At 42.0% G+C, this 57,671-nt stretch carries 55 protein-coding genes and 1 other RNA gene (1 of these 56 running past the window's edge); 27 read left to right on the top strand and 29 right to left on the bottom strand.

Going from position 1 to position 57,671, the window contains the following annotated elements; all coding sequences use genetic code 11:
- Positions 1–468: 468 nt before the first annotated feature.
- The 5 genes from RMY31_RS09555 to groL form a co-directional block, all read right to left on the bottom strand.
- On the bottom strand, positions 469–921 hold the full coding sequence (locus RMY31_RS09555) for a hypothetical protein (protein ID WP_409877817.1): 453 nt from the start codon (positions 919–921) through the stop codon (positions 469–471).
- A gap of 179 nt (positions 922–1,100) precedes the next feature.
- Positions 1,101–1,530: RNase P RNA component class A (gene rnpB, locus RMY31_RS09560), an RNA gene on the bottom strand.
- A gap of 49 nt (positions 1,531–1,579) precedes the next feature.
- Positions 1,580–2,290 (bottom strand): hypothetical protein, encoded by a 711-nt coding sequence (locus RMY31_RS09565; protein WP_322664680.1) that lies wholly within the window; start codon positions 2,288–2,290, stop codon positions 1,580–1,582.
- A 65-nt stretch (positions 2,291–2,355) separates the two neighbouring features.
- Positions 2,356–3,498: a magnesium/cobalt transporter CorA gene (gene corA, locus RMY31_RS09570; protein WP_322664736.1), complete on the bottom strand. Its 1,143-nt coding sequence runs from the start codon at positions 3,496–3,498 to the stop codon at positions 2,356–2,358.
- Positions 3,499–3,636: 138 nt separating this feature from the next.
- The gene (gene groL / locus RMY31_RS09575) at positions 3,637–5,307 is read right to left on the bottom strand and encodes a chaperonin GroEL (protein ID WP_322664682.1); all 1,671 of its coding nucleotides are present in this window, start codon (positions 5,305–5,307) and stop codon (positions 3,637–3,639) included.
- Positions 5,308–5,465: 158 nt separating this feature from the next.
- Between groL and RMY31_RS09580 the strand changes: the two genes are divergently transcribed.
- Positions 5,466–6,548 carry an MraY family glycosyltransferase gene (locus RMY31_RS09580; RefSeq protein WP_322664684.1) on the top strand — a complete coding sequence of 361 codons (1,083 nt, stop codon included), beginning with the start codon at positions 5,466–5,468 and terminating at the stop codon, positions 6,546–6,548.
- 117 nt (positions 6,549–6,665) lie between these two features.
- On the opposite strand, the gene fabG is transcribed toward RMY31_RS09580, so the two are convergent.
- Complete coding sequence (fabG, locus tag RMY31_RS09585; protein WP_322664686.1) at positions 6,666–7,433, bottom strand: 3-oxoacyl-[acyl-carrier-protein] reductase; 768 nt, start codon at positions 7,431–7,433, stop codon at positions 6,666–6,668.
- Positions 7,434–7,513: 80 nt separating this feature from the next.
- On the opposite strand from fabG, the gene RMY31_RS09590 reads away from it, so the two are divergent.
- From RMY31_RS09590 to RMY31_RS09610, 5 genes are all read left to right on the top strand, one after another.
- Positions 7,514–7,723 carry a hypothetical protein gene (locus RMY31_RS09590; protein WP_409877818.1) on the top strand — a complete coding sequence of 70 codons (210 nt, stop codon included), beginning with the start codon at positions 7,514–7,516 and terminating at the stop codon, positions 7,721–7,723.
- 145 nt (positions 7,724–7,868) lie between these two features.
- A complete protein-coding gene (trxA, locus tag RMY31_RS09595) occupies positions 7,869–8,186 on the top strand; it encodes a thioredoxin (RefSeq protein WP_322664690.1) in 318 nt (105 codons plus the stop codon).
- Positions 8,187–8,276: 90 nt separating this feature from the next.
- The gene (locus RMY31_RS09600) at positions 8,277–9,680 is read left to right on the top strand and encodes an AAA family ATPase (protein WP_322664692.1); all 1,404 of its coding nucleotides are present in this window, start codon (positions 8,277–8,279) and stop codon (positions 9,678–9,680) included.
- A gap of 149 nt (positions 9,681–9,829) precedes the next feature.
- Entirely contained in the window at positions 9,830–10,213 is a 384-nt protein-coding gene (locus tag RMY31_RS09605) for a hypothetical protein (RefSeq protein ID WP_322664694.1), read from the top strand.
- A gap of 131 nt (positions 10,214–10,344) precedes the next feature.
- Positions 10,345–11,190 carry a hypothetical protein gene (locus RMY31_RS09610; RefSeq protein ID WP_322664696.1) on the top strand — a complete coding sequence of 282 codons (846 nt, stop codon included), beginning with the start codon at positions 10,345–10,347 and terminating at the stop codon, positions 11,188–11,190.
- A gap of 249 nt (positions 11,191–11,439) precedes the next feature.
- On the opposite strand, the gene RMY31_RS09615 is transcribed toward RMY31_RS09610, so the two are convergent.
- Positions 11,440–11,640 (bottom strand): hypothetical protein, encoded by a 201-nt coding sequence (locus tag RMY31_RS09615; RefSeq protein WP_322664698.1) that lies wholly within the window; start codon positions 11,638–11,640, stop codon positions 11,440–11,442.
- Positions 11,641–11,853: 213 nt separating this feature from the next.
- On the opposite strand from RMY31_RS09615, the gene mnmE reads away from it, so the two are divergent.
- The 4 genes from mnmE to RMY31_RS09635 all read left to right on the top strand — a co-directional run bounded on the left by mnmE (position 11,854) and on the right by RMY31_RS09635 (position 14,845).
- A complete protein-coding gene (mnmE, locus tag RMY31_RS09620; protein WP_322664700.1) occupies positions 11,854–13,245 on the top strand; it encodes a tRNA uridine-5-carboxymethylaminomethyl(34) synthesis GTPase MnmE in 1,392 nt (463 codons plus the stop codon).
- 175 nt (positions 13,246–13,420) lie between these two features.
- Positions 13,421–13,585, top strand: coding sequence for a hypothetical protein (locus RMY31_RS09625; RefSeq protein WP_322664703.1), 165 nt, complete (start codon positions 13,421–13,423; stop codon positions 13,583–13,585).
- A 38-nt stretch (positions 13,586–13,623) separates the two neighbouring features.
- The gene (locus RMY31_RS09630) at positions 13,624–14,394 is read left to right on the top strand and encodes an SDR family NAD(P)-dependent oxidoreductase (protein ID WP_322664705.1); all 771 of its coding nucleotides are present in this window, start codon (positions 13,624–13,626) and stop codon (positions 14,392–14,394) included.
- 265 nt (positions 14,395–14,659) lie between these two features.
- On the top strand, positions 14,660–14,845 hold the full coding sequence (locus RMY31_RS09635; RefSeq protein WP_322664707.1) for a DDE transposase family protein: 186 nt from the start codon (positions 14,660–14,662) through the stop codon (positions 14,843–14,845).
- A gap of 18 nt (positions 14,846–14,863) precedes the next feature.
- Here the strand turns inward: RMY31_RS09635 and ctpC are convergent, their stop codons facing one another.
- Positions 14,864–16,156 carry a carboxyl-terminal processing protease CtpC gene (ctpC, locus tag RMY31_RS09640; protein ID WP_322664710.1) on the bottom strand — a complete coding sequence of 431 codons (1,293 nt, stop codon included), beginning with the start codon at positions 16,154–16,156 and terminating at the stop codon, positions 14,864–14,866.
- A gap of 184 nt (positions 16,157–16,340) precedes the next feature.
- Positions 16,341–17,567 (bottom strand): (E)-4-hydroxy-3-methylbut-2-enyl-diphosphate synthase, encoded by a 1,227-nt coding sequence (gene ispG, locus RMY31_RS09645; RefSeq protein WP_322664711.1) that lies wholly within the window; start codon positions 17,565–17,567, stop codon positions 16,341–16,343.
- A 552-nt stretch (positions 17,568–18,119) separates the two neighbouring features.
- Here ispG and RMY31_RS09650 point away from each other — a divergent pair.
- The gene (locus RMY31_RS09650; RefSeq protein ID WP_322664713.1) at positions 18,120–19,157 is read left to right on the top strand and encodes an isochorismatase; all 1,038 of its coding nucleotides are present in this window, start codon (positions 18,120–18,122) and stop codon (positions 19,155–19,157) included.
- A 121-nt stretch (positions 19,158–19,278) separates the two neighbouring features.
- Here the strand turns inward: RMY31_RS09650 and RMY31_RS09655 are convergent, their stop codons facing one another.
- Entirely contained in the window at positions 19,279–20,169 is an 891-nt protein-coding gene (locus tag RMY31_RS09655) for a M23 family metallopeptidase (RefSeq protein WP_322664715.1), read from the bottom strand.
- A 353-nt stretch (positions 20,170–20,522) separates the two neighbouring features.
- Between RMY31_RS09655 and RMY31_RS09660 the strand changes: the two genes are divergently transcribed.
- Positions 20,523–21,728, top strand: a complete 1,206-nt coding sequence (locus RMY31_RS09660; protein WP_322664718.1) for an HhoA/HhoB/HtrA family serine endopeptidase — start codon at positions 20,523–20,525, stop codon at positions 21,726–21,728.
- A gap of 104 nt (positions 21,729–21,832) precedes the next feature.
- Here RMY31_RS09660 and RMY31_RS09665 read toward each other — a convergent pair whose 3' ends face one another.
- The 3 genes from RMY31_RS09665 to ispD all read right to left on the bottom strand — a co-directional run bounded on the left by RMY31_RS09665 (position 21,833) and on the right by ispD (position 23,788).
- Entirely contained in the window at positions 21,833–22,171 is a 339-nt protein-coding gene (locus tag RMY31_RS09665) for a DUF760 domain-containing protein (RefSeq protein ID WP_322664720.1), read from the bottom strand.
- Positions 22,172–22,379: 208 nt separating this feature from the next.
- Positions 22,380–22,937: an SMC-Scp complex subunit ScpB gene (gene scpB / locus RMY31_RS09670; protein ID WP_322664722.1), complete on the bottom strand. Its 558-nt coding sequence runs from the start codon at positions 22,935–22,937 to the stop codon at positions 22,380–22,382.
- Between the two features lie 167 nt (positions 22,938–23,104).
- Positions 23,105–23,788 carry a 2-C-methyl-D-erythritol 4-phosphate cytidylyltransferase gene (gene ispD / locus RMY31_RS09675; RefSeq protein WP_322664724.1) on the bottom strand — a complete coding sequence of 228 codons (684 nt, stop codon included), beginning with the start codon at positions 23,786–23,788 and terminating at the stop codon, positions 23,105–23,107.
- A gap of 179 nt (positions 23,789–23,967) precedes the next feature.
- Between ispD and RMY31_RS09680 the strand changes: the two genes are divergently transcribed.
- Together RMY31_RS09680 and RMY31_RS09685 are read left to right on the top strand one after the other, a co-directional pair.
- A complete protein-coding gene (locus RMY31_RS09680; protein ID WP_322664726.1) occupies positions 23,968–24,924 on the top strand; it encodes a glycosyltransferase family 9 protein in 957 nt (318 codons plus the stop codon).
- Positions 24,925–25,419: 495 nt separating this feature from the next.
- Entirely contained in the window at positions 25,420–26,184 is a 765-nt protein-coding gene (locus RMY31_RS09685) for a hypothetical protein (protein WP_322664728.1), read from the top strand.
- Between the two features lie 104 nt (positions 26,185–26,288).
- Here the strand turns inward: RMY31_RS09685 and RMY31_RS09690 are convergent, their stop codons facing one another.
- On the bottom strand, positions 26,289–26,759 hold the full coding sequence (locus RMY31_RS09690; RefSeq protein ID WP_322664738.1) for a CRR6 family NdhI maturation factor: 471 nt from the start codon (positions 26,757–26,759) through the stop codon (positions 26,289–26,291).
- 500 nt (positions 26,760–27,259) lie between these two features.
- Here RMY31_RS09690 and RMY31_RS09695 point away from each other — a divergent pair, with 500 nt between their 5' ends.
- Positions 27,260–27,709 (top strand): Fur family transcriptional regulator, encoded by a 450-nt coding sequence (locus RMY31_RS09695; protein WP_322664740.1) that lies wholly within the window; start codon positions 27,260–27,262, stop codon positions 27,707–27,709.
- 230 nt (positions 27,710–27,939) lie between these two features.
- Here RMY31_RS09695 and RMY31_RS09700 read toward each other — a convergent pair whose 3' ends face one another.
- Positions 27,940–31,008: a pentapeptide repeat-containing protein gene (locus RMY31_RS09700; RefSeq protein ID WP_322664729.1), complete on the bottom strand. Its 3,069-nt coding sequence runs from the start codon at positions 31,006–31,008 to the stop codon at positions 27,940–27,942.
- 177 nt (positions 31,009–31,185) lie between these two features.
- Here RMY31_RS09700 and RMY31_RS09705 point away from each other — a divergent pair, with 177 nt between their 5' ends.
- On the top strand, positions 31,186–33,150 hold the full coding sequence (locus RMY31_RS09705; protein ID WP_322664742.1) for a DUF3685 domain-containing protein: 1,965 nt from the start codon (positions 31,186–31,188) through the stop codon (positions 33,148–33,150).
- A gap of 45 nt (positions 33,151–33,195) precedes the next feature.
- Positions 33,196–33,924 carry a phosphatidate cytidylyltransferase gene (locus tag RMY31_RS09710; RefSeq protein ID WP_322664731.1) on the top strand — a complete coding sequence of 243 codons (729 nt, stop codon included), beginning with the start codon at positions 33,196–33,198 and terminating at the stop codon, positions 33,922–33,924.
- Positions 33,925–33,939: 15 nt separating this feature from the next.
- Here the strand turns inward: RMY31_RS09710 and RMY31_RS09715 are convergent, their stop codons facing one another.
- The 8 genes from RMY31_RS09715 to RMY31_RS09750 form a co-directional block, all read right to left on the bottom strand.
- Positions 33,940–35,391, bottom strand: coding sequence for an NAD(P)/FAD-dependent oxidoreductase (locus tag RMY31_RS09715; protein WP_322664732.1), 1,452 nt, complete (start codon positions 35,389–35,391; stop codon positions 33,940–33,942).
- Between the two features lie 72 nt (positions 35,392–35,463).
- Positions 35,464–36,651: a threonine-phosphate decarboxylase CobD gene (cobD, locus tag RMY31_RS09720; RefSeq protein ID WP_322664734.1), complete on the bottom strand. Its 1,188-nt coding sequence runs from the start codon at positions 36,649–36,651 to the stop codon at positions 35,464–35,466.
- A gap of 23 nt (positions 36,652–36,674) precedes the next feature.
- Entirely contained in the window at positions 36,675–36,959 is a 285-nt protein-coding gene (locus tag RMY31_RS09725) for an HU family DNA-binding protein (protein ID WP_015111786.1), read from the bottom strand.
- 750 nt (positions 36,960–37,709) lie between these two features.
- The gene (locus RMY31_RS09730; RefSeq protein ID WP_322662566.1) at positions 37,710–40,124 is read right to left on the bottom strand and encodes an AMIN domain-containing protein; all 2,415 of its coding nucleotides are present in this window, start codon (positions 40,122–40,124) and stop codon (positions 37,710–37,712) included.
- Between the two features lie 53 nt (positions 40,125–40,177).
- Positions 40,178–40,462 (bottom strand): hypothetical protein, encoded by a 285-nt coding sequence (locus RMY31_RS09735; protein WP_322662567.1) that lies wholly within the window; start codon positions 40,460–40,462, stop codon positions 40,178–40,180.
- Positions 40,463–40,492: 30 nt separating this feature from the next.
- Positions 40,493–41,230, bottom strand: a complete 738-nt coding sequence (locus tag RMY31_RS09740) for a pilus assembly protein PilO (RefSeq protein ID WP_322662569.1) — start codon at positions 41,228–41,230, stop codon at positions 40,493–40,495.
- Positions 41,227–41,997, bottom strand: a complete 771-nt coding sequence (locus tag RMY31_RS09745; protein ID WP_322662572.1) for a PilN domain-containing protein — start codon at positions 41,995–41,997, stop codon at positions 41,227–41,229. The genes RMY31_RS09740 and RMY31_RS09745 overlap by 4 nt, the downstream gene beginning before the upstream one ends.
- A 4-nt stretch (positions 41,998–42,001) precedes the next feature.
- Positions 42,002–43,108, bottom strand: coding sequence for a type IV pilus biogenesis protein PilM (locus RMY31_RS09750; protein WP_322662574.1), 1,107 nt, complete (start codon positions 43,106–43,108; stop codon positions 42,002–42,004).
- A gap of 148 nt (positions 43,109–43,256) precedes the next feature.
- On the opposite strand from RMY31_RS09750, the gene RMY31_RS09755 reads away from it, so the two are divergent.
- A complete protein-coding gene (locus RMY31_RS09755; RefSeq protein WP_322662576.1) occupies positions 43,257–44,531 on the top strand; it encodes a sugar ABC transporter substrate-binding protein in 1,275 nt (424 codons plus the stop codon).
- A 42-nt stretch (positions 44,532–44,573) separates the two neighbouring features.
- On the opposite strand, the gene RMY31_RS09760 is transcribed toward RMY31_RS09755, so the two are convergent.
- The 3 genes from RMY31_RS09760 to RMY31_RS09770 all read right to left on the bottom strand — a co-directional run bounded on the left by RMY31_RS09760 (position 44,574) and on the right by RMY31_RS09770 (position 47,166).
- The gene (locus tag RMY31_RS09760; RefSeq protein ID WP_322662578.1) at positions 44,574–45,839 is read right to left on the bottom strand and encodes a folylpolyglutamate synthase/dihydrofolate synthase family protein; all 1,266 of its coding nucleotides are present in this window, start codon (positions 45,837–45,839) and stop codon (positions 44,574–44,576) included.
- A gap of 493 nt (positions 45,840–46,332) precedes the next feature.
- Positions 46,333–46,461, bottom strand: coding sequence for a photosystem II protein Y (locus RMY31_RS09765; protein ID WP_322662580.1), 129 nt, complete (start codon positions 46,459–46,461; stop codon positions 46,333–46,335).
- A gap of 183 nt (positions 46,462–46,644) precedes the next feature.
- The gene (locus RMY31_RS09770; RefSeq protein ID WP_322662581.1) at positions 46,645–47,166 is read right to left on the bottom strand and encodes a gamma carbonic anhydrase family protein; all 522 of its coding nucleotides are present in this window, start codon (positions 47,164–47,166) and stop codon (positions 46,645–46,647) included.
- A gap of 76 nt (positions 47,167–47,242) precedes the next feature.
- Here RMY31_RS09770 and RMY31_RS09775 point away from each other — a divergent pair, with 76 nt between their 5' ends.
- From RMY31_RS09775 to RMY31_RS09795, 5 genes are all read left to right on the top strand, one after another.
- The gene (locus RMY31_RS09775) at positions 47,243–47,407 is read left to right on the top strand and encodes a hypothetical protein (protein WP_322662583.1); all 165 of its coding nucleotides are present in this window, start codon (positions 47,243–47,245) and stop codon (positions 47,405–47,407) included.
- Entirely contained in the window at positions 47,404–47,916 is a 513-nt protein-coding gene (locus RMY31_RS09780; RefSeq protein ID WP_322662586.1) for a TIGR02652 family protein, read from the top strand. Before RMY31_RS09775 ends, RMY31_RS09780 begins: the two co-directional genes overlap by 4 nt.
- Before the next feature lie 278 nt (positions 47,917–48,194).
- Complete coding sequence (locus RMY31_RS09785) at positions 48,195–50,072, top strand: tRNA-guanine transglycosylase (protein ID WP_322662589.1); 1,878 nt, start codon at positions 48,195–48,197, stop codon at positions 50,070–50,072.
- A gap of 187 nt (positions 50,073–50,259) precedes the next feature.
- Positions 50,260–51,348: a DUF262 domain-containing protein gene (locus RMY31_RS09790; protein WP_322662591.1), complete on the top strand. Its 1,089-nt coding sequence runs from the start codon at positions 50,260–50,262 to the stop codon at positions 51,346–51,348.
- Positions 51,341–51,973: an MAE_28990/MAE_18760 family HEPN-like nuclease gene (locus RMY31_RS09795; protein ID WP_322662593.1), complete on the top strand. Its 633-nt coding sequence runs from the start codon at positions 51,341–51,343 to the stop codon at positions 51,971–51,973. The genes RMY31_RS09790 and RMY31_RS09795 overlap by 8 nt, the downstream gene beginning before the upstream one ends.
- Positions 51,974–52,100: 127 nt before the next feature.
- On the opposite strand, the gene RMY31_RS09800 is transcribed toward RMY31_RS09795, so the two are convergent.
- A complete protein-coding gene (locus RMY31_RS09800) occupies positions 52,101–53,453 on the bottom strand; it encodes an ABC transporter ATP-binding protein (RefSeq protein ID WP_322662595.1) in 1,353 nt (450 codons plus the stop codon).
- Positions 53,454–53,671: 218 nt separating this feature from the next.
- Between RMY31_RS09800 and RMY31_RS09805 the strand changes: the two genes are divergently transcribed.
- Both RMY31_RS09805 and RMY31_RS09810 read left to right on the top strand, forming a co-directional pair.
- Positions 53,672–54,928, top strand: coding sequence for an FAD-dependent oxidoreductase (locus RMY31_RS09805; protein ID WP_322662597.1), 1,257 nt, complete (start codon positions 53,672–53,674; stop codon positions 54,926–54,928).
- Positions 54,929–55,212: 284 nt separating this feature from the next.
- Positions 55,213–55,782, top strand: a complete 570-nt coding sequence (locus RMY31_RS09810; RefSeq protein WP_322662599.1) for a single-stranded DNA-binding protein — start codon at positions 55,213–55,215, stop codon at positions 55,780–55,782.
- A 90-nt stretch (positions 55,783–55,872) separates the two neighbouring features.
- Here RMY31_RS09810 and RMY31_RS09815 read toward each other — a convergent pair whose 3' ends face one another.
- Together RMY31_RS09815 and RMY31_RS09820 are read right to left on the bottom strand one after the other, a co-directional pair.
- The gene (locus RMY31_RS09815) at positions 55,873–56,175 is read right to left on the bottom strand and encodes an acylphosphatase (RefSeq protein WP_322662601.1); all 303 of its coding nucleotides are present in this window, start codon (positions 56,173–56,175) and stop codon (positions 55,873–55,875) included.
- 78 nt (positions 56,176–56,253) lie between these two features.
- Positions 56,254–56,505 carry a polyribonucleotide nucleotidyltransferase gene (locus RMY31_RS09820; RefSeq protein ID WP_322662603.1) on the bottom strand — a complete coding sequence of 84 codons (252 nt, stop codon included), beginning with the start codon at positions 56,503–56,505 and terminating at the stop codon, positions 56,254–56,256.
- Between the two features lie 473 nt (positions 56,506–56,978).
- Here RMY31_RS09820 and RMY31_RS09825 point away from each other — a divergent pair, with 473 nt between their 5' ends.
- Positions 56,979–57,356, top strand: a complete 378-nt coding sequence (locus tag RMY31_RS09825) for a DUF1823 family protein (protein WP_322662605.1) — start codon at positions 56,979–56,981, stop codon at positions 57,354–57,356.
- Positions 57,357–57,653: 297 nt separating this feature from the next.
- Positions 57,654–57,671 carry the 5' portion of an alpha-amylase family glycosyl hydrolase gene (locus RMY31_RS09830; protein ID WP_322662607.1) on the top strand. Its footprint extends 1,641 nt past the window's final position, so the window shows 18 of its 1,659 coding nt (coding positions 1–18); the start codon lies at positions 57,654–57,656; its stop codon lies beyond the right edge, outside the window.

The following is a 57,671-nucleotide window of genomic DNA, read 5'->3' on the forward strand; positions in this document are numbered from 1 at the left end:
TTACGCAGTTTTGCTCCAACTACAACAAAAATGGTTGATACAGTAATCTCAGTTGCACTCAACTTAATGAATCCTCAAGATTTAAAAAATTGGTTTACTAATTGCTGTTACTGTACCTCATAACACCGGGAACTGCTGTAAGTAGTCTGAATCCAGCAGAACAAGATCGAGTTCTGGTGAAAATCTGTAAAGATATTAAAGCAGAAGTAAGGCTTTAATAGAACATATAAAACATTTTTTTCACTCCCCTTGATCCCCCCTTTGCAAGTAAGTAACTACGCAAAATTAATTACAGTCATTGCGAGCGAAGCGAAGCAATCCCAGCCCTTGCGATTGCTTCATTTCGCTTCGCTGCATTCGCAATGACATTGTGTAATTAATTTTGTTTAACTACTTATAGTGTTAGGGTGGGGTAAAACTTCATCAATTATGCGATCGCCAGCGTCAATAAAGATAGCGATCGCGTTTTTAACTCGACAATTCATGTTCGCAAGTCGAATGATGAAGCTTTGAGGTCAAGCGATCGCCCTTTTTGCTCGACAATTCGCGTTCAAAAGTCAAATGATCAAGCTTTGATGTGAAGCGATCGCTCTTTTTGCTCGACAATTCGCGTTCAAAAGTCAAATGATCAAGCTTTGAGGTGAAGCGATCGCCCTTTTTGCTCGACAATTCATGTTCGCAAGTCGAATGATGAAGCTTTGATGTGAAGCGATCGCGTTTTGAACTCGACAATTCGCGTTCAAAAGTCAAATGATCAAGCTTTGATGTGAAGCGATCGCTCTTTTTGCTCGACAATTCATGTTCGCAAGTCGAATGATCAAGCTTTGAGGTCAAGCGATCGCCTTTTTTGCCTGACAATTTGTGTTCAAAAGTCGAATGATGAAGCTTTGAGGTCAAGCGATCGCTCTTTTTGCTCGACAATTCATGTTCGCAAGTCGAATGATCAAGCTTTGAGGTGAAGCGATTGCTCTTTTAACTCGACAATTCGCGTTCAAAAGTCGAATGATGAAGCTTTGAGGTGAAGCGATCGCTCTTTTTACTCGACATAGGTACAAAAAACAATGGAGCAAGAAACCGAGAGTTTCTTGACTCCATTAAAGTTCAAGAGTAGGACATAAGCCGGGTTCTGTTCTCTTGCGAGGGCAGTTATCTATCTGGGACGGTTGTTACCAACCGCCTCTAGCGGCTCTATTTTAGGAACTGGTAAAAGACCAACCATAGTTCCTTTCGCCTTGCTCCCAACCGGGGTTTACCGAGCCAGCGCCTCTCGACGCTGCTGGTGCGCTCTTACCGCACCTTTGCACCCTTACCAGGAATCGGGTATTGGGAATTGGGGATCGGGTATTGGGAAATTTCTTCCCCAGTCCCTAGTCGCCAGTTCCTAGTCCCTATTCCTGGCGGTATCTTTCTGTGGCACTATCCTCACGATCGCTCGCACTGGACGTTATCCAGCAAGTTTGGTCTTTCGGGAGTCCGGACTTTCCTCAAACCAGTTATCATAACTGATCTGCAACCGCCTGCGCCTACTCTCTCCCTAGTTCCAGTGTAATCTTGGATGGCGTTATGTGTCCGGTAAGGATTACTTCTTTTTATTCCAGGGTAGGGCGTAAGTCCAAGGTAATTTCTTGACAATGAAGGGACAATTGATAATGCACACAGGAGGTATATTGACACCTGGAGTTAGACCTATACGTAATTCAGATAACCGTAGCACCAGTTGTAGTGAAAATTGCAATTCATTTCTTCTGTTTATAAACCCGTTGTATATCTTTTTTTGTGGAGGGCTGCCGCCTTTCAAGCCATTGATATTGACTAGAGGTTTTTTGGCTGAGTAGGTTCCCGCTTCTTTATCGCGCTCAAAAACATCTTCTGCTGTTACTGCCTCTGAAAGCGTTTTCTTAGGAGCAATCAGACTAGGACTTTGCGGTACGGCTAAGTCGCGGGTTATGTCTGGTGATTTGCGAATTACTCGGCGCGATTGATTGTTATATTCTTCGGCAACTAACGAACTATTGTCCCAATCAACGTATACTGCAAGATTATCGGATTTATTCTCGATACTAACCAACAATTCTTTCAAATCGTCAAATGAGTATGAATCTTTGAGTTTAAAAGAAATTCCAATTTGATCTTGCAAATTTTGCTCTTTCAGTTGATCGTCTACGACTGCTTTTTGAAACTCAAACTTAATTTTATCGTCGATGGATTCAACCATAAGATTGAAGATGTAAGAAACGCCGATAATATAAAGCGTCAAAACAACTAAATTTTGGTCGCTACTCCCTCTCATAAATCAGTACACAACTCCCTGTAATAATTATTTTGTATATTCAACTCATTGAGCGGTTACAATCTTTAATCGCGCTTAATCGTTGAGGAATTGTTCAGCCAGCCCCGCTGCCAAAAAAAGAATAACAATGCAAATCCAATTACTGCCATTCCCGCTAAGCAAATTGGGTAGCCCCAATACCAATTCAGTTCAGGCATATTGTACGGTGATTTTTCCGTATTGAAATTCATACCATATATTCCAGCAACAAAAGTTAGTGGAATAAAGATTGAGGAAACCACAGTTAGCACCTTCATGATTTCATTCATTTTGTTACTTACTGATGATAGATAAACATCCATTAATCCAGATGCTAGCTCTCGGTAAGTTTCCACCATATCCATTACTTGCACTGCATGGTCGTAACAATCTCTCAGGTAAATTCGTACCTCCTCACCGATAAGTTCACTGCCATCTCGAATTAATGAACTAATTGCATCGCGTTGAGGCCAGATAGCACGGCGCAATTGCAGTAATTCTCGCCTAACTTGATAAATGTTTTGTAACGTTTGCCGGGTAGGGTTGACCATTACTTCTTCTTCTAATTCCTCAATTCGCTCCCCGTAAAGCTCTAACACTGGAAAAAAACCATCAATCATTGCATCTAATAGCGCATAAGCTAAATAATCAGCCCCTTGTTTGCGGATGATGCCTTTGCTTCTATCAATTCGTATCCTCACACCTTCAAAGCAATCATGCTCTGGTTCTTCCTGCACTGTTAGCAAGTAATGTTTACTCAAAATTAAACTTACTTGCTCGCTATAAAAACCACAAGTTTTTTCCTTTGGTACTACCATGCGAGCAATGAACAGTAATTGGTCTTCATAATCCTCGATTTTGGGACGCTCTGGTACATTAACCACATCTTCTAAAACCAGAGGATGTAAATCAAAAACTTGACCCAACCTTTGTAGTATGTCTTGATTACCTAAACCTTGTACATCTACCCAAGTCACAGATTCCGTATCCAAATAAGGGACGCAATCTTCTGGAGTTGCTATTTGTTTGCGGATGAAATTAGTTTGGTTATAGTCAATCAAAAAAATCGTTGGAGGTTTAGCATTTTCATCAACGATAATAGTCCCTGGCAGAGTGCCTGGTTGGTGATAAAAGTCTTTTTGATATAGCTTTGTTACTGCTTTGGGAATCCGGCGAATTTTTCTTGCTATGCTTCTTGCCATAAATTTTACCTAATTGTTAGTTGTCAGTTGTCTTTCCCTGCCCCTCTGCATCAGCAATGGTATAAAAAAACAGTTTGCCTTGCTACGACAAACTGTTTACAAAATATTTACATAAGGAAGCAGGAATTAGAACATACCACCCATGCCTCCCATACCGCCCATACCGCCCATACCGCCCATACCACCCATGCCGCCCATATCAGGCGCAGCAGGAGCTTTCTTCTCTGGTTTTTCCACGACAATGGCTTCGGTGGTTAAGACCATACCAGCAATGGAAGCAGCATTTTGCAATGCTGAACGCACGACTTTAGCAGGGTCGATAATACCAGCGGCAATTAAGTCCTCAAATTCACCGGTAGCGGCATTGTAACCGACGTTAAAATCGCTTTCCTTGACTCTAGAAACAATGACAGACCCTTCATCACCAGCATTTTCTGCTATTTGACGCAAGGGAGCTTCTAGCGCCCGTTTGACGATATCTGCCCCAATTTTTTCTTCTTCTTCAAGGCTGTTTTTAATCGCGTCTACTTTCGTAGTCAAGTTAATTAGGGTTGTTCCACCACCGGGAACGATACCTTCTTCGACAGCAGCTTTGGTCGCGTTCAGTGCGTCTTCAATTCGCAGTTTGCGGTCTTTGAGTTCGGTTTCAGTGGCTGCACCCACTTTAATCACTGCGACACCGCCAGCTAGCTTGGCAATGCGTTCTTGCAGTTTTTCTTGATCGTATTCGGAATCGGTTTCATCCAATTGCCTGCGAATTTGCCCGATGCGCTGTTGCACTTCTGGCTTGGTGGAACTGCCAGCTACAATTGTGGTGTTTTCTTTGTCAATAGTGATTTTACGGGCAGTTCCCAATGCTTCGATAGAAGCGGTATCCAAGCTGAGACCGATTTCTTCAGAAATCATCTGTCCATCGGTGAGAATCGCAATATCTTGTAACAAAGCTTTACGGCGATCGCCAAATCCTGGTGCTTTAATTGCAGCAACAGCCAGTACACCGCGCGCTTTGTTCACCACCAAAGTTGCTAAAGCATCTCCTTCTACATCTTCAGCAATAATCAGCAGTGGTTGACCCAAACGGGCAACTTTTTCCAAAACTGGTACTAAATCTTGAATGCTGCTGATTTTTTTGTCGGTAATCAGGATTCGGGCATTTTCAAATTCGACAATCTGCCGTTCGTTATTGGTGATGAAGTAGGGAGAAATATAACCCCTGTCAATCTGCATCCCTTCAACTACTTCTAGTTCGGTTGTCAAGGATTTAGATTCTTCCACAGTGATTACACCATCTTTGGTGACTTTCTCCATGGCTTCGGCCAGCATCTGACCGACTTCTTCATCGTTACCAGCTGATACTGTAGCAACTTGTGCGATCGCACTTCCTTCTACTGGCTTTGCTGCTTTAGCAATTTCTTGTACCAGTGCCTCGATGGTTTTGTCGATCCCGCGCTTTAAGCTGACTGGATTAGTACCAGCTGCCACGTTCTTCAAACCTTCTCTAATTAAGGCCTGCGCTAAAACTGTGGCGGTGGTAGTACCATCCCCAGCGACATCCTTGGTTTTGGATGCTACTTCCTGGATGAGTCTCGCACCAGTATTTTCTAAAGGATCTTCTAATTCAATTTCTTTAGCAACAGTGATACCATCGTTGACAATTTGGGGCGCACCATATTTTTTTTCTAAAAGGACGTTACGCCCTTTTGGTCCCAAGGTGATTTTCACAGCATCGGCAAGGGCATTGACACCCCGTTCTAACGCCCGCCGCGATTCTTCATCGAAGGAAATAATTTTTGCCATGTTTCTTTTCTCTAGCGCTTCCATTAGACAATTTAGCACTCACAAGCTAAGAGTGCTAATTACCCAAGCAGTTCAGATTATAAATGGAAATAAAAAAAATTGATTAATATACTATTGATGCTCATGTAGGATACAGGCAGTAATGGTTGAATTGGGAGATGAATCTATACAACTCCCTTAGATCCCTTGGGATTGCCGACCCTAGCGGCACCGGCTGGTTGGCAGTAGTTTTTACGTTCCTTTTGGCTTGTCTAGTTACGTGGCGTTTGATTCCCACAGTACGCAAATTCGCCCTGCGGGTAGGTTGGGCTGACCAACCAAACGCGCGACGGCTGAATCGAGAACCTTTGCCGAATGCAGGGGGTTTGGCTATCTATGCGGGAGTCATTGCCGCATTGGTACTAGCTAGCCTCTTAAGACCCATTGAATTGCAAAGCGTACTGGCTCAGGTGCTGACTATTCTACTAGGAGGTTCAATCCTAGTGCTTGTCGGCTTTATCGATGACCAGTTCGGCTTGCCTCCCTCGGTTCGCTTGTGGGCACAGATTGTTACAGCATTGTTACTTTTTGCTAATGGCATCAATATCGCCGTTAATTTCGGCACACCCATTGATTCCATCCTGTCGATGTTGCTAACAGTACTGTGGGTAGTGGGTATTACCAACGCCATCAATTTGATGGATGGGATGGATGGATTGGCAGGAGGAGTTAGTTTTATCACTGCCATGAGTTTATTAGCAGTTTCAGCCCAATTTCCCAATAAGGCAGCGGCAACCTTAGTTCTGGCAGCCTTAGGGGGTGCTGCACTCGGCTTTTTGCGCCACAACTTCTATCCCTCACGGATCATCATGGGTGATGCCGGAGCGTACTTTTTTGGCTATGTGCTGGCTGCAACCAGTATTTTAGGTAATCTGCAAGTAACTACGGTCTTTTCCTTAGTACCGACAGTTTTATTTTTGTTATTGCCAGTCCTAGACACCACTCAAGTGTTTGTCAGGCGGTTATTGGCAGGAAAAAACCCCCTGAGTACTCCAGGCAAAGATCATCTGCACCATCGTTTGCTGGCTTGGGGATTTTCTCAGCGCCACGCTGCGTTCACCCTATGGGCAATTACCTTAATTTGTAACTTGCTAGCGATGACAGTACGAGGTATGCCCTTGGCGGTGACGCTTGCTACCGCCAGTAGCATTATCATTCTTTTAGGCTTGACTATTTGGCAAAGAATCCGCCAGCAGTCCTGAGTGAGGAGCAGGGAGAAATAATTGTTAACTCTTGTACAGACGCGTAGACGCTTGTAAGAGCGGCTTCTCGTAAGAGTATAATCGCGTCTCTACTCCTAACTCACCACTCAGTACTCTTTAAGCCATTACCATACCGCCATCAACGTTAAAGACTTGTCCAGTAATGTAGGCGGCGGCAGGATCGGCGGCTAGGAAGCGCACCATGCCAGCGACTTCTTCTGGTTGACCGTAGCGACCCAGAGGAATGTATTTAACGATATCTTCAGTATTATTGAGGTTGCTGGTCATATCGGTGGCGATGAAACCAGGGGCGACAGCGTTAACAGTAATACCACGAGAAGCCAGTTCTTTGGCAACAGTTTTTGTAAAGCCAATGACACCTGCTTTGGCAGCGCTGTAGTTAGCTTGACCTGGGTTGCCCATTTGTCCGGCAACGGAGGTAATATTGATAATTCGCCCAGAACGTTGCTTGAGCATGATTTTACTGGCGACACGTGTGCATAAAAAAACACCAGTGAGATTGAGGTCAATTACAGCTTGCCAATCTTCCGGCTTCATTCGTAAAAGTAGTGTGTCGCGGGTAATACCTGCATTGTTGACTAAAATATCAATGCGCTTGAATTTGTCTATGACGGCGTTAAATAGTGTATCTACTTGCTCAGCTTTAGAAACGTCAGCTTGTAAGGCTAATGCTTGACCTCCGGCTGCTGTAATTTCTGCTACTACATTGTCAGCAGCAGCACTGGAACTGGCATAATTGACTACGACATTGGCTCCTTCTGTAGCTAATTGTAGTGCGATCGCTCTGCCAATTCCTCGTGAAGCACCTGTAACAATCGCAACTTGCCCCTGCAATTTTTGCAAATTTTCATTTAAGACTGCCATAAACTTTTCCTTAGCGTTTTGAGTTACCGCGCTAATTATCTTATGGTGATTCGTACCTTGAACTTATAGGATTTTGAATTTTGCGAAAAATTGAGCAAGTTGTGTCGGTTGGTTTCCCACGCCACTTGTCACAGGTGAACCCCCCTTCGGGTTCGCAGTTCCTTCAAGTCGGCGAAGCCGCCCAACGGACTACTCACCGCAAGGCAATGGCTCGACTTAAGCAAACTGGTATGTCAAGAAAGTTAGCCCAACCTCGCAAACTTTTTAAGATGAATTTAAGTTTTCCTTAATAAGTTTGTCACATTTAAAAATGTATCTACACTTTTAAAATGAGGTGAGAAATTTGGCAACAATAAAAACAAAATGAGGTTATACCGATTCTAAGAGGCACGCATTACTATTGAAATCAATCAAGAGAAAATAGGTGTGTGTCATATGGCTACTAAAAAACAATTCAATAGCTTTGAAGAAATGCTGTCTGGTTCTGATGTACCTGTGTTGGTAGATTTTTATGCGGAATGGTGTGGGCCTTGTCAGATGATGGTGCCGATTTTAGAGCAAGTTAATGCCCAACTAAAAGACCGTTTGCGTATCGTAAAAATTGACACGGAGAAATATACACAATTAGCCAGTCAATACCAGATTTACGCTCTACCAACGCTAGTACTATTTAAGGAAGGTAAGCCTGTAGATCGAATTGAGGGAGTGATGCAAGCAGGACAGTTGGTACAACATCTCAAAGGTTTAGTTTAAGAAGTGTTAACTGTAGAGACGTGAAATTTCACGTCTCTCTTAGTAAATGTAAAGTTGTTAAACACTCAACGTATATTTTTGGAGTGGGTCATGCTGAAGCAACTCATCCTTGAAAACTGGAAAAGTTTCCGTTATGCAGAACTTCCACTTGACCCATTAACTGTTCTCATTGGCACAAATGCCAGTGGTAAATCTAATGTAGTTGAAGCTTTGGAATTTCTACAACGAATAGCTAGAGGCGAAAATATTGAAGCAACTTTAGCAGGTGATAAAACACTTCCATCTATTCGCGGTGGTATAGACTGGGCTGCACGTAAACCTTACAGTGAATTTACATTAAAAGCTATTATTCAAACAATAGATAATACAACTGATTTATTATATGAAATTAAAGTCCAAACCAAACCTGATACTAAGATTGTACAAGAAGCTGTAGAAGTAGTAGAAAACTATAACCAGAATTTTCATGAAAATATGGTAATTTTATCCCGACATAATCTAAAACAATCATGTTTATCAGAAGCTATAGGTCAGTTTAATAACATAGAAAAAGAAGTAACTAAAGTTAAAGATGTTATAAAAATATACCATAATACAGTTGAAGAACTAAAAGCATTAAAAATACAACTAGAAAATTTAGAAGATAATATCGATAATAATATCTGGAAATCAACAATATCTGAACGGGTTCAAAGCTTGGATAAGTTAAAAACTATAATAATTAATCAAATTCCTACTCACAATAAGTCTATTGATAATATAAAAATTCTCAATAATGATTTAAAAAATGAAATAGAAAAAATTAAGGTGATTATTTCTAAACTAATAAATGTTTTTGTTATAAATCCAATTCCTTCTAAGATGCGAAGTTATTCATCAATATCTGATGTATTTAAAAGTGATGCATCAAATATAGCTGGTGTACTTGCTGCATTACCTGATGAACGTAAAGCAGAAGTAGAAGCAACGCTATCTGCTTACATCAAAAATTTTCCAGAAAGCGATATTAAAAAAGTATTTGCAGAACCAGTTGGTAGACTTAAAACTGATGCAATGCTTTACTGTGAAGAAGAATGGAAACCTGGAGAGACGACACTAATAGATGCTAAAACTATGTCAGATGGAACTCTCCGCTTTCTAGCAATTCTTACAGCGCTACTGACTCGCCCAGAAGGTAGTCAAATCGTAATTGAAGAAATAGATAACGGTCTTCATCCCTCTCGTGCAGAATTACTGGTAAGAATGCTACGCGATATTGGTAGAAAGAGGAAAATCGATATTTTACTTACTACTCATAATCCAGCTTTCCTTGATGCTTTAGGCCCTGAAATCGTGTCATTTGTAGTCGTCGCACACCGTGACTCTGAAACCGGAGAAAGCAAGCTTACCCTTTTAGAAGATATTGATAATTTTTCTAAGTTATTTGCATCATATTCTTTGGGTGATATGACAACTAAGGGTGCAATTGAAAGAAGCCTTTCTCGTAGTGAATAGTTACTAATATGAGAAAGGTGCTACTCATTGATACATCGCTTTTATGCGTTTGGTTACAAGTTCCAGGTAAAGAAACTGCTGGTAATAATGAATGGGATTTTAAGCGTGTAAATCAGAAAATTGAGTGAGAAATTGCTAAATCAACAACGTTGGTACTTCCTCTAGCTGCTGTTATAGAAACAGGTAATCATATTGCACAGGCTAAAACAGCCAATTCAGAAAGTAAACGCTTAATAGCTCAAAAATTTGCTGATATCATGACTTATGCAGCTGATGAAACTACACCTTGGGCTAAGTTCCGCGAACAAATTGTTCTTTGGGAAGAGGAAGCATTAAAAAGTTTAGCGGCTAAATTCCCCAATCAAGCTGTAGAAAAGACTTCTATGGGTGATGCTAGTATTGTAATCTTGGGCAGGCACTATCACCAAAAGGGTTTCCACGTAGAGTTTTTGACTGATGATGATAAGCTAAAATCGCAGGAACCACCCCCACCACAGCCACCTACACGCCGCAGCAGTCGTAGGAAAGAATGAAAGAAAAGGTCTTGATTGATAATTTTGATCGCCATATTATTTCCACAATTTCATTAAGTATTTTTTAGATAGTTATCACTGCTTCTTCGCTGGGTACTCTAACGGAGTATGAGTCTTACAGAAGTACAGCAATGAAGCTGAGTAAAGGAATACAAACATTTTGGGTTGCAGTAAGTAACTATATACTTTTGGGTATAACTTTGTTTTTATATCTTCTCGCTGGTAATGGTTGGAAATTGACCAATCTGCTGAATTTGCCAGATATGATAGGTTTTACAATAGTTATTGCCTTGGTGATATTTCCGTTGCTTTGGTTTTTATCCAATTTGAAATTGCAGTTACTTCAAGCAACACCAAATGAATGGCAATTCAAAGTAGCAGTACTTGCAGATTACCCACAATTAGATTTAGGTTGGTTGCAGCAAAAAACTACCACTTTAGAATCTCTTGGTTTTGTCCAGTTAATGGACTATCAAGTTGACCCAGGTGCTGGATTTGCGAGGTGTTTTGCCCATCCGCAACAGTATTGTTTTGCTGAAATTGGCCAGATTTTTCAGAAAAATGGAGAGGTAATCGCAATCAACTGCTGTGTTTTTAGTATTTTACAGCAAGATTGGGTAGTGGCTGTTATTAATCGAGAAGTCAATCAAAATGATGGAATTCCTTACATGTGTCGTAATTCTAAACATGTAAGAACCTATGACCCTAATAGTAATCTGGATGAACTCTTACAAACTCATTTGAGATTTCGCCAGCAAATACTAACTAATTTAGGTATAACCGTATCCACTGATGTTTCATGGTCTGCCTACAGTAACCTAGAGCGACAAGCTACAATTTCCCGCAAACAAAGCTTACGACGCAAAAATCTCTTGTTGTCAATATTAGAAGCTACACTGTTTGAGATAAATCCTAAATCTGAATGGTTAGGAGATTACCTAAAAGAAGCAGCAAAAAGACGGCTAAAAAATCGTTAGTGCAAGAAGCGCATACTTTTGTGCCTTTTTCAACTCGTCGAACTTACATGAAGTATGTGCCTCTTCATCAAGAAATAGTATCAGGATTAATATATTCTGAACGCCAGTTTGCAATAGCGGAGGAAACCTCCACATATAACTGGTTCCTCCTGAATACTGACGCAAAATTTTGAAAATTAAGTTATAAATGCAAATGCTATTTAGCTACTACTAAATATTGCATTTGTTTGTTAAAGTGAATCCTGAACGCTATGAATCTTCAGGAAGAATCCATTTTGGTGGTTCCATCATTTTTTTTCGCAGACGTTCTTCAGCCATCTCTAACATTTGGTCTAAGGAAGTTTCTTCAATAAATTTTGCTGCTGCTTCTCTAAACTCGATATTAGGGCATTTATCCCCTAAAACGCACCCATTGACGCAGGCTTCAGCACAGTTAATTTTCTCCTCCATAGTGTAGAATCCTCTTGCTAAAAGTTTTGAGTTAGGAGAGGAACAAGGCCGCAGCACTATTCTTACTCTCAAGCATTATCCTCCCAATAAATCTTACCTTGCCAGTTGCCATCTCTTTAGTCTTCATACCTACCATTGATATATAAGTTGCTAATGACAGCACTGCTGCTACGCTAACCATATATATGCAATGTCTTGCTGGAAAGGGCGCTCATGTCAGAACTGTTTGCCACTACTAGAACCATCGCCGCGATCGCTACTGCTGTTGTGCCGCAGCAGGGTAGTGTTGGGATTGTGCGGATGTCTGGTTCCCAAGCCATGGACATTGCCCAAACTCTGTTTCACGCACCTGGGCGACAAGTTTGGGAAAGTCACCGCATTCTCTACGGTTACATCCGCCATCCCCAGACACAACAACTTGTGGATGAAGCTTTGTTGCTGCTCATGAAAGCACCCCGTTCTTACACCCGTGAAGATGTGGTGGAATTCCATTGCCACGGGGGAATTATAGCAGTGCAGCAGGTTTTGCAACTGTGTTTGGAAAGCGGTGCAAGACTAGCGCAGCCAGGAGAATTTACCCTCCGCGCCTTTTTAAGTGGGCGACTGGATCTGACGCAAGCTGAAGGTATTGCCGATTTAGTGGGAGCGCGATCGCCCCAAGCTGCCCAAACTGCTTTAGCTGGCTTGCAAGGAAAGTTAGCTCATCCGATCCGGCAGTTACGCGCTAACTGTTTAGATATCTTGGCAGAAATCGAAGCCAGAATTGATTTTGAGGAAGATTTACCTCTGCTGGATGATAAAGTCATAATATCAGCAATCGAGAACATTGCCGCAGAAATTACCAAGTTACTAGAAACAAAAGACAAAGGCGAATTGCTACGCACAGGTTTAAAAGTGGCAATTGTCGGTCGTCCGAATGTTGGTAAATCTAGCTTATTGAACGCTTGGAGTCGGAGCGATCGCGCCATTGTTACAGACTTACCCGGTACTACCCGTGATGTAGTTGAATCTCAGCTAGTTGTCGGCGGAATTCCCGTGCAGGTGCTAGATACTGCGGGGATTCGAGAAACAATAGACCAAGTGGAAAAAATTGGCGTTGAGCGATCGCGCCGTGCTGCTAGTGCGGCTGATTTAGTTTTGTTGACCATCGATGCCTCAGCAGGTTGGACGGAAGGCGATCGAGAAATTTACGAACAGGTGCAACATCGTCCGTTAATTCTAGTGATTAATAAAATCGACCTTGTAGAGAATGGAAGTTATAAATCTTTAGAATATCCTGGTAATATTAACCATATTGTCCACACAGCAGCAGCACAAAATCAAGGAATTGATGATTTGGAAAAATCCATTTTAGCAATAGTTCAACTAGGAAAAGTCCAAGCTGCTGATATGGATTTAGCAATTAATCAAAGGCAAGCTGCTGCTTTAACTCAAGCTAAAATATCCTTGGAACAAGTCCAAGCAACAATAGCCCAACAGTTGCCGCTTGACTTTTGGACAATTGACTTACGTGGCGCAATTCAAGCACTAGGCGAAATTACTGGTGAAGAAGTGACAGAATCCGTTTTAGACAGAATTTTTAGCCGCTTTTGTATTGGAAAATGATTTAATATTAAAACTAATATTTTACTTTTTTAACTGATAAATAAAACAGATAAACATTATGCCCCTTTTTAGACAAGATGTTGATTTTTTCTTTGAAGAATTTATCAAAGTAACTACTGGTGGAGGTGGTGATGCCAGTGTATAGGCAGTGGGTAGTTATCAGGGAGAATACATTTTGACCGTCATTGATAAAAAAGTAAATTCCTTAACTATAGATGACATAGCTGATAAACCAGCTTTTTTTCTGATACACGATTTAATGAAATTTTCTCCTGAGTGGGAATACAATACAGCAGCACTTGCTTTAGCAAATAAATTAGCAAAATCTAATCTGAAATAAACTGACAGCTAAACAATTCAACCTATAAAATTCATGCAATGTCTTTTATCGATGAAATAACAAATTTTAATTCTTTGATTGTCGGAGCCAGCCAAGGTATTGGTTTAGGTTTTGTAAAAAAATTACTTATAGATGACAGAATAGCCAAAATTTATGCAACGTATCGCCAAAAAAATACTGCCGAAGAATTACTATCTTTAGTAAATAAATACTCTGGCAAATTAATTTGTCTAGCAATGGATATTAGTGATGAATCGCAGATTGTTGAAGCTGTGCAACAGATACAGACCGAAGTTAACAAACTGCACTTAGCAATCAATTGTGTAGGACTGCTACACGAAGGAAATTTAGAACCAGAAAAAAGCTTAAGACAGATTAATTCAGAAAATTTACTGCGTTATTTTCAGATAAATAGTATTGGTGCTGTATTGCTGGCTAAGCACTTGTTGCCTCTGTTTCGTCATGGAGAACGCAGTGTATTTGCTACTATTTCTGCCAAACTTGGTAGTATTAGCGATAATCAACTTGGCGGCTGGTATGGCTATCGTGCTTCCAAAGCAGCACTCAATATGTTTATGCGAACTGCGGCAATTGAATATGGTAGAAGCTGTCCCAAAACTTTGGTAGTCACATTGCATCCTGGTACAACCGATACAAAGCTTTCTCGTCCCTTTCAAAGAAATGTACCTGCGGAAAAATTATTCTCAGTGGAACGCACTGTTACCCAACTATTAAATGTTATCGAACAACTTCAAGAAGGTGATAGCGGACAGTTTTTCTCTTGGGATGGAAGTAGGTTGCCTTGGTAAGAATAAGTAGATGGACAAAAATATTTACAGTCATTGCGAGCGTTGGCGTTAGCCTCTCGTACCTCTTCGGGAAAGCAAGCTAGCAAGAGCGTCTCCGACAAGAGAAGAGAAGCGAAGCAACCCAGTTCACTTACACCCTCACACCCCTACACCCCTTGATTTTTCGTATCACTGCGTAAGTCCTAAGAGTTTGCAGTAGGGGAATTCAGAACTTTTCAATATGTCGTAAAATTTTTCTGTAAAAAACAAAATTTTTATTCTCAGTATGAACGACACACAACATTTGTATATTGTCAAGCGCCCTACTGGTCATTGCGAAATCGTCCCCAGCAAACAAGTTGGAGACGATAATCCAGAAATTATAGAACAGTGGGGGCCTTTTACTTCCGAAGAAGAAGCGATCGCCCGTCGCATTGGATTAATCAGGGCTGGCAAATGCCAACCCCAATAAATCCAAAATTTTTAACTTTTAATTCTTAATTTTTTCTGCACTCGTAATTCCTTTAGCAGCAATTTGTTTACCTATCACTTCCACTGCTTTAGCGAATTGTGGATCTGCTAATGTAGCAAGTTTGTCGCGTTCGCGGAGCCACAAGTCCTGCCGCTGAGCATCAGTCAAATCAACCTTTATATCTGGATCGATCCCATGCTTATTAATATCTTTATCACTGGGCGTGTGGTATTTAGCAATAGTCACTGCCAATCCTGAACCATCTTCCAAAGGACGTACTGATTGTACTAGTCCCTTACCAAAGGTTTGAGTACCCACTAGAGTAGCACGCTTATTGTCCTGTAACGCCCCTGAGAGGATTTCACTAGCACTGGCTGAACCTTTATCTACCAATACTACCAGAGGTTTATTCGTGAGAGCGCGTCCATTAGCTACTTCCCGTTCTCGTTCACCTTGGCGGTCAATTGTGGAGACTATTGTGCCTTGATTCAGCCACATGCGGGCAATTTCCACACTAGAGAATAGTAAACCACCTGGGTTACCACGTAGATCGAGAATATAGCCAGCTACCTTTTTGGTTTCTAAATCTTTGATAGCGTTTTGCATTTCCTTGCCAGCATTGGCGCTGAATTGATTCAGGCGAATGTAACCAAGGTTACCTGCGGGTGTTTGCTTTTGCGAATACTTAACAGGATGGATTTCAATCCGCGCTCGTTTAATCGCAAACTCTTTTACTTGACTGTTACGCTGAATTGTCAGATTTACTGTTGTTCCTGCTTCACCTCGGATCAAAGATACTGCTTGATTAGTATCCATCCCCTTAGTGCTTTTGCCGTTAATTTTGAGAATTGCATCTTTCGCAAGAATTCCAGCCTTAAATGCAGGTGTATCTTCAATTGGGGCAATCACAACTAACTGCTTCGTTTTTTCATCCTGACTGATTGTGATACCAATACCTGTTAGTTCTCCAGAGGTATCCACTTGCATATTTTTGAATTCCTCTGGGTCCATAAATCGGGTGTATGGGTCATTTAGCTTTTTCAGCATTTCCCGAATGGACTTATAAGCTTCCTGCTGACTACTGTAGGACTTGTTTAAGTACTCCTTACGAACAGCCTGCCAATCAACTTGGTTAAAAGTACCATCTACGTATTGGCGGTTAACTATTTGCCAAACTTCGTCTACCGTTTCCTTTGGACTTGCTTTAAATAAAGCCTGACCTCGTGAATGAATGCCAAGACTAGTAACAGCGATCGTGGAGAGTGTTACTGCTGTAGCACCCAAAACAAGCCTACTTTTTGTAATCACCATAATGACAACTTTGTCAGAGGGAAAAATTATAGTCAGTATGCCCAATCTAACACAGGGTACCAATGTACAGGTCGAGCATGTATTTCTAATTTCATTAAAATACTTGACAATCCGGCCAGCTGGGAGAGTAGAGAGTAGGGACTAGGGATTAAAAAAATTATTTAATACCCAGTCCCCAGTTCCCTCATGGTTCTACCCAGCGTCCATCTGCCTCGATCAGCTTAATCAACTCTTCAACTCCTTGTGCTTCTGGGACTTTTTTAATTTCTTCTCTGCCACGGTACAAGGAAATATAACCAGGGGTCTTGCCAACATAGCCATAGTCCGCATCTGCCATTTCTCCAGGCCCATTAACAATACAACCCATGACTGCTATATCTAGCCCAGTCAAGTGCTTAGTAGCTTCTCGTACTTTGTGCAGCACTTCCTCTAAATTGAACAAAGTGCGTCCACAAGAAGGACAAGCGACATACTCGACCATTGTTTTCCGCAATCCTAAAGCTTGCAGAATGCTGTAGCAGACAGGAATTTCTTTTTCTGGTGGTTCTGTTAATGACACCCGAATTGTATCGCCAAGACCATCAGCGAGCAATGTGGCAATACCAGCTGTAGATTTAATGCGCCCGTATTCACCATCGCCAGCTTCTGTAACACCCAAATGCAAAGGATAATCCATACCCAGTTCATCTAAGCGCTTCGCCATTAAGCGATAAGCAGCTACCATCACAGGTACTCGCGAGGCTTTCATCGAAATTACCAAGTTACGAAAATCTAAAGATTCACAAATGCGAATAAATTCTAAGGCAGATTCCACCATCCCTTCTGGGGTGTCGCCGTAGGAGAATAGCATCCTTTCAGCGAGAGAACCGTGATTGACTCCGATTCGCATTGCTTTACCTTGGTCGCGTAGAGAAATCACCAGAGGCGCTAAAGTTTCGCGGATTTTTTCTCCAATTTCATCAAATTCGGCTTTACTATATTCAGTTCTCTTGGAATTTGGTTTTTCAAATACATACAACCCTGGATTAATTCGCACTTTCTCTATATGTTTGGCGACTTCTAGGGCGATTTTCATGCCATTGTGGTGTACATCAGCAACAATTGGCACATCTTGATAAGTTTTAATTAATTTTTGTTTAATTTCTGCTAAAGCCACAGCGTGAGCTATACTCGGCACTGTAACGCGGACAATTTCACAACCAATTTCGTGTAATCGACGAATAGCAGCCACGGAACCGTCGATATCAAGAGTGTCTTCGTTAATCATCGACTGCACCACAACGGGGTAGCCACCTCCAATGGTGACATTTCCCACCTTTACAGATCTGGTTTTACGCCGCTTAATCGTGGTATCGATGGTGGATTGATTCCCTGTGGTGTTGGATGTTGTAAGGGTCGGCAAAGTTTGCATAACCTAATTAGGTAAATTTGCTGTAGTTAAAATATCAGATTGAAATGTCTCTGTCTCTCAGATTGCCACAGTAGGAGCTTTTTTGGACGATGAGGTTGCAAAAAAGAAAATAAAGAGTGAGACGAACCAGGATAAGTAATTCAAAATTAAAATTTGATCTACAATGGCGAACGCTACTTACTGAGTAGTAAATGTTATCACTAGTATCCATGTAAGATTATGACCCAACTTTCAATACCTAATGACTTATTAGCGAACAGTGAAGTTTTGATTGCCACCTTACTGTGTGAGTATCTAATTAACTAGTCTACGGAAGCAAATTCTTATACAAAACATACGATAAATGAGAATCTACTTTAGCTTTGAGGAACCCTATTCAATGGAAACTTGTTGAAAAAGTAGAAATAAAGGATATTGCTATAGATTTTTACTAGCTGGAGAAATTAGCCGAATTTGATGAATACTGCTATTCTCCTTTTTTGATTTTTCCCACTTTGTATAACTTATCTATATAAATGATTAAAAATCAGACAAAATAAAAGCGATGTAATTATGAACACCCAAATACAAACTCAACTCCCCATTCCACCGCACTTTAACCCTAATAAAGTGAGTGAAGTCTGGCGCGTACCTTACCAACAACGCGCAGTAGAAGCTGAAGTATGGGCAAAACAACACGACATCAAACCAGCTTCTTTAGACAAAACCTGCATTTGCCTACTTTTAATTGATGTCCAAAATACTTTCTGCATCCCTGAATTTGAATTATTTGTAGGGGGAAAATCAGGAACTGGGGCAGTTGATGATAACCGACGATTATGTGAGTTTATATATCGTAACTTAGAAGTGATTACGACAATTGTACCCACATTGGACACCCATACAGTCACGCAAATTTTCCATCCTATTTTTTGGGTGAACGATGCAGGCGAACATCCTATACCAGCAGCTACTAGCATTACTCCAGAGGATATTGAACAGCGGATCTGGAAAGTTAACCCAGCAGTTGCTCACACTATTACGAATGGCGATCGCGAATTATTAGAAAAACACGCTTATCATTACGTTAAAAAACTCACTCAAGACGGTAAATATCCTCTCACTGTTTGGCCTTATCATTCTATGTTGGGTGGCATCGGTCATGCTTTAGTTTCATCGGTGGAGGAAGCAATCTTTTTTCACTGCATTGCACGTCAAAGTCAGACGCAATTTGAAATCAAAGGTGAAAATTCTTTAACAGAAAACTATTCAGTTTTACGTCCAGAGGTATTGGAAGATTTCGAGCAGCGTCCACTTGGTCAAAAAAATACACGTTTGATTAAGCAACTTTTAGAATTTGATGCTGTAATTATTGGTGGTCAAGCTAAAAGTCACTGCGTAGCCTGGACAATTGATGATTTGTTAACAGAAATTAAACAGGTAGATGCCACCCTGGCTAAAAAAATCTATTTGCTAGAAGATTGCACTTCTCCTGTTGTCGTTTCCGGTGTTGTGGACTATACAGAACAGGCAGATGCCGCATTTGCTAGGTTCGCGCAAGCAGGTATGCATATCGTAAAATCTAGCGAAATAATTGAATTTGGAAATTGAAAATTGGTCAGTTGTCAATTGTCAGTTGTCACAAGGCAATAGACAGAAGGCAGAAGTGAAGAATGATCTCCCTTATCTTCCTTATTTTCCCTGTCCCCACGTCCCCGCGTCTTTCTCATCTTCATTGCTTCAGATAATCCTTTGGATCTTTCGCTACCCAACCTAAGTCTGAGCTAGCACGCATTTCAAAATGAAGATGTGGTTGCTTAGAAGTGGGTTGTCCAGTAGTTCCAACTGTTCCTAGCACGTCTCCTTTGTTGATTTGTTGACCAACAGTAACCTTGATACTGTCAAGTTGGGCATAACGGCTTTGGAGTCCGCCGCTGTGGTTAACGATCACCAATTTGCCATAAGAACCTTGGTTATTGGCAAAGACTACAGTTCCAGATGCGATCGCTTCTACAGAAGTACCTACTGCTGCTAACAAATCCACACCACTGTGGAAGAATACTTCACCATTAATAGGATTGATTTGCCAGCCATATGGTAATGCCACAGTTGTCGCTTGCGGCAAGGGATATCCAGATATGGACACACGGCTACTTGCTTCCTGATTAGCAGGTGCGGGAGACGCACTGATGGCGCGATTCGGCGATCCATCTACCCACGGAACAAAAACAATTCTAGGGTCTTGTTGACAGCCATTCACCTCAAATAGTGTATCTGCACGGACTTTAAACTGGGCCGCCACTTGTCGCCAAGTTTGCCCGCGAGGCACTTCCACAACAATCCCATTGTAGGGAGGAATCTGAAGCTCGCTGCCAACGGGAACGGTGTCATTTCTTAAACCTGGATTCATGTTGATAATCGTTGCTGGAATGAGATTGTAGCGCTGGGCTATACTCTCCAAAGTTTCACCACGAGCAACTTTATGGCGCTGAAAGCGAGATAAAGCTGGAGTTGGGCAACCCGGCACAGCAGCATTAGCATTTTTCAGGTTTGGAAATGTGGGTATTAGCCCAACAGCGCTAACTAAGCTACAGAGCAAAAGTAGACGATATGGAAAAGTCATATATACACTTCAAGAGAGCGCTAATTTTAGATGGAGGTTTGGGGACTGGGGGCTGGGTATAAGGGCTACAAAGAGGAATGATTGAAAAAGTCTCTTCCTTGTTTCCTCTTCTAGATTGAACGAGGGTGTAGAAGTGTAAAGGTATAAGGGTATAGGGGATAAGAAATAGTCACTCCTCCACTACAATTCCCGCCTAGTCCCCAATCCCTAATACTCAATACCCAATCCTTAATCCCCAATTCTGCATCTAAAAATCTTGTTTTTTTCTTATGTAAATTGTTCTGTCCACTTGCCGTTAGCTTGACTACACTTAGAAATTAGCAACTGCACTGTTGTCCTTAAATGTGATGATTATGAATTTATCCTTAAAGCAACTAGCTATCTATTTATCTTTACTGACAATCGGCAGTGGTGCAGGTTGGTTAGGCAGTCGCCATTTCCTGCCACAAAATCGCTCGTTTCAACAGCTAAAAAATGTCACAGTGGCTTTGCCTCCACAATCTGTAGTTCCTAATTCTGTGAGCGGAATTAGTGGAGCTAATGGAGGCGATAATGTGAATTTTATTGCCACGGCTGTGCAAAAGGTCGGGCCAGCAGTGGTACGAATTAATGCCACCCGCAAAGTTCCTAATCCTATCTCTGATGCTTTGAAAAATCCCTTCTTTCGCCGATTTTTTGGCGAGGATGAGCAACCAATTCCCCAAGAGCGGATTGAGCGTGGTACCGGTTCGGGATTTATTTTGAGCGAAAATGGAGAATTACTGACCAATGCTCACGTAGTTGCGGACACAGATACAGTACAAGTAACCCTCAAAGATGGTCGGACTTTTGAGGGTAAGGTGGTGGGAGTTGATGCCATAACGGATGTGGCAGTGGTAAAAATTCCCGAAAATAAATTGCCCACCGTGAAGCTGGGCAATTCACAAAACTTAATTCCTGGACAATGGGCGATCGCGATTGGCAATCCCCTAGGGTTAGATAATACTGTCACCATCGGCATCATTAGCGCTACAGATCGTACCAGCGCTCAAGTTGGTGTCCCAGATAAACGAGTCAGTTTTATTCAAACGGATGCAGCAATTAACCCTGGTAACTCTGGCGGCCCTTTGTTAAATGCTCAAGGTGAAGTTATTGGTGTTAACACTGCCATCCGTGCCGATGCTCAAGGACTCGGTTTTGCCATTCCTATTGAAACCGCTGCCCGCATTGCTAAGGAACTGTTTACCAAAGGGCGTGCGGATCATCCTTTCTTGGGAATTGAAATGGCAGACCTATCTCCGACTAAAAAACGCCAGATTAATCAAGAAAACAAGCTCGACATTAAGCAGGACACTGGTGTTGTAATTAAGGGAGTCATGGACAATTCACCAGCAAAGCAAGCAGGACTGCTTCCTGGAGACGTGATTCAAAAAATTAACGGTAAACCAGTTAAAATTGCAGCCCAAGTGCAAAAGCTGGTAGAGTCCAGCTCAGTCGGGGATATCCTGCTCATTGAGGTCAACCGCAGCGGAAAAATTCAAACTTTGAAAGTCCAGTCAGGAACTTATCCCAAAAAATAGGTAGGGATTATGAGTTTGGTATGAGGATGTTAGTAATTAAAAACTTTCCTCAGCTCATCACTTTTAACTAAAGTAAGGGCGCAAGGCGTTGCGCCCCGCCAAACTCATAACTTTTGCTCTAATTGCATTCTTTGTTCCATCTGACGCAGAAAATAGCCTGTCATCATCGCCGATGCTAATAACCCCGCTAGGTTATCCCTATCTGTTGTAATTTGCACGTTGAAATTTTCTGCGGGGAGCATTCCCACCAGCCCTTGGACGTTTTGCGAAATGATTTGTTTAATTTCGGGGCTGACGGACTGAGCGACGCGAGCTAAGACTTCTGGAGACTGATGCTGTAAATATTTGAGCAACTGATTGGGGTGTTCCTCAAAGTGGTCGTTAAGAAGCTGGTTCGGGTGTTCCTCAGAGTTGTCATTCAAAAAGTTAGGATCAAACACCATTGGCAGTTTTTTTTAGCTTAGTTGCTAATTCTACTCTAAACCATAGTACAAGGGTAGCGCATTCTCCACGGGTATAGCCTTTGCCTCTACCCTAAGAAAGCAGGGGGGCGGAAGGGCAGTGGGAGATGGGGGGACGCGGGGAAAACAAAGCAGGGCAAGATATAAAAAATAACTCCAAACTCCAAATTCTTCACTCCTAACTCCTAACTCAGCACTCAGCACTCGCTACTGCTTCTGGTTCTTCTTTGAGTGTCAGGTCTAGTTCTAATTGCTCTTCTTTGGGGCTATTGGAAAATGTTTGAGGAAGCTGCTCAATTTGGAAATACTGATGAAATTTGGGTGTTACTTGTAATGAATATGAGCGAGAATCATTATCTCGGCGTTTCCGTACAAAACCAAGTTCGACTAGTTCTGGTACATGTTGGTATGCTCCTGAACCGCGCAGGTCAATCAAATCACTTTGAAGTATGGGACTATTGAGGGCGATCGCAGCTAAAGTTCGCAATGCGCCTAAACCCAATTCTACGGGAATTAGCGTTTGTACTAAGTCATGAAAGTCAGACCGCAGTTGCAGACTGTAACCAGCTGGAGTTTCTACAACTTCTAAGGCACTATCTCGATGGGCATAGTTGTCAATTAGCTCAATTATGCCTTCTTCAACGGTGGCGCGATCGCACGCGGCATACTCGGCGATTTCGCCGAGCGACAAGGGCTTGCCCTTTAAATAGAGAATCGCTTCTATCTTAGTCGCTGTGGCTGTAATCATTACTCAAGAATCAAAAGTCAATAGTCAATAGTCATAAAAAACTGACAACGGACGATTAACAGGTGTGCGAGATTATATTAGAATTCTCAAAAAAAGTCAAGCAATGTATTCATAAGACCAGATTTAGAGAGTGGTTCGTCCCAAACTGGTGTAATGTAATTGACCTTTCACAAGTTCCGAGTGCTGAGGATAAATTCTGCGATCGCTAAATCTTGGGGAGTGGTCACTTTTAAATTTGTCTCCTCACCCGGGACAATTCGGACTTGGATGCCGCACATTTCAAACAAAGCAGCATCGTCAGTTACTTCCCAACTTTGACGAAGACCTTCGGCGTGGCACTGTTTCAACAACTTGACATTAAATCCTTGGGGAGTTTGTGCTGCCCAAAGTCGCTGTCGGTCGGGTGTACTTTGAATTATGCCATTTTCATCAACGACTTTGATCGTGTCTTTCACAGGCACGGCGGCGATCAAACCAGGACATTGACGAATGGCTTGGGCACAAGAGTCGAGTAAATCTGGTGTAACTAGACATCTAGCTCCATCGTGAATTAACACTTGTTCTGCGGCTGCTGGCAACGCCTGCAAGCCGTTGTAAACAGATTCTTGGCGAGTGGAGCCGCCGATAATCAGTTCTACTGGTTTAGTAAGCCGTAGGTCAGCAAGAATTGCTTTGAAGTCAGGCCAATCAGTCGGTTGGGAGATAATTCCTATCCACTCGATTGAACTCGCCGCAGCCGCAGCCTTGAGAGTCCAAGCAATAATTGTTTGCGATCGCACTTCGAGTAGGAGTTTATTGCGGTTACTCCCCATCCTTTTTCCTGTTCCCGCAGCTGGAATTAGTAAATACACAGAATTCCTCAATCTTAAAACTGGGGATTGGGTACTAGGGATTGGGGACTGGGAAATTTCTCTGATACCCAATCTCTAATTTTTCTTAATCTTTAATTCCTAATACCCAATACCTAATACCCAATCTCTCATACCTATATTCCCCTAAAATAGGGAGCGAGTACGCGTCAATAAATATTATGCGAGTAGTAGCCCTTGTACCTGGCGGAATTGGCGATCAAATTCTCTTGTTTCCGACTCTAGATGACCTGAAGCGCTATTACCCCAACGCTCAGATAGATGTCGTTGTTGAACCCCGGTCAAAGGCTGCCTACCGGGTGAGCAAGTCAGTGCACGACGTACTGACCTTTGATTTCAAAGACCGTAACAGTTTAGCCGATTGGGGCAACTTGGTAGGCTCGATTCGCGATCGCGAGTATGATGTCGCCATTCTTGTTGGGCAAAGCTGGTTACTGGGTCTTTTACTCTGGTTGACAGGAATTCCCAAACGCATTGGCTACCAAGGCAAAGGAGCGGTTCTTCTCACCGATACTGTGCCTTTCAAACCATCTCAGAATGCGGCAGCATACCACGACTTGCTGCAACCATTAGGTATTAAGACCCCTTCCCCAGAGTTAACAGTGAATGTGCCAAAACTAGATATTGAGTGGGCACAAATAGAACAAAAACGCTTAGGGGTGAATGAAACAGGTTATATCCTAATTCAGGACGGTTCTAACCACGCATCCCCGGCTACAGGTCTGGATACAATCTATCCTGTGAAAAATTGGCAGCAAATTCTTCAAGACTTTCAATACAAGCAACCGGATTTGCCTGTGGTAGTCGTTAAAGAAGCTGACAATGAGCAGTTTGTGCGATCGCTTTTGGAGTTTTCTCCAGAAATCAAGGTAACCGCTCCAGATGATATCGGTAAGTTGGCTGCATTTATAGCCGGGGCGAATTTGATGTTGTCTACAGAGAGTGTGCCTTTGTTCCTAAGTGTAGCAGTGCAAACCTATACCATTGCCCTCTTTGGCCCCACAGAACCAGCAAAATTGTTGCTCACAAACGATAGATTTCTTGCCATTAAATCCCCCACAGGTAAAGTGGCAGATATTCCACCTAAAACAGTTTTGGAGAAAATCTGGGGTGGCTAAACCAGCAAGGTAAATGCGTTTGTAGTCAGAACTTGAGTCCTCAAACATTCAACTTTTCTGGTTTACTACAAACCTATTGCAATAGATTTAGCCACGATTACAACTTTGTCTCTGAAGCTCAGAGCTTCCAATCTTGGTACTATTACTAACTCAAATCCGCTGATAATGGCGGATTTTGGCTTTTCGATCGAAAATATCCTCAGTCCTTAACCAGTAATACCAATTAAAAAAAATAATTGCGATAGATAAAAACTCTGAAAAGCTGACCCAGTAAGAAGGCAGAAGGTAAACCCCCTAAATTTATTTATGGGGGCTATGCGAATTAGAGACTGGGGATAATGTTAGTTTCCAGAAATTTATGGGAAGAATACAGCTTGGATTACTTAGCTAATGTGCATTTAATCCAGTCTGTTGAGATGAGAGCAAGAATAGGAGTTTTTCGCGCTTTCCAATCCAACAAATCATCATCTGATGAATTATCACAAGGAAAAACAAATGGTGATTTATTTACATAACTTTATTATCAGTCGAAAACGTTATATTCAGATTGAAAGTCAGCCACACCATATCACTGGTATTTTTAGAACGCTTGTCAACTCAAAGAATAACTATGGCTGTGAATTGAATAATATTAACAGTGCTTATTATAAATGTGAAGCAGAAGGAACAGTAAGTTTTTATCAAGCATACAAAACTGAGACAGAGAATCCAGGAATTTGGACTTATGTTGTATATGAATGTCCAGCAGGCAAGGAACAAATTTTTCATGATTCCAATATTTTGACAGACATCAAACTTCTAAAAAAACTAATAAATGGTCATAAACTAACTCAAACAACTGTAGATATCAAAGATTATCTTAATTGTAAATCTAATGAAGATGAATATCTGGATATTAAACTACCTTATGAGTGGAATACTCGAGCAGGAAGAGAAATTGCTAGCCTGCTCTTAGATGAATTAAAGGCTTTAAAAGCCTCATCTGTTTTTACAGAAGAGGTAGGGAAAAAATATATAAAGGTAGTTATCAATGATTTCATTCAAGCTGCACGAGAAGTTTTGCAAACAAATGGCACAGCTAAAGACTTTGAAACAGTTCAATACAAGGTATTGAATAAAATTAAAAGTGATGAGATAGCTAACTTAATTATTAAACATAACAACTATCGTATATGGCAAGCGGCTTTACCAAGTAAATCAAAAGCAGTTGAACATGCTTTCAATACCGCATTAAGCTTGATATGCCGTATGAAGTTATAGCAAGTTTAATACGGTATTGGGTATTAGGAAAATTTCATAGTCCCCATTGCCCCTAATCCCCAGAGGGGGTTCTCAGTTCCTCAGTCCCCAGACCCCATAACTTTTCAAAATATTTCAAACAGGGCATCATCTAATTCGTAACCCAATATTTGCGCCATAGATTTCAGCCGCGATGAACTGGGGATATCTTGTTGTTTGAGCCAATCACTCAAAACAAAAATTTTGTGCATTAAAAAGATTTCCAAAGCTTCGGGATTGTACTGAATACCTTCTTTAGAACTAAATTGATGCGGTACAAGCATGGCGGTATAACGGGCTAATTCCCCAGTTTTCCAATCGAGTAAAAATGGCAACCAGGGATATTTGGCATCCAAACGGACAAACCATAGCCGCAACTCTGGAATTTCTGAAAGTTCGCGGGGATCGCCAGGTTCTAGAGGATAGTCGATATCAAAGCGCAGTTGCTGTTCATAGGAAGCGACTCCTTCTTGCAACAGTTGCTCAATTACCGTTAATGCAGGCGAAAGATCCAGATTGTTAATGGAGTCAGTATTGAGTGCGATCGCGATTATCATTGACTCAGCAGCCACTTTCTTTATGCTCAACAGTAGGATTGAGAATCAAGAGTACCAGCTTTCAGCAATAGATGCTACATATGCTGGCAGCAAAATAGAAGCACATGCTCCCGCATCTTTGTCTATTTCCTAGAACATCACCTGTGTCTACGCCTTTTCGTCGAGTGTTATCGCCATCAACTACAAAACGTTAACGTGATTACAGGGTTAACTTAACATTCATTTGCGTCAGTTCCCTCTAGTAGCGACAACACCCGCCTTTAGGTAGACATTTTTAGTAATTTTAAGTTAAAGTTGTAATGAGTTTGTTTTAGATTAGGGTGCGACAAAAAATCGCCAACAAGCTACCACAATCATCACCTCAGACTGTAAATTTCGCCGCGAGCGCTAGCAAGAACACAAATAGAGGCGAAATGGCGATGTTTAATAAACTTGCAGATAAAAAGAACCAAATAAACATTCAGACGGGCAAATTCTCATCAATAGTTAAAAACTTAACTATGCAAAAATTAGCAATATCTACAAAACCAATTCGTTCCTTAGAAGATGCGCTGGAGCGGTGTCAAATTCTGGGTATGCGTGTTAGTCGCCAGCGTCGCTTTATTCTGGAGCTGTTATGGCAAGTCAATGAACATCTTTCAGCTAGAGAGATTTACGATCGCCTGAACCATCAGGGTAAAGACATTGGTCATACTTCTGTATATCAAAACCTAGAAGCCTTATCCAGTCAAGGCATAATTGAGTGTATTGAACGCTGCGACGGTCGTTTATATGGCAATATCAGTGATTCTCATAGTCATGTTAACTGTCTTGATACCGAGCAAATCCTCGATGTGCATGTAGAACTGCCAGAGGAAGTTATTCGTCTAGTTGAGCAACAAACTGGAGTACGGATTACTGAATACACTATTAATTTTTATGGCTACCGCAATTCGCCAGAAAAGCCATAACAAAACATTAATAGTCAGTAGTGAATCGTAAATAATAATTGACCCTTCGGGTGACGCTCGTTCCGACGCTCGTTCCGACGCTCGTTCGCGTAGCGTCTCCCCTTGGGAGAAGACTCGCTAACGCTTCGCTATCGCTAACGCTGCGCTAACGTCAGTTATTCATGGGGGAAACCCCCATCGCTTTTAGCGTCTCCCCTTGGGAGAAGACCACACTGACTCACAACCAACAACTATTCATCACCATAATCACCAGGATTAACACCAAAAACTGTCTCATCCTCAGGCTCATCATCGTATAAGTCTATTGGCGAAATCGGTTCACCTTCTAAACTTTCAATTAAACTCATCTTGGAAGTATTGTTAACCCAAACGTCTGTGTTGACTGTAGCATTATCAATACTTAGGAGAGATTGCTGCGACAGCAAACTTTTCAGGGTTTGGAACTGCTCTAAAGAAAACAAAGCACCATTGAAGGTAGCAATTTCTCTATCAGCCTCAGAGAGTATGGCATCGCATAAGCAGGCGTTGGTAAGATTAGCAGTTTGAAGATTTACTTTGGTGAGATTAGCGCCAGTCAAGTTAGCACCGATGAGGTTAGCATCAGTCAGGTTAGCACCAACGAGATTAGCGCCAGTCAAGTTAGCACCGACGAAGTTAGCACCAGTCAGGTTAGCACCTGCTAAATTTGCTCCCATCAACGCTGCATCTGATAAATTAGTCTGCTCAAGATTTGCCCCAGTTAACGTTACTTGCGACAAAGTGGCTCTTGAGAGGTTGAGTCCAGCTAAAGATTGGGATTGTATTCGCTTTGTGAAAGTAGTATTTGATAAAACTGCTGCTCTACCAATTAGTACCAGCATGGCTTCTGGATAAAACTCTGCCACGCTGGTTGGATCGCCGCAAGGGCAAAACGGAACTTTTATTTCCCGGTAGCAAGCACTAAGTAATAAAAATATGTTCACTCCTACATTGGCATTTACCTGCTCAACATTCATAGGGTTTTGCAGCGCGTGCAAATTAGTTAAGGCTTTGTGTGCTATCCCTTCATCCAACCAACGACCTTGACAGTAGTCACGCCAGAAAGACTCAAGACGTTGCAATAAAATTTTCCAAGAATCACTTTTTTGCTTACGGCGTAACGTTGCGATCGCCAGTTCTTCAATTTCCTGACTGAGAATACCGTAACCGAGTAAATTGTAGAGGTGTTGGGCAACGCTATTGGGTTCGAGGATAAAAGTAAACGTTCCGTAGGTATCTTCTTGGCATTGAGTCAGAGTTTGTAATTGAGCGGCAATAGCTTCAGCACAGAGGTATTTTCCCAATTTGGGGTGAGAGAATTCTGTCTTGAGTGGGGAGTGGGGAGTAGAGAAACTTTTGAAATAGAAAGTTGGTAGAGTATTTGATTCTTCAAGCAAAATAACTTGATGGCGATCGCTGTGCAAAATTTGCAGGGCGATTGTTTGCATTTGCTCAATTAAGTCTTGGGGATGGCGACCAGAAAGCAGATTTGCGATCGCCTCTTGAGTACGATGGATATGAGCCGACCCCGACCGCAGTAGCATTGCCTTAATGCCGTCAGTTAAGGGATAGCCCAATAACCATCGGCTCAAGCGATGGTAAATTTCCCATAGTAAAGGAGAACTAGTATTTTGTTGACTATTAGCGGCTAATTGCAATATCTCATCATCTAGTAGTCCGTCACGGTGTAAAACACCTAACAGATAAAGCATCAGAGGTTGACGGACAAGTACAGAAAGTTCCAATAACTTAGGTTTGCTAGCAAATAACCCTGCTTGTTTTAAGAATGTAAAGAAATTTTGAGCAATGGGTAATGATTGTACTGTTGCCCACTGTTGAAACCATTGCTTTAGCTGTTCTGCCTCCAATGGCTGGATGACAGCTCGTCGTAATTGCAGCGGTATCTCTAGGAAAATTTCTTGTAAAGTCGTTGTTCGACTTGTTAACACAATCTTATGTCGCCGCTCAGACTGAAATTTAAGTAACTGCTGAATAAAAATTGCTTTTGCTCTTTTGCCCTGACTAGAGGGGGGTAGTTCATCCAAACCATCGAGTAACAATAGACATTGAGGATGGTCTTGCTCTAGCCAATTACTTAAGTTGATATCAAAATTTCCTGGAAAACCAGAATTCAAAGTTTCTACTAAAGTGCTGCCGTACTTAACATCTCGCAGTCGAATTATAATTGGCATCCAAGTAGGGTAAAGTTCTCGCGCCAACTGTGCTGCCCAGATTTGGCAGAAACTGGTTTTACCACCACCAGGTTCTGACTCAATGACAGCAACAGTTTCTAAATCAGCTAATTGTTGCTGTGCCCATGTCCCTAAATCCATTGGTGAGGCAGTTTTTTTATCTGCCTTGGCACTACTTTCCTCTATTGGTAATCCACTCAGAGGAACATAGATATCCTTGAGGGCAAATGACTCCATCAGCAACGGCGTACTGAGAATTTGTAGCAAACTAGCTCGATGCTTTTGCCGATACAAGTCAATTTTGTCGCCTACCTTCTCAGCAAAAGATATTCCTACCAGTCCAGCTTCTGGGTTATCGATATTACTAGCAGCGAAGTTGGTAGGTAATAAATTTCCTACCCGGAAAAATTTTTGTAGTTGAGCTAAAGGTGGAGCATTTTGAGCAATAACTATCAGCACGTGTCCCGTAAGTGCGTGTGCCAAACGCTGCGTTAACAGTTTAGCTTCCAGTTCTTCAGCACCATTGGCAACAAACCAAGCGACAGTAGCATTGTTCATCTGTTGCACTAGTAATGAGTCCGCTACCAAACTAAGTGCTTGTTCGGCTTGAGTGTCAGTTAGTTTACCTGGACTGAGAGTTTTCAATAGCCCATGCAGTTGAGCATCTGGGAGAATGAGTTTGCCGACTCCCTCTTTAACTATTTTTGGTTGCAAGGGTATCATGGCCCGGTTTAACCAAGGTCTTTGCAGATGTTCTTCCTGGTCTAGAACTTGCCGCAAAGCTTGCAGATAGGCGATTTGAAACGCCAGCCATGTACCTTCGTTGCGTTTTAAGGCTTTTTTTTGGCTGAGACTACGTAATAAACTTTCGGTCAGTGAAGCAATTATAGGAATTTCTTCGCCAACAATACTTAAGGGTAGTTCTAAGACTTCTGCTAGGGTACAGATGTCGAACGGCATGAGGCTTTTGACTTCCATATCCTGAGCAATACGGTAGGCAATACCTGCCAATTGCCCAGATGAGAACCCACTGATTTGATTGATTTCGATATGGCGTTCTGCCAACCAATGCCGAATACTCAAGTTCATTTAATTACATGATAAATACCTGCCTATGGCAATTATCATCCATTTATTAGTTCACGAAAACAGGTAACAATAAGGAGGACTATGCTTAAGAACTGACAAATAAAAATATCCCATTGTAATTGTTGATTGATGGCTGTAAACAACTTCAAGCGGGATACTCATGTATTTAAGCTGACTATGAGCGATCGCCCTTTAAAATTATTGTTAATTGACCAAGACCCCATCTTCCGGCTAGGACTACGGGTAGCCTTAGAAGAAAATCCTAATTTACAAGTGCTATCAGAAGCACAAACAGATACTGCGGCTTTGCAGATACTAGCGGAACTCGCCCAGCAAGACCTTAATCAAGTAAATTTGGTGGTTTTGGAATTAGGTAATAGTCGCTCCACTTCCAGCCAGCAGCAAGGTTTACAATTATGTCGGCAACTGAAAGCTTTGTACCCTAAACTACCTATTTTTCTCCTCAGTTCGGTTCAAGAGCCAGGAGTGCTTTTAGCAGCAAAAGCTACAGGTCTAGAAGGCTACTGTCCTAAAGGCACTCCCGTTTCCGAACTAGTGGCTGCTATCGAAGAAGTAGCAGCTGGCGGTTCCCATTGGTCTAGCGAAAGCGGTGCAGGGGAGCAGAGGGGCCGAGGAGCAGAGGGGCAGGGGAGCAGAGGGGCAGAGGGGCAGGGGAGCAGAGGGGCAGGGGAGCAGAGGGAGAATTCAGCACTCAACACTCAGCGAAAAGTTGCAAGGAGGAGCCAGTCTGTTGCGGGGGTTCCCCCCGTTAAAGGAACTGGCGTGGTTCCCCTCCGAGCAAACTTCGGTGACTCAGTACGGGCTAAACACCCCGCTATCGCTAACAGCACTCAGCACTCACCTCTCCCTTTTGCTAAGCTGCGGCAAAATTGGCGTTTGTCAGGAGTTGGTCATATTAATGCTGCCCTAGAGTCAGTAACCGCACAATTAAAAATCCCTGGATTACCACTGCTAGATCGAGCAGTTCTAGCTGGACAGCGACGAGAACTGCTGGCAGCTCGTTGGCTGCTCAATCGTTTGTTGCTATTACCACAAGAAAGACAACAGGAACAGCAGCAATTCATCGCTTCTAGTCAACAACTTCCTGTAATTCCCCCATTGAGTAGTGTTGTTGACCAGCCAACTGCATCATTTCTACTTAGCCCAAGAGCGCTGCAAGCTGCCTTGTTTTCAACTTGTGTTACTAAACTGCAATTACCTTTACAAAATCTGACAGATGAACCCTTGGAAATTGACATCCTTCGTGAAGAAAAAAAAAGGGAATTACTTTATCTAATTCTGCAAAAACTTGCTCAACAGTTAGATGAACTGCGTATTGCTCAAATCACAATTAATCAATTAGACGATTTAAAACCGACCATATTACTTGATTTATGGCAAGCAACAATTATAGATTTTTTTGGAAAATTTTCTCGTGTGCCTTTAGGCAAGCAGAATATAGAAGTTGTCAAGGTATTGCTGCAAAATCCTGAAGTTGTGCAACAAGAGATTTTAAACAGAATTCCTTTACTTGTTGACTTATTGTCTTATCTACTATTTCAAACAGATTTATATATTGATAATACCTATTATTTATCTGGTAGTACTGAAGCTAAGTCGCAAGCAGAAAATCTACTAGAAAATTTGTTGATTCTAGTAGCGAATGCTGTAATGCAGCCTATACTAAATTATCTAGCAGATGTAGAAGCAATTAAGCAAAATTTTTACAGCCGGAAATTAATTTCTACACGAGACATCGAACGCTTTAGAAATGATTTATCATGGAAATACCGTTTGAATAATTATGCAAAAGAAGCCCAAAGAATTTTTGAAAGTCGCTATGAACTATTTGTATTAGCATCTCGCGGTATTGCCAAAATTTCAATTTATGCTCCCCGTCGTCAGGAATTAGCGCAGCTTTCTGGAATTCCCCTATTAGTAACGCTGATAATTGAATTTCGAGATGCGATCGCCCCGCGTCTGCGATCGTTATTATCTTTTGTAGGAAGTGGTATTGTCTTCGTTCTCACCCAAGTAATTGGTCGTGGTCTGGGTTTAATTGGTCGTGGTATTCTTCAAGGTATTGGCAGTGTATCGTTACAAGAAAAAAACTTCAAACGCAACGATGAACGACCAAAATGATAGCAGGGGGAGTAGAGAATAAATAATAAATAACTATTGACTAATGTGACTAATAGCAATTTTATTGGGCTTGCAGCCTCCTATACATACGCTATCAGTCTACTTATCCTTGGCGAGGGACTACGTAGGCTGTTTGGTGTCAAACCAGAACTGACCCGCAAAGTTATCCATATTGGTGCAGGAATGTGGGTTTTCGGCGTACTGCTACTGTTTAAACATTGGGAAATCGGTATTCTGCCCTTTGCTACATTTATCGGACTCAACTATTTGTTCTACCGCTACCGAGTTATAAGCGCAATGGACACTGAAGATAGTTCGCCGGGAACTGTCTATTTTGCTATTTCTGTGACGTTGCTATTCGGGTTACTGTGGCGACCAGACAGCCCGGTAGATAATGCTCCCATAGCCGTGGCTGGGGTAATGGCGATGACTTGGGGAGATGCCTTGGCAGCACTAATTGGCAGGCGTTTTGGGCAGCATAAATACCAAGTGGGAAATTCTGTGCGTTCCTGGGAAGGTTCGGTGGTCATGTTCCTGACCAGTACGGTGGCGATATTCCTAGTGTTGCTATTATTGCCTAGTTCGTTACTCAGCCCCCTATCAGTTTCCATAGGTGCAGGACGGGCGTTTTTAACAGCTTTAGTCAGTGCAACTTTTGCGACTTTAGCTGAGGCTGTCTCGCCCCATGGTACGGATAATCTCAGTGTGCCTTTGGTAGCGGCAGGAGTCGCCTGGATAGTAATGCAGGGTTTGTCCTTAGTCATTAGCTACTGACCACTAACCACTGACTCACAAATTCCAATTACGGCGGAAATGGAAGAAGCCTTCGAGAAAATCTTGTAAAGCATTATTGCTTAACCTATGCTTACTCCATTCTTGTGCTGTTTGTTCAAGAATTTCCGAGTAACTGGGATAAACAGCAGATAAATTTGCTAGATGCTTGACTGGAATTTTTTGGGACATAGCAAGAGCAATAAGATTAATTAATTCTCTAGCTTCTGTCCCCAACACAGTAGCTCCTAAAATTTCTCCATTTCTTAGCACAATTAATTTACAAATACCTGTAGTATCGCCCCGCAGTTGGGCAATTGTGGCTGATTTATAATACTGCCGCAATACTAAAACCTCATTTCGACTAAATCGGCGTTTTGCCTGTGCTTCTGTCAAACCCACTTGCGCCAACATCGGGTCAGAAAATATCGCCCAAGGAATACACTGATAATTGACTGGGAACCTAGGGAAAAAGAGTGCATTTTTCAAAGCGATTTTGGCTTCGTAATTAGCAACATTACCGAAGTCATAACCACCTATCACATCACCACAAGCGTAAATACGGCGGTTAGTAGTTTGCAATTTATCATTTACAACTAGCCTACGCCGCTGCCATTTCACTCCTACGGCTGCCAAATTTAAAGATTCAATATTAGGCTGCTGTCCTATTGCCACTAAAATTTCATCAGTTTCAATTGCCTTATCTGCTGCCTGAATCCACTTTTTATCTTCGATTCGCATCGCCTGAGTTACTGGGGTTTGCGTAAGCACGCGTATACCATCGACTTCCAACTGTGCTTGAAGCAGTTGGGCTATCTCTGAGTCAATGTACGGCAAAATAGAGCTATGCTTGACTACTAGCGTGACGCTGCAACTCAAGCGTGCTAGAGTTTGAGCTATTTCAATACTTTGGGGCACACCGCCGATAATTACCCAATTTTTCGGTAGTGTCGATTTTTTAAGGGACTGCCAAATATTAGATAAGGTCAGATAACCAGTAGTTTGCAATCCATTAATCTCCGGAATTGCTGGATGGGAACCACTAGCCAGTAAATAAGTGCGACCACGCAGTAGACGATTATTAACGGTAAATGCCAGATGGGGTGAAGATTGAAATTGACCCTTGCCAAAAATCACATCGACCCCTTGCGCGGCTAGGATAGCAGGAGAATTCTGTTCTTGGATATTTGAGACGATGCCGTGAGTATACTGCATTGTCTCTTGCCATGCTATGGATATTTGGCATTTGTCTGAGGTATTAGCTTGTGTAGCATGAATACCAAAATTAACTGCATCACTTAAACCTTGAGTGAGTTTGCCGATTTCGCTCATAGTCTGGTGATGAATAAACCCATAATTTACTTGGGATTCCACTAAGGCAACCGTAGCGTGTAGTTGGGTTGCAGCTAAGGCAGCGTAGCGTCCGGTAAGACTGCCACCAATAATCACGACATCGTAATCAGTAGTCATTAGTTCAGTTGTCAGTTGTCAGTTGCCAGTTGTCAGTAGCAAATAAGAAACAACTGACAACTGACACAAAACTTAGCATTCAGCAGCGCCACTTGCGACAACGGAGGGAACCTCCGCAACGCAGTGGCTCCTCAGCACTTGTATTAAGCGCTGATTATCAGACTCAGAACGCACAGCAACTCGGAAAAAGCGATCGCCTAGTTCTTTAAAACTAAGGCAATCACGAATTAAAATCTGGTGATGTTGAAGTAATTGTTGCTGCAACTGAGAACTCGACTGTTGTGACTCAACGAGTAAAAAGTTAGCAGCACTTTCTTGAGGCTGCAATCCTGAGATGGCGGCTAAACCCGCAAAGAGTTGGTTTCGTGCAGGTGGTAGCCATTTCCAGGTTTGCTCTTGAAATTCCCGATCCTGGAGTGCAGCAACTGCCGCCGCTGCCGCCAAGGTGTTTACAGGCCAAGGATCGCGCCACAACTGCCATATAGCAAGGCGGTCGGGGTGGGCGATCGCATATCCTAGTCTTAGTCCCGGAAGACTGTAAAATTTCGTCAGCGATCGCAATACTACTAAATTCGCATATTTCTGCACCACCGGAATCAGGCTTTGTTCCTCATCAGGATGCAAAAAGTCCATAAAGGCTTCATCCACCACTACTAAAGCAAACTGCTCCAGGTAAGGCAAAATTGCCTCTCGCGAAAATAGTTTTCCCGTCGGGTTGTGGGGATTATTCAACAATAATCCGCTCTTTTCGGGTTTGGGGAGCAGAGGGCAAGAGGGGCAGAGGGGCAGGGGGGAATTTTCTTCGATTGTTACCCCTTGTCTCCTTTGTCCTTCTTGTCCCCTTGTCTCCGTGTCCCCCTTATCTCCTTGTCCCCTCAAATCTAGGGGAAACTCCAGTACTTTAACGTTGTACGCTGCCAGGGTACGGTAGTAATCGCCAAAGGCTGGAGTGATTAACGTTGTTGCAGCTAATTTTGCTAATTCCTTACCCGCTAAAGTCAGTAATTCTGCTGAGCCGTTTCCAGGCAGAATCCACTCAGGCGGCAATTGATGGAAGTGACTGAGAGCAAGTCTCAGTTCACTGTAATCTGGATCTGGATAGTGCCTAAGATTACCAATTTGGGACTGAATAGCAGCGATCGCGCTGTTAGGCGGCCCCAATGGGCTAATGCTGGCAGAAAAATCCAGAATAGCCTCAGGGGGACAGCCAGCCAGTGCTGCTGCCCAGGCTAAATTTCCCCCATGAGCTGGTTGCTGCATCAAAAGTTTCCCTAAGACAGAACCTAGGATTTTGGGGGTGCTACCCTTTCCCTAAAAAGCTTACCAGCCGAGAAGGCAGGAACCTTAGTCGCTGGAATTTCCATCTTTTCATTGGTCTTGGGGTTACGACCTTCACGGGCTTTACGTTCCCGTGACTCAAAGGAGCCGAATCCTACCAACGTTACTTTATCGCCAGAAGAGACAGCTTCAATAATCGTTTCCAAAGCGGCTGTTAACACTGCATCCGCTTGTTTTTTGGTAACACTAGCCTTTTCAGCTACGGCATCAACCAATTCACCTTTGTTCATGTCAAACTCCTTCAGGTTTACTTGAGATTCTTTACGGATGCATCATGGTACATCCTTACTGAAATCTCTGTTGAGAGAAATACAAAAGTCGTCCTTTGGGAGTACTTATACTCAAAACGGCTGTAAATCCCATCGGCTCGACTTTTCAATGAATCATTCTAAGGTGTTGTAGCCTGAAGTGGATATATGAAACCATTAATTTATATAGATTTCAGGATTTTTTGTAGTTTTTTGGTGATTGTTGCACTCAAAACCACCACTAAAGTAGGAAAAAATACTTAGTAAATACCCCTGTTGCTAGGTTAACAAAGAGCAGAGAACTAGTAGTCAAAAGATAAAAGTCAAAAGTCAAAAGAAGATTTGATAAGTTTTACTTTTGTATTAGATGTTTGATTTCAACGTCTAATTATGAATACTAGCTCTACAAGTGATGTTAAACGACAAGCCCTACTCTTCGAGAACACCTGACAATGAAATCAATCCGCAAATACCCATTAGACCTCTTGCATAAATCCTTAAAGTGTCATATCAAGCAAAGCGACACATTGGGTAAGATTCTTCACTACACTACGTTTCGTTCAGAATGACATTCCTAATTTCTTGACTTTTGCAAGAGGTCTATTATTTTGTTGTGTAGCAATTAAAAAAAGCACCACAAAGCTGTTGAGCTAGTGGCTTGTTTTATAAGTACAACTGTAGTACTAAGTAATAATAAAGCAGGAAAATTGATGTCTTCGCCTGCTTAGCAGCTTATCGTTTGGGTGTGTTCAACCCACGACGCTCAAGGATTTGCCGTACCTCTGGGCTGGGGTTGTAATTATAGCCATAGGAAGAATTTTCAGAATCATCCATAATTTGAGGTGTCAAAAGCACAATCACCTCATTGCGCTGATTGGATCTGTTTGTTTTTCTAAATAGCGAACCAATCAGTGGAAGATCGCCCAAAATAGGTATCTTAGAGACACTCGTCCGGTCTTGGTCTTGAATGATACCTGAAAGAATTAGCGTCTGACCATCTCGTAGGCGAATTAAGCCAGAAGTCAAAGAGCGTTCAGAGACTAAAATGATTTGTCCATTTCCTGTGTCAGTTGAACCTGATGGAGCGCTGATAGTGGGAGCAACTGACAGAGAAACGAAACCATTATCGTCAATCCGTTCAATTTTCACATTCAAGGTTAAGCCAACTTTTTGTTTCTCAAATGTTTTCTCTGTCCTAGAGCCACCAGAGTTATCAGTTGTTTGGAGGGTTATGTTTCCTACTACTTCTTGTGTTAGGTTGACAAGAGCTTGCTGACCTTCTTGCACAATTAATGTGGGGTCAGTCAAAATCTTGGCATTGCCACTTTGTACCTGAGCTTGCAAGCTGGCAAGAAGACGTTTAGGGAACTGATATAAACTTGGCAAAGATGTAGTAGCTGTGCCAAGAGTACCTTGTGTGACAGTGGTTGTACCATCAGCATTACGTGTAATAATATTATCAGTCGCTGGAGTGATACTAGAGAAACCTGGCTGTAGTGGGTTTCCAGTAGGTGCGACAGGCCTATAAAAGTTACCACTTCCTGGATTTGCAACTCTAGTGATGTTGCCGTTTGCGTCTACTACTACCGTACCTGGGCTAGTTCCTGCAATAGATACAGTGCTATTCGGGTCAACGAAGGGAGAGCCTGTAATTGGATTCGTAATAGTAGGTGTACTAGTCACACTATTTGCCACTTCAGAGCTAGTCGCAGGTCTAGAACCGCCAAAATTAAAAGATGCAGCACCGCTATCACTGGTAAAGAAGTTATTGCCAATCCCAAAAGAAAAGCTGGTGTTGTAGTCTTGAGTGTTCAACAAATTGACATCAATAATCTTCACGTTGACTGCTACTTGACGACGGCGGATGTCAAGCTGAGTTAGTTGAGCCATTGCAATCTCAATCAGCCTAGGAGGACCAATCAAGGTAACGGAATTGGTGCGCTCGTCTCCTAATGCTTGTAAACCTCTCAGTAATGGTTTTGAGTCTTGAAAGTCAGCTCGCTGAGTTTCTAATCTAGTTTCTGTAGTCGTCTGAGTTTGGGTAATGGGTGCAGCTCCAGTACCTACAGGCACAGCATTAACGCTAGTTACGAGTCGTTCGCGGCTGATAGCACTTTCTGCTCCCAGTCCTACCAAATAGTTCAGGGCGACTCCCACCGTTACTTGATTGAGTCGCAAGCTTCGCATACTCATATCACGAGTCGCATTGGGTAGTTTAGTGCCAACGAAAACCGTACGTCCACTACGGTTGGCTTCTAAACCACTCATTCGCAAGACATAGTTAAACACATCTTGCACTGGCTCATTTTCTATATCTAGGGAAATTGTCTGTCCGTCAGCTGCGGGAGTAACTTGCTGACCTCCTTGCCCTGCTGCTGCGCCTCCTATGTAAGCTAGATTCAAATTAGCAGCACGGGCAAGTAGTGACAAAACTTCACGCACTGGTGCATCTCGCAACACTAAACGGGGAACGCGCTCCTGAGTGCCCAAGTCAATCGTGCTAGGAGAAGCATCGGTAGTGGAAATGGCAATATCTCCTACTGGTGGGGCGACGGCTCTAGGCAAGAAAGGAGGAGCTTGGCTGAGAGGTTGACCTGGTCCGGCTGCCTGGGCAGGCTTGCCGTCAATTGTGACTTCTGGGTTAGGGACGAGAACATTTGGCTTTTGACCAGGTGGGACTGGCGTAGAAGCAGGTGGCGCTGTTGATGTTGGGGGAGTTGGTGCTGAGGCCGTAGTACCTGTTGATGGAGTAAAGCCAAGGGTAATACCGTTTTGCTGTCGTAACACAGGCTGACTATCAGGCGCATTGTTACTACCAGTTACCATAACCCGAACGCTATTGGCATCAAGCTGAACGATCTCAACAGAGGCAATTCCAGGAGCTGGGTTATCTTGGCGGAAATTATTGCCTTGTGGTAAACGTAGTTGAGTATTAATAATATCTGCAACTAAAGCCTTGCCTCTTTTTGTGGTGAAAACTTGCGGGCGATCGCCTGTGGAAGTTTTCAAAACAACGCTAATTCCACCATTAACTGGATTTAGCTTTACATCATTAATTTGAGTAGTCTGTGCCCACACCGGTTGAGCTGCCAAAAATGTCAAAGCGGCAGCACCCAATATTAAACTATTACCGTGAAGCTGTTTCACAGTTCATTCCTCACCTTATAAGACCTTGTTAATCAACAATTTTTGAGTAGTTGTCACTCAGTGCCGAGTGCTGTAGAAGCTTCTGTGGCTACTCTTCGAGAACGCCTAAAGGCGAACCCGCAGGGTGGAGCCACTGCATTGGGGAACCGCTGCGTTGCGCGGGTTTCCAAGGCACTCCGTTGGGGAGGCAGTACGTTGCGGAGGTTCCCTCCGTTGAAGTAACTGCCGTCAGCTTTGCCGACTTGTTCGCTCTTAGCGTTCCCGCAGGGTAGCAACGCCAGTTGCTGAGTAGGGAGAGTAGGGAGATGAGGAAGATGAGGTGGACAAGGGGAGAACAAGAAAATAATTCTGCCTTTTGCCTCTCGTCCTTACTTCTTAGGTACTGCTTTAGCAGCAGCAGCTTCCTCTGGGGTAAGTGGCATCAATGCCTGTAGTTGGAAGGATGTAGTAATCTGTGCAGGCCCTATCCGACGCGGATCTGGTGGAGCCAATGTCGATTGATAGTCTTTAACTATTAACAAAGGCTGTAAACGCTCTATATTACGAATAATCGATTGAGTTTGTTCATAATTTCCGACAATTTCAAGATTCACGCTACTGCGTTTTAGTTGACCGTTGACCAATGGTCCGAAAGAGCTATCAGTAATGATTTCTGCTTGCTGTGAAACTGGTACAAATTTCTGTAGTTTGGCTCTCACTGCATTGACAGTAGTTGGACTATTCCCAGATTCAACTAAACGATTCAGATCCAACAATAAAGTATCTAAGGTTTTCTCATTAGCAAATAAACCTAATACCTGGATTCTTTGTTGCTTTGCTCGATCTAGTTCTTCTTTTACCTTGGCAGCTTGTTTGATAGTGACTCTCTTTTGGTCAAGTTGTCCTTGCAGTTCGCTACTTTTTGCTTGCTGTTGCTGATAGTTTTCCCAAGCTGGCATCACCAAATTTAGCAATATGCAAAAAGCTCCAGCAATTCCTAATACTCCCGCTATAATGCCAATGATTTTGGGTGTAAAAGTAATGCCAAAAAGAGTGAGGTAGCCTGACGCTCCTGAATCTAATTCCCCTGCTTGTTCTGCAAAATTTAAATCATCACTCAGCGTCATTTTGTAATGACTCCTATTTGTTGCATACTGCGAATACGAGTCACTAGACCCACTGTGCCTTTTTGCTCTAACTCCCGCATTAACTCAGAAGCTGGAACATCACTCAGACTTGATTGAATAGTGTATCTAACAATTTGAGGTGGTTTGATTGGTACATTAGTAGTTACTCTCCCAGTGCTTGGTGGTATTGGTGCGTCTACTAAGTTTGCTGAAATAATTTTACTGTCTGAGGATTTCAAGAACCGAGACTGTTGTAGAGTCAGCAAGAAATCGTTGACATCATTGTATGAGCGAGCCAATCCGTTAATTTGTATTCCCCCAGCAGAATTATTCGGTGGTTTCCCTTCTGCTGTTGGAGTGGGTGGAGTTTGCTTAACGTTATCAATTTGTACTGTTGCTGGGATGCGATCGCGCAAATCTTGTAACATAGCCGACCAAGGACGAATCTGGTCAAACACACTGACTAAACTTTGTGTTTCTGCTTTAACTTTGCTCGTATCTTCTCGGATTTTGTTAATGCTTCCTATTTCTGCATCTAACTTTTTGTTCTCCCGATCTAGTTGTGCTATATTCTGCTCTAATTCACCATTTTTCACTTGCAAAAACCACCAACCAGTTGCCGCCAAACCTGGAAGACACACACTTAAAGCAACTCCTACATAGATGGGTGTTAAATTTCCAACTGGAAGTTTAATTCCTCCACTTTTGTTAGGCTTGTTCTGGTAAATTGGGCGGTCTTTAAGAAAGTTAATATCTAGACTGTACATTCTGCTACACCTCCCTCATGCCTAGACCAAGTACTATCCCCAAACCAGAGCGTCGTACCATGGGGTACTTTTCTGCATCAACTTCCAAGGACAAAGACCCAATTGGATCTATTTGGGTGGTTGGCAAACTCAACCGTTGAGTGAAAAACTCATCTAGTTGTTGCAGTCCGCCTCCTGGCCCAGCTAGAAAAATCTGCGCTACCTCCAAGTTTTCACTTTGATTCAGGTAAAAATCGATGGAACGACGTAGCTCATCTGTCAGTTCCCCTAAAACTCTCAACGCCGCTGCCATCCCAGGATTAATTTCAGTAACCCCAGTTTTTCCACCATCTATGGGAGTTGGAGTAATGACCAGTTCCTGTAACAGTTCCATATCCCGTGAGGTAGGTAAGCTCATTGCCCTTGCTAGAGCTGTTTCCAGTTGATATGTGCCAATAGGTACGGTACGCGAAAATTGCGGTACTCCATTAACGACGATGGCTATTTCTGTACTGTCGAACTCGATATCAACTAGTACTGCTGCTTCTTGTGGTCCAAATTGCCGCAGTTGATCGCGAATTGTCCGAATCAGAGCAAAACTGCTAATCTCTAATACGTCGATTTGCAATCCTGCCTGCTCAAACGTACTAATATATGTATCTGTTATCTCCTTACGGGTAGCAACCAATAGTACCTGTACTTTTTCAATGCCATCTTCATCTACAAAGTACCCAAGTTTCTGATAATCTACATCAGCTTCTTCACGAGGATAAGGCAAATACAAACCTGCTTCATGGTTTAACACCATCTCCCGCAGTTCTTTATCATCTAACTCAGCTGGCACAGGTATCAGACGTACAATCGAATCTCGTCCTGGTACACCAGTAGCAACACGAGAAACCTTGATTTTACTCTCAGCCAGTCCCTGCTGGATTAATTGCGCCATTGCTGGGGGGTCGGTAATTTGACCATCAGTAACAACGCCTTCTGGAACTGCTACTGATGTTAAGGATTCTAATTTCAAGCCTTGGCGCTGCTTGCGTAGCTGAACTATATTCACCCTTTCTGGTGCTAGTTCAATGCCCACCCCTTTATTAGATTTACCAAACAGACTATTGAAACTTTTCACCACAGTTGTGCCCGCCGGACTGCTAAATTGAAAATTTAAACTGTAGAGAAGCAATGTCTTGTATCTCTACTACTGGTAATTTATTTAGCCTATAATCTCGATAATTCTGCATAAGCTTTTCACTTTGATCAAGCGTAAAAACACTGGGAAAATGATTCAATTGCAAAAATTTAAAAAACTGGCTGCTTGGGCACTAATTGGCTTATTGAGTAGTTGGATGATAAGTTGCGGTTCAGGTCCAAAACCGACAGCAACAACTATTGAGTTTTGGACAATGCAACTCCAACCTCAATTTACTAATTATTTCCAAAGCCTAATTGCGACTTTTGAATCGCAGAATTCAGGTATAAAGGTTAACTGGGTGGATATACCTTGGTCTGCGATGGAGAACAAAATTTTAACAGCTGTCTCAGCAAATACGCCACCTGATGTAGTGAACCTCAATCCAGGTTTTGCTTCCCAACTTGCCGGACGAAATGCCTGGTTGGATTTGGATACAAAAGTCCCAAATGAAGTACGTTCCTCCTATCTACCGAATATCTGGAAAGCAAGTACGCTCAATGGCAAGAGTTTTGGAATTCCCTGGTATCTCACCACAAGGCTAACCATTTATAACACTGATTTATTAAAACAGGCAGGTATCACTAAAGCACCTGCCACCTACGGAGAACTGGCACAAGTAGCGCAACAAATTAAAGATAAGACTGGCAAATACGCCTTTTTTGTTACCTTTGTGCCACAAGATTCCGGTGAAGTGATGGAATCCTTGGTACAAATGGGAGTCACTCTAGTAGATAGCGAGGGAAAAGCAGCTTTTAATTCACCACAAGGTAAAGCAGCGTTTCAGTATTGGGTAGACCTGTACAAAAAAGGACTACTTCCGAAAGAAGCATTGACGCAAGGGCATCGTCACGCGATTGATTTATACCAAGCTGGAGAGACAGCGTTCCTAGCTTCTGGACCAGAGTTTCTCAAAACAATCGCCAATAATGCACCAAAAATCGCTCAAGCTTCTGCCATAGCACCTCAACTTACAGGTGATACAGGTAAGAAAAACGTTGCTGTGATGAACATAGTTGTCCCTCGTGAAACCAAGCAACCAGATGCAGCTGTTAAATTTGCTCTATTTGTCACTAATGATGAAAATCAGCTAGCTTTTGCTAAAGCTGCTAATGTCTTACCATCCACAGTTAAAGCACTGTCTGACACCTATTTCAAAGAGGTTTCAGCTACTGCTTCAACAGTAGAAAAGGCGCGAGTAATTAGTGCTACACAACTGCAACAAGCAGAGATATTAACTCCGACCTTGAAAGATTTCAAAAAACTACAAACGGCAGTTTATGATAATTTGCAAGCAGCAATGTTAGGGCAAAAAACTGTAGATAAAGCTGTAGAAGATGCAGCACAACAGTGGAACAATAGGTAATGTGTAATTCGTAATTCGTAATTAAAAATAAATAATTACGAATTACGAATTACATTGCTTGCTGGTTCCTAAAAAATGTCCTAATAAATAGAGAGAACCACACAAGACAACAAAATCCTCTGTTGACAAAAAGGCTGATTCTAGCGCTGAAAATAAATCTAGAAAAGCCTCGCAAAGGCTTAATTCTGGGCAAATATCGGCAGCTAGCTTTGCCAATTCAACTGGATTGGCTGAACTATGATCTGGTACTGGTACTAAATACAATCGGTCATTTGGTCGTAGTAAAGCTTTGAAAATATCTGCATGTTCTTTCGTGGAAAGCATTCCCATTACCCAATTTACTGTTTGGGTATTTAGTGTATCTACATAATCTCGTAATACTTGAGCTGCGGCTGGATTATGAGCGCCATCAATTAATAATTGTTGGTTTCTCCACTTAACCCATTGCATACGTCCCGGCCATTTAGTTTTTGCCATACCGTTGATAATAGCTGTTTCAGGAATCTGCCAACCTTGTTTTTGGAAAATTTCTAAAGCAGCTAAAGCTAAGGCCGAATTAGTTAATTGAATTTGTCCTTGTAAAGGCAAAGGATATCTAATTGATTGTGAATTTTCAATTTTTTGATATTCAGCCCATCCTGTTTGAATTTGACGTGCAGGCTGAGGCATAAAAATTGGGCATTCTAATTCTTGAATGCGCGATCGCACAACTTTTTGGGCATCTAGTGATAATGGACCAACTACAGCAGGACATCCGGGTTTAAGAATACCAGCTTTTTCTCTAGCAATATCAGCAACAGTAGGGCCAAGTTGTTGCCAGTGTTCGCGGCTGATGGAAGTAATAATACTAACTAAAGGCTGCGAACAGACATTGGTAGCATCCAAGCGCCCTCCCAGTCCAACTTCTACCACCGCCACATCAACTTGCTGTTGGGCAAAATACAACCAAGCAGCTGCGGTAATTACTTCAAATTGAGTTGGATACTCGTCATCAGGGCTTATAGCCGCTTGGACTTGTTGGAACAATTCACTCAATTCCTCTGAGGAAATTGGCTGTTCATTGAAATAAATCCGTTCTGTCCAGTCAATTAAATGGGGAGAAGTATAGCGTCCTGTGCGATAACCAGCTTCTGTAAGTACTGAGGAAAGATAGGCACAGACAGATCCTTTGCCATTAGTACCAGCGACATGAATTACTGGGACTTGGTAATGAGGATTACCGAGATTTGCCAAAAGTTTGACAATGCGATCGAGTCCCAGATGAACACCAAAGCGTTGAAATGATTGTAGTAAAGAATCGATATCCACAAAAGGATGATTGGGGATTGGGGAACTCGGGACCCCCTCTGGGGATTAGGGGTAATGGGGACTGGGAATTCTTTTTTACTATCCCACGCCGTGTGCAACTTTCTCTCAAACTTAATCCCTAACCCTTTCCCTGCTAGGAAAGGGGATACAAGAATCAAAGCCTCTCTCCTTTCAGGGGAGCCAGTTGCGTGGTAAGGCAGCGTGGTCTTGGGGGTTTCCCTCATGAACGACTGCCGTTAGCGAGTCTTCTCCCAAGGGGAGACGCTAAGAGCGATAGCGCAGCGAAGCGCGAGTCTTCTCCCAAGGGGAGACGCTACGCGAACGAGCGTCAAGGCTCTGCCGACTTGAGGAACTGGCGTGAGAGGTTTGGAGAGGGGTTTCATGAATAAGTCGCACATCGCGTTATCCCCTCTGTCTCATACGCTGTATCAATAAAACCGACTGCTCTGTAAAGATAAACAGTCGGTTAACAAGTGATGATATTAAGTTGAGTTTAGGCTTCTTTGTCCAAAAAGCCTTGAATTTGTCTTAAAGCAGCAGCACCAATATTAAACACAGCCCAGCCGGCAGCAATAGCGACTGGTGCTAAAACGACCACTACGCGGAAATCAATACCATCCATATCTAGAACCCCTCTTCAAAGAAGAAATTAAAGTTTTGTCAACTGTTCTCATTTTTATTTTTAGCTGAAGTGGACAATTTTTCCAGACCTATGTGTAAAGAAATTTAAAGTATTAGTAATTTGTCAGTAGTTATTCTCCTTGTCCTCAGTCCCCATTGCCCAGTGCCTCATCTCTAACTGGGGCTAACTAAAGCCAATATCAGTACCCTTGCCAGCATGAACCAAAGCTAACTTTTGGTAACGTTCGGCGTGTTCGAGCAGTTCTGCGGCTTCAGCATCTGTAACTTTACGTAACACTTTGCCAGGAATGCCGACTACAAGAGATAAAGAGGGTACATCCTTAGTTACGACTGCGCCAGCACCAATAATACTACCAGCACCCACTCGTACTCCGTCTAAAATCACCGCGCCAATGCCAATCAAACTGCCACGTTCAATGTAAGCGGAATGTACCACAGCGCGATGCCCTACGGTAACACGATCTTCTAAAATGGTTGGCATACCAGGATCGCCATGTAGAATTGCTCCATCCTGAATATTTGTGCATTCGCCAATATCAATGCGTTCTACATCTCCCCTAACTACGGCTCCATACCAAATGCTTACCCCTGCTGCTATGTTTACTGAACCGATAACAACAGCGTTGGCTGCAACGAAGGCTGCTTGAGAAAAATCGGGAGATGACCAGTAACAAGCAGTAGACACGATAGAATATGAATATGGTACCCAGGAACACTGGAGAAACTCCAACCTTTGAGGCTGGTTGCACAACCAGGATATCATGGTGTCAACCCTCTATATTGAGGAAGAGACTAGTGAAATTTGTTCCCGCCGTTACTTCGTGTCCTTGCTGCGGCGAGCAAGTTACCGAATGGTGGAGCCGAAGTGTAAAATCCCACTCACTGGTGCTGGTGAAGACGAAATTATGTTTGTACGCACTTCATGATGAATCCAGGCTTGCAGTACCCCATATTTGGCCCCGAAATTCAGTGCCCTCACTGTCGCCAGACTATTCCGGCATTGACATTAACAGATACTTATCTATGTCCACGTCATGGCGCGTTTGAAGCTAATCCTAAAACTGGAGAGCTGATTCATCTTCAGTCGGGCCGTCATTGGCGAAGGTGGAATAGTGAATGGTATAGGCAACATACTCATCCCGATGGCATTCGGTTTGAAATTCACGAAGCACTAGATAAGCTTTACACTCAAGGCTACCGAGCAACACGGGTAATCATTGCTAGACGCTATCAGGAATTGATGAGTGGTTATTTAGAACGCAGTACACCTTGGCGTTCTGGACAGCCGGAAACTACATCTGCGCGACTGTACGGCTTACCTGTGGAGTTTAGCTCCGACCCTTCAGAAGATCCCTGCTGGGAAGTGATTAATTTTGATTTGGAAAAAGAGCCTGGAGTCCCTGTGCGCTATCCCTATTTCAGATTATTTGAGTAGGTGAAGAGTTAGAACAGATTTATTTTATAAATCTAAAAACTTACAAGAGTACATATAAACTGCTTGGGTGACAAAGTTATAGGTTTTAGCTCCACACTACTTTGCATTGAAAAGCATTACCCTTCTTCTCATTAGTGGAGAGGGGTAATGTTTTTCTTGATTGTTAACTATGGTGAAATAAATATTTTTGCTCCCTTAACTGAGACAGAATCATAATCTGTTCTATATTGTTATCTTTGCTTACTCAACAGGAAGCAACTTCATGACGTACCTAAAATATGGTTTTAGTTAAATTCTCAGTTAAAAAAGTTTCACAACATGGTCGTACTGGCAGGCTCTGTTATAAAAAGCATTATTTTGACACCCCTCTTTTGTTTCCAGTAGTATCTCTGGTTACTGGTACAACAGCCAAGGGAGGAGGACTGTGGAAATACATTTTGCAGATGGATCAGTCTAATAGTCTACTACGTCGTAACTTGCCAGTGTTGTCTCAAGTACTTCACTTTTTAGACTTCATACCAAATAAGAAAAACTCGCTGGCATCTTGGCGTAAATTAGGCATTAAACGGCGTTACTCTGAGGAGGTATTTCCTCCTGTAAAATATACTGCTCCACTATTCCTTGATTCAGGTGGTTTCAAACTCCTCTGGAACAACAGTATAGATTTGTCCGCTTATGGCTTATCTATGGAAGATGGACAAGGTTTTCAGTCTATATTGAAGTTACAACAAAACTTTGGTGGGGATATTATCGCTACTTTAGACTATCCTTTGCCTCCAAAATTAGCAGCATTAGAAGCTAAGGAACGTATGAACAAAAGCTTAGATAATGCTATTTCTGCTGCTTTATCACTACAAAAACCATCTCAATGGAAACCATTTCTTTATGTTGCTGCTCACGGTCAAGATAGAGATAACATGAGTAATTATGTTAAACAGGTGTTCGATAATTTTCAAAGAGAAGATTTAAGAGAATATCCTTTTGGTTTAGCAGTGGGTTCATTAGTACCACTACGAGGGAGTAATAAAAATACAAGGATTATTGAATTAATTAGAGGTTTGCAAGAAAGCATCCCTGAAAACAGACAAAATATAACTCCTATTCATGTATTTGGTATAACTGGTAGTTTAATTCCGATATTAGCTTATTTTGGTGTAGATAGCTTTGACTCTAGTAGTTATGTTCAGGAAACTAGAAGCTTGAGCTACATAAATCCTGAAACAATGAAACCGCAACCCGTATTGGAAATGGAAGAATTAACTTGTGATTGCCGTATTTGTCAAAAAGCAAACTTAGAAGATATACAAAATGCATTAATATCTGAGGTTAGTGGTCAACCTGTTCATAATGGTCATTATAAAAGTAAATATTATGCTGATATTGCTTTACATAATCTAGAAATGGATTTTCGTATTGTAGATAAAACTAGAGAGGCTATAAAGGCAGATTGTTTACAAGAATATCTTATTGAATATACAAAAAAGTTTCCCAACCTACAACCTGTAATGGATGCGATTGCCACTGAAGATATTGAGTTAAAAATTAGGCTATCACGTACGTTAATATCAGTTCCGAAAAAACAAGAATTTAATAATAACGAACAGGTTATTTCTCTGAAATATAAACCGGATGACTTTAATATTATGAATAATGGCTATGCACCACTATCTGGTAAGCACATTATGTTAATAATTCCTTGTTCTGCAGAAAAGCCCTATTCTAATTCTCGCTCCCATCGCTTCATTACGAAACGAATAGAGAAAGTTTTAGGTGATGTAACAACATCAATAGATAAAGTTACATTATCTGGATTATACGGCCCAGTCCCGGAAAAATATGAAGCTCATGAAGCTGTAATGAGATACGATTTTCTTTTAGATCCACTCGATAAAGCACAAATTTCTTTAGTTACAGAGCGCTTAGTAAATTATTTGAAGCGTCACAGTCATTATTATCATGCTTGTATTGGCTACGCCACCAGTAAAGCATATCGGACTGTCTTGGAACAAGCAGCTCAGGAGGTATCTTATCTACAAGTGCTTCCCGTTAAACCTAAAAGCCGTAGAATGACTGAGTTTTTCCGTAAAGAAAATGTAGCAGAATTGGTAGAACAAGTGAATTTAGCCCTAAATAATGCTGAAGTCAGTCCAGAATAGAAGATAACGGTCAGCTGCTTAGTTAGTGAAACTATTTTGCATTGTTTTATGCGTGAGTGAAGTAAGAAATGTATTTCATTTTACAAATTATACAAATTTATAAGAAATCATTGGTGTACACTTTTCTAAATTAACAATCACTTTTTCTCATTGAAGTATTGATTAGTAACTATAAGGATATAATTTAATGAGTTCATTGGAAGACATTATAGATGAAACAATTGGTGAAGTTCGTACTGATTCTCTAGACTTAAGTTTTGGAGAAATTGTAAATTTATACTCTAGTAAAGAACTAGTGATTCAGCCAGAGTATCAGCGTCTTTTTAGATGGACAGATGAACAAAAATCAAGACTCATTGAATCAATTGTATTAGAACTTCCCATACCTCAAATTTTTGTCATAGAGACATCTGATACTGTATTTGAGTTAATTGATGGATTACAAAGAGTCAGTTCAGTTATCCAATTTATCGATCCAAAAGCATTAAAATTAGAACCTCTGGTTCTTGAAGGTTGTGATTTAGTGAAAGAACTAAACGGAATCTCCTTTGAGGACTTATCTTTAAGGCTAAGGCTAAAAATTAAACGTTCATCAGTTAGGACAGTTGTTATAAAAAGGCAGAGCAAGTCTTTTTTAAGATATGCAATGTTTAAACGTTTAAATACGGGTGGTGAAATTTTAGATCCTCAAGAAATCCGCAATTGTTCTGCGAGAATGGTAGGTGATGATGGAATTCGTTTCTATAGTTTTATACAAAGAAAAGCCTCTCATCCTGCTTTTATTAATTGTATAGAAACATTAGCGCAAGTTGAAAAAGATAGAAAAGGTGATGAAGAACTTGTTTTAAGATTTTTGGCAGCAAAGAACGCTCAACATATGTTTAAAGGCAGTGTCCGAGATTGGTTAGATGATTATTTAGAAAAAATTATTCTTAAAGAGATTGATTTTGATTTTGAAAGTGAAGAACAACAATTTGATAAGATTTTTACATTTCTTAGCAACGCTCTTGGAGAAGGAGCTTTTGTAAAGTATAGAGGCGAGAAGCCTATCGGAGGTCTTGCTCCAGCTTATTATGAGGCTATCACAGTTGGAACTTTAAATGCACTAGATAAAATTAGAAATGTGCCAACGGATCGAGTTAAGCAAAAGGTAATTGATACAGTTCAAACTGAAGAATTTAGAAACTATACGGGGTCAGGAGCTAATAAACGAGAAAAGCTGCAAGGTAGAATTAACACTATCAAAGATGCTCTTTTGGGACTAGTAAATGAGTAATTGGTATCAAGAATTAGAAAAAGATTTAAATTGGCGAGAAGCAGAATTAGCCTCACTTAAAAGACAAGTCATAACAACAACTAAGGGAACTGTGGCACACAAAGTACTTTTACGTGCTGTGTGGGCTTTATTATATGCACATTATGAAGGTTTTTGCAAGTTTGCGTGGGATTTATATCTTGATGAACTACAAAAATCAGGTGTTAAGAGAAAAGAGTGTAAAGATGAGATAGCTAGACTTTCGCTACAAAAACAATTTAAAGAATTAAAAGGAGACTTAACTTCAGAAAATATTTGGAACTTTGCTCAGATATATTTGCAAAATTTACTAGAAGAAAATATCGATTTTCAAGTAAAGCTTGAAACCGAATCAAATTTATATCCTAATGTATTTATTGATAACTCACGCCAAGTTTGTCTTGATTGTATACTAGTCGATCAATATAAAATTGAGTTACGAACATTAGTTGCTAGAAGGAATTATATTGCTCACGGGAAAGAAATGGTTATTAAAGACATTCAAGAATATCAAAAATATGAAAAGGCGGCTCTAGAGGTAATGCATGAGTTAGCCATATCTATTGTTGAATGTTTGGATAAAAAACTGTATCTAAAAATTCCGTAGTCAAGGCTTGATTGAAAATTTTAGTAAAAAATAAAAGAGTTAAGGAAGGCAGGAGAACTTATTGAAGACGCGATTGCTAGCAAAATAACCTGCCAATATTACATCAATCATTTAGTAATTACCAAAATCAATTCTTAGGAAATATTGCTAGCTCAGTTTCAGGGTCGAAAAAGTGAATTTTATCTTGAGTCAGCGATAACCATATTTGCTCACCAATACTAACCAATCGGTCTGGTGGCACTCGCACTTGTAGATAATTACTTTTATGGGTAGCTTGACCGTGTTCGCCAAGTCTGACGGTAATAAAAGAATCGTTACCGAGGTTTTCTACCAAGTCTACTTGCGCTGGCAGATTTTTGGTAGCAGGCAAACCCAAGCTTAAGTGTTCTGGGCGAATACCTAAAATTAAAGTTTGCCCATCATATTTTTGTAAGGCAGTTCCCCAGGTTTCTGGGAGGGTAAGACGGAATTGAGAATTGGTAATCAATAATGGGGCATGAAATTCTACAGAAATAAAATTCATTGGGGGTGAGCCTATGAATTCTGCGACAAAGCGGTTGGCAGGGCGGTTGTAAAGTTCTAATGGAGAGGCAACTTGCTGAATCTGACCTTGATTCATAATTGCGATCCGATCGCCCATTGTCATTGCTTCTGTTTGGTCGTGGGTGACGTAAATTGTTGTTGTCCCTAACTGACGTTGCAATTTCACAATTTGGGCGCGGGTTTCTGCACGCAATTTAGCATCTAAGTTAGAAAGCGGTTCATCCATTAAAAACACCTGTGGATTGCGTGCGATCGCTCGTCCTAGGGCAACTCGTTGCCTTTGCCCCCCAGAAAGCTGTTTGGGTAAGCGATTCAGCAGTGTTTCAATTTGTAACAACTGGGCAACACTCCGCACCTGTTCGTCCACTACTCGTTCTTTGGCAGAAACATAGCGGAGTCCTTTAGGTAACTGTTTTGTCACGCCTACCAAGAGATTTTCAGCCCAGTTCGGGATTCCTGCTCCTCTGCTTCCCGAAGTTTGCTTGGAGGGAAACCCTCCTGGCAACTTCTCTTCCTGCTCCCCTGCTCCCTCTGCTCCACCTCGGCGGCGCAGCCCAAAAGCAATATTGTCATACACCGTCATGTGGGGATAGAGGGCGTAATTTTGAAACACCATTGCAATATCACGTTCTTTGGGTGGCAGGTCATTTATCAAGCGATCGCCCAGCCAGATATTACCTCCAGTCATCGCTTCCAAGCCAGCAATTAACCGCAATAGGGTGCTTTTACCACAACCAGAAGGACCCACTAGCACCATAAATTCCCCATCTGCGATCGTGAGGTTAATTCTTCGCAAGACGTTTACGCTTTCTGCACGCTCTGGCTCTACATCACTTGTCTTCCCAAATGTGAGTGGGTTTTGGGCTGGTGAAGCAACAATTTCCCCTCTACGTGGGGGAAAACTTTTATAAACGTTTTCTAAAACAACTTGGGCCACGAGTGTTAATTAATAGTCAATGGTCAGTAGGGGCGCAAGGCCTTGCGCCCCTACAAAGATCAAAAGTCAAAATCAATAACTCTGGACTGTTGACTTTGCGAAGCGAAAGGTTTAGCGCCCATGATACACGTTTCATGTGAATACGAAAAGTTAAAAAAGCAGCTTTAACTATAAAAATCAAACTACCCTGGATTCTAGGGCTGTCAGTAGGTATTGTTATGACTACCTATGTACCTAAAAATCTTTCTCAAGACCCAAGTGTTAATGCTGCCCATGACATTGTAGACGTACAAACTACAGATTGTTGCATTGTCGGTGGTGGACCAGCTGGAGCTGTGTTGGCACTGCTATTAGCGCGTCAAGGTATTTCTGTGATGCTTTTAGAAGCGCACAAAGACTTCGATCGCGACTTTCGGGGAGATACAATTCATCCATCCGTAATGGAAATTATGGAGGAATTGGGCTTAAGCGATCGCTTGCTACAGTTGCCCCATACTAAGATGCACCGCATTCGGGTTCAAACTCCTCAAGATACGGTGACATTGGCAGATTTTAGCCATCTGAAAACTCGCTACCCTTACATTACAATGCTGCCTCAGGTGAAATTTTTGCAGTTTATTACTCAAGAGGCACAAAAATACCCTCATTTTCGGCTGGTGATGGGTGCAAATGTCCAGGAATTAATAGCAGAAAATGGTGTGATTGAGGGTGTTCGCTATCGAGGCGGAGGTGGCTGGCACGAAATCCGAGCAATAATTACAGTTGGTGCTGATGGTCGTCATTCACGATTAAGGCAACTGGGGAACTTTGAGTCAATTGACACCTCACCGCCAATGGATATCCTTTGGTTCCGTCTGCCCAGGAACCCAGAAGATGCTGAGGGAGGCATGGGACGCTTCGGGCAAGGTCATATTGTGGCCATGCTTGACCGTGGTGATGAATGGCAACTTGCCTATGTCATCCCCAAGGGAGGCTATCAAAAACTCCGCGCTGCTGGATTGGAAGAATTAAAAAAATCTGTTGTCGAAGTTATACCAGAATTAAGCAATCGCATCCAAAATCTACACGATTGGTCGCAGGTAGCCTTTCTCTCAGTGGAATCCAGCCGCGTTAAACGCTGGTATCATCCGGGACTGCTACTCATCGGTGACGCTGCCCATGTCATGTCTCCTGTTGGTGGAGTAGGCATTAACTACGCAATTCAAGATGCTGTCGTGGCAGCAAATGTTCTCACTAAACCGCTGAAGAACCGACATGTAGATGTTAGCGATTTAGCAAAAGTGCAACGTCAAAGGGAGTTACCTACACGTATCATTCAAGCATTTCAGGCTTTTATTCAAAAGCAGGTGTTTGCCCCAATTCTTAACTCAAATCGCACCTTGCAACTACCTGTTTTTTTGAAGTTGCCCATTTTACGCGACCTACCAGCACGGTTGATTGGCTTGGGTGTGTTTCCAGTTCACGTCAAAACCTAACTTCGAGTATTTTTTCTGGGCATTGGGTGGTACAATTATACTATTCATGCAGAATTCAATGCTCGTTCCTAGTCAGGCGAAAGTGATGAACCGCATCTCAAATGCTGTTCAAGGCGATCGCTTGGCTTTTATGCTAAAACAGACTCAAAATAGAGAGTGCTTGTAAAAAACTTATTTCGGCAATATTAAAAAATGCAAACAATTAAACATATCTAGGTATTGATTGACCCTACATATAAAAACTCACCTTTCCCATCAGCACTTTTTCCAGTCAGGAGGATTTAATGAACAGCTGCGTTTTGATGGCGGAAATTGTTCAAGAACCGCAACTACGCTATACATCCGATAATTTGGCAGTTACAGAAATGCTTGTGCAGTTTCCCAATTCCCAGAAGCAAGAAGATCAGCCAGCTACTTTGAAAGTTGTAGGTTGGGGAAATCTGGCCACAGAAATTCAGCAAAACTACCATCAAGGCGATCGCGTCATTTTAGTAGGGCGCTTAGGTATGCATACTGTCGAACGTCAAGAAGGTTTTAAAGAAAAACGTGCTGAATTAACAGTGCAACAAATTCAATCTTTAACAGGTGATTTTCATACTACTTCATCCAGAAATACATCAGTTGCAGAAACTCCGGCGCGGCAATCATCCCCAGGAGTTTCCTCTCCAGTAGCAGCTTCTCAAGATGTGCCCAGTTATGAATCATCTCGTCCAGCAGCTACCCCAACTAAAACCACTGTTGGTGTCGTTCCTCAAGTCACACCCGAACCCATCCCCCAAGCCAGTAATTTTGACTTAGCTACCTATCCAACACCAGTAGAGGAAGAACCAGATCCAGATGATATCCCCTTTTAAGGGTCAGTTCTGCTTTACAGTTATTGTTGGATAACAAATTAAGTAGGGGCGTACAGCTAGACTGTACGCCCCTAATGCTATAAATCTTACTTACTCAACCCGCCTAACTTCAAATCCCCGCAATCCTTCTGGTTCTTCGTACTCAATCACAACCTCTTTCACCACAGCCGCAGGTGGTCCGGAGTAACACCAGCGAATCATTTCTTCCACAACTTCCCGTACCCCTTCAAATACTGCTTCCACACGAGTATCGGGGAGGTTCCGCACCCAACCTGTTAATCCCAACTGGCTAGCTGTATCCACAGTGGCATAGCGATAGCCCACTCCTTGGACTCGGCCAGAAACGAATACATGGGCGCGGATTAGCTTTGGCAGGGGTGTGGAATTCTGCATAGACTGGTCTATTCTTTACGATTTCCAGTCTACCGAGTTTGTGAGTACACAATCTGTTTTTAATTTCAACTCGCGAAATTAATCGCGATCGCCACCACCTCGCCGATACCTGTACCGACTTTCTTCGTCTTCTTCGTCTTCTTCGTCATCGCGATATCTGTATTGGCTGTCTTCTTCACCTTCATCATCATCACGATATCTTGGCTGGCTTTCTTCTTCGCCTTCTTCATCATCGCGATATCTTGGCTGGCGATCGTCGCGTCTATCCCAGTCATCATCGCGTTGTTTCCTACCACCACCGATATTTCTAAATAAATCGCCTATTCCCATAATCTTCCTCCTGAGTTTACTAATCTCCTTTTTTGTGGTCACTTTCATAGTTTGTCTAATGCTTGTAGAGGACAAATCTTCCACTAGGTGTAGATAAATATAAAATCATCCCTATCTTTAGAAGACTATCAAGGTAGTGATAAAGTGTTGTGTACTGAAGCTGTTACCCCTTAAAAATTGCAAATTGGCTCAAGTTGACAGTCATCAGGAGCCAGTCCGTTGGTGAGCGACTACCGTTAGCGAAGCGAAGCGCCAGTCCTCGTCCAAGGGGAATGCCTGCGGTGAGACACTCCGTTGCGGGGGTAACCCCCGTTAAAGGAAGGGTCGTTAGCGCAGTGGCGACCTTAGGAGAAGGGTAGGGCTTCCCGCAGGGTAGCAACTGGCGTTCATAAGTCATCAGTTAACGTAGCATCTTAAATCACCGATTATTGATGACCAATTCACTAAGTTGAATTTTTAATTCTGCATTGCTTATGTCTAATTTGCCACCGCTCAACACAGAAACCATCTGGGCAATTATCAACGATAAAATTGATGATGCCACAGTCAACGAATTGGTATGGTACTATTTAGGCTATCGTTATGACTCTTCATCTGCGAAATGGAACAATAACGAAGTTGCACAAGAATGGCAAGATGAGTACCCACAACCACCAAATTTTATTGATAGTCGACCTGCAACAGTCAAATTAACTCGTTCTGTTCCTCAAGGAAATAAACAACTACTGAAAGAGAAACTAGGCTTTAAAGGTTATAAACTAGGCGAATTTGGGCCTCGGCAGACTCGCAGAGCAACAGTAGCAAACTGGCTGTTAAGTTATTTGCAACAAAATAGCAATCAACTCGAGTAAATTTAGCTAGAAAATATTCGGTAATTCAATCTTTATTGAACGCTGAATATTTTTTTATTTTCGGTTAAAAACACATTTTATCAATTAGTTTTATATTTATATCATTTGATAGTAGGCAGATAACTATTCAACCTAATATTCAGAAATCTAATAAAGATAAACAATCTTTTTATATAGTATATATTCTTCCTATAGATAGAGGAAGTGCTTATATAATTATTTCCCTAGACCGATTTGCAAAATGATTAATAATTTAGAAAATAAGCATTATTGAGATAATATATTCCAAACAATATTATGGCAAAACCGATTGAA

This window comes from Dendronalium sp. ChiSLP03b (assembly GCF_034531165.2).
GTDB lineage: Bacteria > Cyanobacteriota > Cyanobacteriia > Cyanobacteriales > Nostocaceae > Dendronalium > Dendronalium minutum.

Excerpts from the sequence above, each read along its gene's own strand:
- fabG (WP_322664686.1), bottom strand. The coding sequence starts at position 7,433 with ATGGCAGTCTTAAATGAAAATTTGCAAAAATTGCAGGGGCAAGTTGCG.
- RMY31_RS09790 (WP_322662591.1), top strand. The coding sequence starts at position 50,260 with ATGAGTTCATTGGAAGACATTATAGATGAAACAATTGGTGAAGTTCGT.
- RMY31_RS09715 (WP_322664732.1), bottom strand. The coding sequence starts at position 35,391 with ATGACTACTGATTACGATGTCGTGATTATTGGTGGCAGTCTTACCGGA.
- RMY31_RS09755 (WP_322662576.1), top strand. The coding sequence starts at position 43,257 with ATGATTCAATTGCAAAAATTTAAAAAACTGGCTGCTTGGGCACTAATT.
- RMY31_RS09745 (WP_322662572.1), bottom strand. The coding sequence starts at position 41,997 with ATGTACAGTCTAGATATTAACTTTCTTAAAGACCGCCCAATTTACCAG.
- RMY31_RS09700 (WP_322664729.1), bottom strand. The coding sequence starts at position 31,008 with ATGAACTTGAGTATTCGGCATTGGTTGGCAGAACGCCATATCGAAATC.
- RMY31_RS09600 (WP_322664692.1), top strand. The coding sequence starts at position 8,277 with ATGCTGAAGCAACTCATCCTTGAAAACTGGAAAAGTTTCCGTTATGCA.
- RMY31_RS09630 (WP_322664705.1), top strand. The coding sequence starts at position 13,624 with ATGTCTTTTATCGATGAAATAACAAATTTTAATTCTTTGATTGTCGGA.
- RMY31_RS09580 (WP_322664684.1), top strand. The coding sequence starts at position 5,466 with ATGAATCTATACAACTCCCTTAGATCCCTTGGGATTGCCGACCCTAGC.
- cobD (WP_322664734.1), bottom strand. The coding sequence starts at position 36,651 with ATGCAGCAACCAGCTCATGGGGGAAATTTAGCCTGGGCAGCAGCACTG.
- mnmE (WP_322664700.1), top strand. The coding sequence starts at position 11,854 with ATGTCAGAACTGTTTGCCACTACTAGAACCATCGCCGCGATCGCTACT.
- ctpC (WP_322664710.1), bottom strand. The coding sequence starts at position 16,156 with ATGGTGATTACAAAAAGTAGGCTTGTTTTGGGTGCTACAGCAGTAACA.
- RMY31_RS09650 (WP_322664713.1), top strand. The coding sequence starts at position 18,120 with ATGAACACCCAAATACAAACTCAACTCCCCATTCCACCGCACTTTAAC.
- RMY31_RS09705 (WP_322664742.1), top strand. The coding sequence starts at position 31,186 with ATGAGCGATCGCCCTTTAAAATTATTGTTAATTGACCAAGACCCCATC.
- ispG (WP_322664711.1), bottom strand. The coding sequence starts at position 17,567 with ATGCAAACTTTGCCGACCCTTACAACATCCAACACCACAGGGAATCAA.
- RMY31_RS09785 (WP_322662589.1), top strand. The coding sequence starts at position 48,195 with ATGGTTTTAGTTAAATTCTCAGTTAAAAAAGTTTCACAACATGGTCGT.
- RMY31_RS09665 (WP_322664720.1), bottom strand. The coding sequence starts at position 22,171 with ATGGTGTTTGATCCTAACTTTTTGAATGACAACTCTGAGGAACACCCG.
- RMY31_RS09740 (WP_322662569.1), bottom strand. The coding sequence starts at position 41,230 with ATGACGCTGAGTGATGATTTAAATTTTGCAGAACAAGCAGGGGAATTA.
- RMY31_RS09780 (WP_322662586.1), top strand. The coding sequence starts at position 47,404 with ATGATGAATCCAGGCTTGCAGTACCCCATATTTGGCCCCGAAATTCAG.
- RMY31_RS09635 (WP_322664707.1), top strand. The coding sequence starts at position 14,660 with ATGAACGACACACAACATTTGTATATTGTCAAGCGCCCTACTGGTCAT.
- RMY31_RS09805 (WP_322662597.1), top strand. The coding sequence starts at position 53,672 with ATGACTACCTATGTACCTAAAAATCTTTCTCAAGACCCAAGTGTTAAT.
- RMY31_RS09820 (WP_322662603.1), bottom strand. The coding sequence starts at position 56,505 with ATGGGAATAGGCGATTTATTTAGAAATATCGGTGGTGGTAGGAAACAA.
- trxA (WP_322664690.1), top strand. The coding sequence starts at position 7,869 with ATGGCTACTAAAAAACAATTCAATAGCTTTGAAGAAATGCTGTCTGGT.
- RMY31_RS09775 (WP_322662583.1), top strand. The coding sequence starts at position 47,243 with ATGGTGTCAACCCTCTATATTGAGGAAGAGACTAGTGAAATTTGTTCC.
- RMY31_RS09815 (WP_322662601.1), bottom strand. The coding sequence starts at position 56,175 with ATGCAGAATTCCACACCCCTGCCAAAGCTAATCCGCGCCCATGTATTC.
- RMY31_RS09660 (WP_322664718.1), top strand. The coding sequence starts at position 20,523 with ATGAATTTATCCTTAAAGCAACTAGCTATCTATTTATCTTTACTGACA.
- RMY31_RS09655 (WP_322664715.1), bottom strand. The coding sequence starts at position 20,169 with ATGACTTTTCCATATCGTCTACTTTTGCTCTGTAGCTTAGTTAGCGCT.
- RMY31_RS09810 (WP_322662599.1), top strand. The coding sequence starts at position 55,213 with ATGAACAGCTGCGTTTTGATGGCGGAAATTGTTCAAGAACCGCAACTA.
- RMY31_RS09765 (WP_322662580.1), bottom strand. The coding sequence starts at position 46,461 with ATGGATGGTATTGATTTCCGCGTAGTGGTCGTTTTAGCACCAGTCGCT.
- RMY31_RS09565 (WP_322664680.1), bottom strand. The coding sequence starts at position 2,290 with ATGAGAGGGAGTAGCGACCAAAATTTAGTTGTTTTGACGCTTTATATT.
- RMY31_RS09725 (WP_015111786.1), bottom strand. The coding sequence starts at position 36,959 with ATGAACAAAGGTGAATTGGTTGATGCCGTAGCTGAAAAGGCTAGTGTT.
- groL (WP_322664682.1), bottom strand. The coding sequence starts at position 5,307 with ATGGCAAAAATTATTTCCTTCGATGAAGAATCGCGGCGGGCGTTAGAA.
- RMY31_RS09680 (WP_322664726.1), top strand. The coding sequence starts at position 23,968 with ATGCGAGTAGTAGCCCTTGTACCTGGCGGAATTGGCGATCAAATTCTC.
- RMY31_RS09795 (WP_322662593.1), top strand. The coding sequence starts at position 51,341 with ATGAGTAATTGGTATCAAGAATTAGAAAAAGATTTAAATTGGCGAGAA.
- RMY31_RS09615 (WP_322664698.1), bottom strand. The coding sequence starts at position 11,640 with ATGGAGGAGAAAATTAACTGTGCTGAAGCCTGCGTCAATGGGTGCGTT.
- RMY31_RS09690 (WP_322664738.1), bottom strand. The coding sequence starts at position 26,759 with ATGATAATCGCGATCGCACTCAATACTGACTCCATTAACAATCTGGAT.
- RMY31_RS09685 (WP_322664728.1), top strand. The coding sequence starts at position 25,420 with ATGGTGATTTATTTACATAACTTTATTATCAGTCGAAAACGTTATATT.
- RMY31_RS09695 (WP_322664740.1), top strand. The coding sequence starts at position 27,260 with ATGCAAAAATTAGCAATATCTACAAAACCAATTCGTTCCTTAGAAGAT.
- RMY31_RS09825 (WP_322662605.1), top strand. The coding sequence starts at position 56,979 with ATGTCTAATTTGCCACCGCTCAACACAGAAACCATCTGGGCAATTATC.
- RMY31_RS09610 (WP_322664696.1), top strand. The coding sequence starts at position 10,345 with ATGAAGCTGAGTAAAGGAATACAAACATTTTGGGTTGCAGTAAGTAAC.
- scpB (WP_322664722.1), bottom strand. The coding sequence starts at position 22,937 with ATGATTACAGCCACAGCGACTAAGATAGAAGCGATTCTCTATTTAAAG.